The following is a 55,796-nucleotide window of genomic DNA, read 5'->3' on the forward strand; positions in this document are numbered from 1 at the left end:
TCGCTACGGCGCGACTAACGGCGCGCTCGCGAGCGGCTTCGTAACCGCCGAGCTACACCACCTGTGGGGACACGACCGCCGATCCCGCTTCAATTTTTTACGCAATCCTGACGGAAAACGTCTGCCAGCCAGCCGCTCAGGTAGCGACTACCACCAAACCATCTCGCCCAGCACCGCCTTCACCGGTCAGTGGCTGGTACGCCGCGCCTCGGCGTGCCGCGCCAGGTCGGGTGTCTCGAAGACGTAGTCGTTCCAGGCCGATTCCGGGATTTGCCCGGCCAGATAGCATTCCAGCAGCAGGTTTTGCTCGGCGCTCAGGGGCCTCGGATCAAGTCCCAGGGAATGAAAAAGATTTCTTGTCAGTTCCGATACCGTGACCTGGATCGACATCTGCGTTCTCCTTCGCGCTTCAACGCGAAAGGACGGGCAAAGGTTTCAGGGCCCGTTTCCGGTAACGCCGGAGTGATCCGGCAGGCCTGCCAGCCGTCGGTCCGGCTGCATTGTTTTGCAGTTCGTCTCAATCTTGAAATAAAAATGCAATATTGAATTCACAGAGGTTCTTCTATTAAACTAAAGACAAGTCTCTCAATGCATGGAGACTAGAAAGATTAGATAAAACTCATTTAGCGAAAGCTTACCGAAGTCGAAAGAGTTGTCATTCCAGGTTCTCAGCAACAAGGACCGCGTCCTTCCGATGATCCGTTTCTGGTCCCCCATGATGATCGCGTTCGTCACCCTGACCGTGCTCGCGCTCGGCATGTCCAGTTCTTATGCCGACAGTTGCAGTGCAATAAGAAATCAGTTGTCTTCGGCCGGCCGTGGCGGCGGCACGAGCCCCGAGCTTGCCCAGTTGCACCGCCAGCTTGCCGCGATCCAAGGCATCGAGAGGCAGCGCAAGTGTACGGCGAAAAATTCCCTCGGTGGTTTCTTCAACGCATGCGCCGATCTTGCCAGGAACAGGAGCGAGGTGCAGCGCCAGATCGCTGCGGCCTCCAATTCAGGCCGGGACATGTCGGGGCTGCGGGCACGCTTTGTCGCGCTTGGCTGCGCGCCAGCGGCAAAGCGCGCGGCGGCGAAGACCCAATCGGTGTCTGCGGCGGCGCCAGCGGCGAGGGCAACGGGCGCCGGCAACGCGATGCTGTTCTGCGTGCGCCTTTCGGATGGATATTTCTTCCCAGCACCCAAGTCGCAGTTCGCCGGCAGCGACGATGTGAAGGATATGGCCGATCAATGCCGCTACATCTGCGACGAGCCGGGCGTCGACCTCTATACGCTCAGCGACGTCAGCCTCGAAACCGAAAAGATGGTCTCTCTCGACACGCGCAAGCCCTACACCGATCTGCCGACCGCATTCCGCTACCGCGACGACGTCAATTTCAAGGCATGTGACCTAAAACGCTACTACAGCAGGGTCGCCGAATTGAGGGCCCGAACGGTAACGCCCACAAACATGACCAATGCCATCATCCCCTTGCCGTCGGCCAAGCCGGACCTCGGCAGCGTCGCGGCAATTCCCGCGGCGGACGCCGAAGCCTCCGGGGCGGCCCAGCATCAGTCGATAGAGGCCGGCAAGCGGCCGGTGAGAATAGTCGGCCCGGCCTTCTTCCCAGCCGAATGATCATCCGCCCCCGGTTGTAGGCGCCGGTTTCTCAGCCAAGGTCAGTTTTGGGTGGCACCCATCAGTCGCAGACCATGCGAACCCTCTTTCCGGGTTCGCTGACATTCCTGCATGCCAGGGGCTTTTCCTCATCGGAGGACGGCGGAGGTGGCCTCGAAACTCTTGAAAGATGACGTCTCGGTGCGGCGCGCGGCGCGGGCCTGCGCTCGGAAAACCGGGTTGGCGGTTGTGGCGGCGCCGGAAAAGCGCCGTTTTCCATTCCGGACGGCCCGTATTCCACATTGGGCGGCGGCCGGTCCCAGAAACGCCGGGCATCGAGCGGGCGCGGAATGACGACGGTGCCGTCATAGCTGCGCGAACAGCCGCTGCCGAAAAGCAGCGCCGCGCTCAGCAAGCAAGGCACAATCCGTCCAAACATCAGCAACACCCCAATATTGGCTTATAGCGCGGCTTCGATCAGGCCGACAACCGGGCGCAATGGCGCAGGCCAGGGCCCGTCCGGTGCGCAACGGCTTGTTAAGGTTAGCGGATCGTTAATGCTTCTCGGGCACATTCCGCCGACGAACCGCGGAGGGAGGGTTCGGCCTTGGATTCGGGGTGGGGACGGCATGGCTGAAGCGAACGAGACAGCCGGCGTGCGCGGCGAGCGCGGGTCGGGCGAAATGGCGGTGAACGACGCGGCTTCGTTCACCGCAGGCATGGATTTGGCCATGCTACGCCAGCTGGTCGAAACGGGCTCGGACTGGATCTGGGAGACCGACGCCGAGCTGCGCTTTTCCTGGCTTTCGCACAACTACCAGGCGGTCACGGGCATCGACCCGGCCGCCGTGCTCGGCCGCTTCCGTTTCGATTTCCTGAAGCAGGTCCTGAACGGCAACCGCAGCGCGGCAATGCATCTGGAGGATCTGCAGGCACATCGGCCGTTCCGTGACTTTGTCTACGAACTGAAGGGAGGTCGCGCCGATTGCCGCTGGGTGCTGACCTCAGGCTTTCCACGCTTCGATGATGAGGGGAAATTCGCCGGCTATCGTGGCATTGGACGCAATGTCACGGGATTGGCCGTCGCCTTCGAAGAACTGGAGCAGAAGCAGCAAGGAGAGGCGTCTTCGGGAGGCCTTCCCGACCTTCGCACGATGGTCGATTCGATGCCGATCGGGATCATGGTCCTCGACGCCGACCTGCGCGCCGAAGTGATCAACCAGGCCTTCTACAATTTGTGGAAAATCGATCCCCAGCGCGCCGGGATCGGCTCGGGCTTCCGCGAGTTGATGGAGGCCAGCCGCGCCGTCGATTCCTACGGCGCAGACGATGTTGCCTGGCGGCGCCATACCGCCGAGCGCGAGTCCGAGATCAGGGCCGGCGTCGCCGGCTCGAGACAATTGCCGCGCAATGACGGGCGTACCCTGGTTGCGTCGCTGGCCCCGCTGGCCGGCGGCAAGCGGCTCATCTCCTATGTCGATGTCACCGACATGAAGGATCGCGAGGCCGAGCTGGCCGACGCGCTGGAAAAGGCGCGACTGGCGGAAGCGGTGATCAACGGCGTCAAGGATCCGATCTTCGTCAAGGACGACGATCTGCGCTTCGTCTTCGTCAACGAGGCGTTTGCGGGCCTGTTCGGCCAGACCCCGCAAACCATGCTTGGCAAGCCCGGCGGCAATTTTCTCGCGCCGGCCGAGGTTGCGCTGTTCGAGAAAAGCGAGCGCGAGGTGCTGGCGACCGGGCGGCCTTACGAGGTGGAGGAAAGCTTCGAGGTCGACGGCGTCAACCGCTCGCGCGTCGTCAGGAAGAACCGCGTTAGAATGGTAAGCGGCCGCAACTACGTGGCCGGCTTCCTCTTCGACGTCTCGGACATGAAGGGCCGTGAGACCGAGGCGCAGGACGCCCGCAAACACCTGGCCAGCGTGCTGGAATCGCTGCCGGCCGCCGTGATCATCTACGACCGCGAGGACAATTTCGTTTTCGCCAACCGCAAGATGCAGGACACGCTGCCGGCGTTGAAGCCGGCGTGGCAGCCCGGCCGCACCTTCCGCGACGCGCTGGCACTCGGTCGTTCGGCCGGCTATTTCCGCTCGAGCGGCGATCCGCAGGTCGATGCGCTCTATGATGGCGATCTCGATCCCTGGCTGGACAGCATCCTCGCCCGCTACCACCTGCCATACTCATCCTTCGAACGTCTCAATCCCGACGGTCGCTGGTACCAGGTCTACGACATGCGCACCGACGACGGCACGTTCATCGGCGTGCGTGTCGATATCTCCGAGATCAAGAGCCGCGAAAAGGCGCTGCACGATTCGATGCGGCAGATCGACCTGTTCCGGCACGTGCTGGACGAACTGCCCGTGGCCGCCTTCATCAAGGCGCAGGACCTCAGCATCGAGTTCGTCAACAAGGCCTGGTGCGCGATCACCGGGCTCGCCAAGGAAGACGTCATCGGCCGCACCGATCGGCAGCTGTTCGGCGACGGGGATGGAAAGAGCTACAGCCTGGACGACACCGAGGTCGCCCTCACGGGCAGCGTCAGGGAGGTCGAGGAGCCCGTCACCCATCGCGACGGCACGGTGCGGCAGTTGATGACGCGCAAGAGCCGGCTGGTGGCGCTGGACGGATCGGTGCATCTGGTCGGCTCCAGCACCGACATCACCGAGGTCAAGGCGCGCGAGCGGGCGCTGGAAGAAAGCATGCGCGAGAACGAGGTATTCCGCAGCCTGATCGACAACGTGCCGGTGTCGATCTATGCCAAACGCTCCGATCTCAGGCAATTCTACGTCAACAAGGGGTGGTGCGATCTCACCGGCTTCAGCAAGCAGGACGCGATCGGCAAGACCGATATCGAAATTTTCGGGCCCGACGGCGAAGCCTTCGTCAATGGCGACCTCGCGGTGCTGCGCAGCGGCGAAACCCAGGAGGTCGAGGAGACGGTGATGCTCCCGGACGGCAGCGTGCGCCACCAGTTCGCCCGCAAGGGCGCGATGATCGCGTCCGACGGGTCGCTCTACCTGATCGGGTCGACCACCGACATCACCGAATTGAAGCTGCGCGAGGCGGAACTGCGCGAGGCGCGCCAGCGCGCCATACTTGCCGACCGCGCCAAGTCGGAATTCCTCGCCAATATGAGCCATGAGATTCGCACCCCGATGAACGGCGTGCTGGGCATGGCCGAACTCCTGGCCAAATCCGATCTCGATCCGAAGCAGAAGACCTTCACCGACATCATCGTCAAATCGGGCAACGCGCTGCTCACCATCATCAACGATATCCTGGATTTCTCCAAGATCGATGCCGGCCAGTTGGTGCTCGATCCCGCCCCCTTCAATCTCGCCGAGGCGATCGAGGACGTGGCGACGCTGGTGTCGACGCGGGCCAAGGAAAAGGACCTCGAGCTCATCGTGCGCATCGAGCCTGGGCTCGAAAGCCTGTTCATCGGCGATGTCGGCCGCATCCGGCAGATCGTCACCAACCTGCTCGGCAATGCGGTGAAGTTCACCGAAGAAGGCCATGTGCTCGTCGACGTCACCGGCGAAAGTGTGCCGGACGGAACCAGGCTGACGATCTCGGTCACCGACACCGGGATCGGCATCCCTGAGGAAAAGCTGGAACAGGTGTTCGAGAAATTCAGCCAGGTCGACACCTCCTCGACGAGGCGGCATGAGGGCACTGGGCTCGGGCTCGCGATCACCTCGCGGCTGGTCGAATTGATGGGCGGCGACATCGGCGTGGAAAGCGCCGAAGGCAAGGGGTCGACCTTCTGGTTCACGGTCACGCTGCCCAGGGCCGGACAACAGAACGCGCAGCGCATCATGCCGGTGGACGTGACCGGCGCGCGGGTGCTGATCGTCGACGACAATGCCGTCAACCGCGCCATCCTGACCGAGCAGATGACGTCATGGACCTTCGATTCCTGCGCGGCCGAGAGCGGCGCCGAGGGACTGAAAGTGCTGATCGCGGCCGCCGCCTACGGCGTGCCGGTCGATTGCGTCGTGCTCGATTATCAGATGCCCGAGATGAGCGGCGCCGAGATGGCAGGTGTCGTGCGCAACACCGCCGGGCTTGCCGACACGCCGATCATCATGCTGACCTCCGTCGACCAGTCGCTGGCCAACACCAGTTACCGCGATCTCGGCATTGATGCCCAACTCATCAAGCCCGCACGCTCCTCGGTGCTCCTGGAAACGCTGGTCGCCACCATCCAGCGGCATCGCCACGCCACGGATGTCGCCCGGCCGCTTGCTGTCGAGGGAGGCGGCGGGAACAATCCGCAGTCACCGCCACCGGCGGCAGGGCAACGCGCGTTGCTGCAGCCGCCGCCGGTCAGGCCTCGGCTTGCCGCGACTGGCGGCGAGCAGCGGCTGGACATCCTCGTGGCCGAGGACAATGAGGTCAACCAGATGGTCTTCACCCAGATCCTCGGCGAGACCGGCTACGGTTTCGAGATCGTCGGCAATGGCCGCAAGGCGCTGGACGCTTTCGGCAGGCTCAATCCGTGCATGATCCTGATGGACGTCTCGATGCCGGAGATGAACGGGCTCGAGGCAACCGCCGCCATCCGCCGGCTGGAAGAGGAAACCGGCACGCATGTGCCGATCGTCGGGGTCACCGCGCATGCGCTCAAGGGCGATCGCGAACGCTGCCTGGACGCCGGCATGGATGATTATCTGCCCAAGCCGATCAGCCCCAGGGCCCTGCTCGAAAAGGTCGAGCGCTGGGTCGGCGCTGGTCGCCAGGCCCGGCGCAACGCGGGATAGACTTTGCGCCTTCGGCCGGATTGCGGCGAGAATCACCCGGGGCCGGCTGCAGCCCTTCGAGCAAGACTATGGTGCGATCGCACCATATCAAAGCCGGCGTCCAGCCGGGACAATGACGGCATCGAATTTCCGCTCTCTTCTAGTTACGGGCGGGAGCAGCGACCGCCAGTATGAAGCAGCGTCAATCTACCCCAACGGACCTGTTTTTGGCGATGGCCCGGCCAAGACATCCTCTGGCCTCGAGCAACGCGCTCCCGTCCGGCTTTTCTTCGATCAGCGATCCATGCCGAATCCGATGGCTGTTTGGGTGGCCGGATAGCGCAAGTCCCTGATTCCCGAAGGCAAACCGGCGCCATGCCGCAGCCGCTAATCGCCATCGCCTTTCCAGGCGCCGGCGACGCGTTACCGGGCTGACACGAAACTGTCATGCGACTGTTATAATCGAACGCTATTGGCCTCAGCGGGCGCTGGCAAGGAATGGCGCCGAGAGACCATCTTCCGAACAGGAGCAGGCCATATGAGACATTTCATCCGCTCGGCGGCCGTTGCGATCGCAATGGCTGCGGCGTCCACCCTCACCCTTTCCGCGGCAATGGCAGCTGACATCTCCGGTGCCGGCGCCACCTTCCCTTACCCGATCTATGCGAAGTGGGCCGATGCCTACAAGAAGGAGACCGGCATCGGTCTCAACTACCAGTCGATCGGCTCGGGCGGCGGCATCAAGCAGATCAAAGCCAAGACCGTCACCTTCGGCGCTTCCGATGCGCCGCTGAAGGGCGAGGATCTCGAATCCACCGGACTTGCACAGTTCCCGATGGTGATGGGCGGCATCGTTCCGGTCGTCAATCTCGAAGGCATCAAGCCGGGCGAACTGGTGCTCGACGGCCCGACGCTGGCCGATATCTTCGTAGGCAAGATCACCAATTGGAACGACGCGGCGATCGCCAAGCTCAATCCCGACGTCAAGCTTCCCGACCAGGCGATCGCCGTCGTGCATCGCTCCGACGGTTCGGGCACCACGTTCAACTTCAGCTACTATCTGGCCGACGTCAGCGCCGACTGGAAGTCGAAGGTCGGCGTCAACACCGCGCTCGAATGGCCGGTCGGTATCGGCGCCAAGGGCAATGAAGGCGTCGCCAACAACGTCTCGCAGACCGGCGGCTCGATCGGCTATGTCGAATACGCCTACGCCAAGCAGAACAAGCTGACCTATGCCGACATGATCAACAAGGACGGCAAGAAGGTCGAGCCGACGGCGGCGGCGTTCTCGGCGGCGGCGGCCAATGCCGACTGGAGCTCGCAGCCGGGTTACGGCGTCATCCTGGCCAACCAGCCGGGCGCCGAATCCTGGCCGATGACGTCGGCGACCTGGATCCTGGTCTACAAGAAGCCCGGCGACGTGGCGGCGACCGGTGAAGCGCTCAAGTTCTTCGCCTGGTCCTACGCCAAGGGCGACGACATGGCCGGCGCGCTGGACTACGTTCCGATCCCCGACGCGGTCGTGAAGAGCGTCGAGGACATGTGGGCCAAGGACATCGTCGGCGAAGACGGCAAGCCGCTCTATTCCGCCATGTAATCCCTGCTGAACGAGGAGGGCGCTTCACGGCGCCCTCCCTGTCTTCCTTGAAACGTGAGGGCCAGATGACCGCCGTCTCCGAAGCCATGCCATCGTCGGCCGCCATGCGGGCCAGGGAAGCGACGGTCCGGCGCTTCGCGCTCACCGATACGATTTTCCGGGCGGCGACACGCTTTTCCGCCATCCTCGTCCTGCTCATCCTCGGCGGCGTGGCGATTTCGCTGTTTGCCGGCTCGTGGGAAGCGCTGTCGAAATTCGGGTTCTCCTTCCTGACGACCGAATCGTGGAACCCGGTTACCGAGAATTTCGGGGCGCTGGCCCCGATCTACGGAACCATTGTCACCGCCGCCATCGCTATCCTGATCGCCGTTCCCATCGGCATCGGCATCGCCATCTTCCTTACCGAACTCTGCCCGCGGCCACTCCGACGCCCCATCGGCATCGCCGTCGAGCTGCTTGCCGGCATACCCTCCATCATCTACGGCATCTGGGGCCTGTTCGTGTTCGCGCCGTTCCTGCAGACGACGGTGCAGCCCTTCATCGTCAAGCTTTTCCACGACGTGCCGGGACTCTCCAGCCTGTTTGCCGGCCCGCCCTACGGCATCGGCCTTCTGACCTCGGCGATGATCCTTGCCATCATGGTCCTGCCCTTCATCACCTCGATCACCAAGGATGTCTTCGACACGGTGCCGGCGGTGCTGAAGGAATCGGCCTACGGCATCGGCTGCACGACCTGGGAGGTCACGCGCCGCGTCGTCATCCCCTATACCCGCGTCGGCATCATGGGCGGCGTCATGCTCGGCCTCGGCCGCGCGCTCGGCGAAACCATGGCGGTAACCTTCGTCATCGGCAACGCCCACCGCATCAGCGGCTCGCTGTTCGCGCCCGGCACGACGATCTCGGCGACCATCGCCAACGAGTTCACCGAAGCCGACGGCGATCTCTATACGTCTTCGCTGGTGGCGCTCGGCCTGATCCTGTTCGTCATCACTTTCCTGATCCTTGCCCTTGCGCGCTACATGCTGCTGCGCATGGACAGCCGCACGGGAGCCTGACCGATGTCGACGGCCACATCGCTTCACAATCGACGCAAGCGCAGGAATGCCGTGATGATGACGCTATGCGTCACGGCGGCGGGCATCGGCCTGGCCTGGCTGGCGCTCATCCTCGGCGCACTGCTCTATAAGGGCCTGGCGGGTGTTTCGCTCTCTGTGTTCACCGAAATGACACCGCCGCCCGGCGATGCCGGCGGCCTGCTCAATGCCATCTACGGCAGTATCATGATGACAGTCATCGCCGTCATCGTCGGCACGCCGATCGGTGTCCTCGCTGGGACCTACATGGCCGAATATGGCCGCTTCTCGCGCCTCACCACCGTCGTGCGCTTCATCAACGACATCCTGCTGTCGGCACCCTCGATCATCGTCGGCCTGTTCGTCTACGAGCTGCTGGTGCGGCCAATGGGACATTTCTCGGCGATCGCCGGTGCCGTCGCGCTGGCCATCCTGGTCATCCCGGTCGTCGTGCGCACCACCGAGGACATGCTCAACCTCGTGCCGAACGCCCTGCGCGAGGCCGGCGCCGCGATCGGCGCGCCGCGCTGGGTGGTCATCCGCTCGGTCGCCTACCGTGCGGCGCTGTCGGGCATCGTCACCGGCATATTGCTGGCCATCGCCCGGATTTCCGGCGAGACGGCGCCGCTGCTCTTCACGGCGCTCAACAACCAGTTCTGGTCGAGTAATCTCAATGCGCCGATGGCCAGCCTGCCCGTCACCATCTTCCAGTTCGCTCTCAGCCCCTACGAGGAATGGCAGCAGCTGGCGTGGACCGGCGCACTCATAATCACCCTTACGGTTCTCGGGCTGAGTATCTTCGCCCGCAGCCTTACCGGACGCAGAGAGGACAGATGAAACCGATGTTGTCCACCGAATTGAACACGCCCGAAGTCGCGGTCGAGAAAGCCAAGATCGAGGTCAAGAATCTCAATTTCTACTATGGCCAGTCGAAGGCGCTGAAGGATATCAGCCTGTCGCTGCCCGAGCGCAGCGTCACCGCCTTCATCGGGCCTTCGGGCTGCGGGAAGTCGACGCTGCTGCGCGTCTTCAACCGTATCTACGAGCTCTACCCGAGGCAGAGCGCCGAGGGCCAGGTGCTGCTCGACGGCCAGAATATCCTCGACCGCTCGCAGGACCTCAACCTGCTCAGGACCAAGATCGGCATGGTGTTCCAGAAGCCGACGCCGTTCCCGATGTCGATCTACGAGAACATCGCCTTCGGCGTCAGGCTCTATGAGAAGCTCAGCAAGGCGGAGATGGACGGCCGTGTCGAGCAGGCGCTGAAGCGCGCGGCACTGTGGAGCGAGGTCAAGGACAAGCTCAACGCCAGCGGCCTCAGCCTTTCGGGCGGCCAGCAGCAGCGCCTCTGCATCGCCCGCACGGTGGCGGTGAAGCCGGAGGTCATCCTGCTCGACGAGCCTGCCTCGGCGCTCGATCCGCTGTCGACCGCCAAGATCGAGGAGCTGATCGACGAGTTGCAGGCCGATTATACGATCGTCATCGTCACCCACAACATGCAGCAGGCGGCGCGCGTGTCGAAGCAGACCGCCTTCATGTATCTGGGCGAGCTGGTCGAGTTCGACCGCACCGAGAAGATCTTCACGTCGCCCCGCGAGAAGCGCACGCAGGACTATATCACCGGCCGCTTCGGCTGATCCCAGGCATACGAGGACCAAGATCATGGCCGAACACACAGTCGCAGCCTTTGACGAAGATCTCGGACAGATCAGCAGGCTGATCCGCGACATGGGCGATCTCGCCTCATCGATGGTCGGCGGCGCGACCAAGGCGCTCCTGAATTCCGACAACGCGCTCGCCCAGCGCGTCGTCTCCGACGACGCGATCATGGATGCGCGCCAGCGCGAACTCGACGACCGCGCCATCACCCTGATCGCCAAGCGGCAGCCCATGGCGGACGATCTGCGCCATGTCGTCGGCTCGATCCGCATGGCGGGCGATCTCGAACGCATCGGCGATCTCGCCAAGAACATCGCCAAGCGCGTCGGCACCGTCGGCCTTGCCGCCACGCCGCGCGACCTGTCGCACTCCATCGACGCCATGGCGCAGCTTGTGCTGATCCAGGTCCAAGGTGTGATCGAGGAGTATGCGGCGCGCGATGCCGCGGCACTTGCCAAGCTGCGCGCCGACGATGAACGCATCGACGTCAAATACACGTCGGTCTTCCGCGAGCTGCTGACCTACATGATGGAGGATCCGCGCAACATCACCGCCTGCACGCATCTTTTGTTCTGCGCCAAGAATCTCGAGCGCATCGGCGATCACGTGACCAACATTGCCGAAAATGCCTATTATGTGCTGACCGGCACGCAATTGCCCGCCAATCGCCCGAAGCAGGACGAGACGGCGATGTCGGCGCCAGCGGCTTGACGGCAGGGGTGACCAGTCGATGATCGCGCCACGCATCATGGTGGTGGAGGACGAGGAGCCGCTGGGTGTGCTGCTCCGTTACAATCTGGAATCGGAGGGTTATCAGGTAGAGGTGGTGACGCGCGGCGACGAAGCCGAGATCCGCTTGCATGAGAATGTCCCTGACCTTCTTGTGCTCGACTGGATGGTGCCGGCGGTGTCCGGCATCGAGCTCTGCCGCCGTCTCCGCATGCGGCCCGATACCGAGCGGCTGCCGATCATCATGCTGACGGCGCGCGGCGAGGAAAGCGACCGGGTGCGCGGTCTCTCCACCGGCGCCGACGACTATCTGGTCAAGCCGTTCTCAACGCCGGAATTCATGGCACGCGTCAAGGCGCTGCTGCGCCGCGCCAAGCCCGAAGTTCTGTCCAGCGTGCTCAAGGTCGGCGACATCGTGCTCGACCGTGAATCGCACCGGGTCTACCGCAAGAAAAGCGAGATCCGGCTCGGGCCGACCGAGTTCCGCCTGCTCGAATTCATGATGCGACATCCCGGCCGCGTGTTCTCGCGCAGCCAACTGCTCGACAATGTCTGGGGCGAAACGATCTATATCGACGAGCGCACCGTGGACGTGCATGTCGGCCGGCTGCGCAAGGCGGTCAACAACGGCCGCATGCCTGACGTGATCCGCACCATTCGGGGCGCGGGGTACGCGATCCGCGAAGACTAGGGATATGTCACGCAACGTTCTCGCCTATGCCTGATTTCGCCTGTGCCCCCGGCGCGAAAATTTCCTGGTCGACGAAGGTTAGCGCGCGCATGGCGCAGCCCTCGCGGATCAGCGGCAGTTCGTTCGGCTCGGTGTCGAAGGAAATCGATTTCGAGTGCTGGCCGCCGGCGGTCTGGGCAATGGCCTCGCGCAGAGCCGGCTCGATCAGGTCGAAGGCGGCGGCGCTGACGCCGACCATGGCGACCGGCGCCGGATCGATCAGGGCGAACAGGCTGCCAAGGCCGTAACCCAGCGCCTCGCCGGCCTTGCGGTAGGCTTCGCGCTCCGGCCCGTCCTTTTCGCGCGCCGAGGCCGCCAGGGTGCGCATGTCGGCGTCGCTGACGTCGACGGGCTGGGTGTCCTCGCCAAGCTGCCTCGCGTTGCGCCAAATGGCATAGTTGCCGGCATAGGCCTCGACGCAGCCGCGCCGCCCGCAGCGGCAGAGCGCCCCGCCGGGGCGATGGATCATGTGGCCGAACTCGCCTCCGGATGAATGGGTGCCGGTGAACAGTTCACCCTTCAGCACCAAGCCCATGCCGATGCCGTGCGACAAAAGTATGGCGATGAAGTCGTCGCGGTAGCGCTGGGGATCGCGCCAGCGCAGCGCCACCGCCATCATGTTGCAATCGTTCTCCATGGTGGCGGGAATGCCGAACTCGGCCTCCAGTATGTCGGCGAAGGCGATGTCGGTCTGCGGCGTGATCGGCGACCACAGCATGGCGCGCGCATCCGTGTCGGTGATGCCCTGGATCGCCAGCGCGATACGGGCGATGCTGCCGACGTCGAGGTCGGGATCCTCGAACCGCCGCCTGACGATGGCCACGCATTCGCCGATCAGCGCCTCGCGCGACAGGGTCAGCGTGTCCAGCCGGCGCTGCTCCTCAGATATCACCTGGCCGGCATAGTCGATGACTGCGACGGAGAGGAAATTCAGCGACAGCACAACGGTCATCACCGCCGCGGCTTCAGGGTTGAGGCTGAGGCCGACCTGCGGCCGACCGCGTTTCAGCGCACCGGCCTCGCTCGGCTTGCTCTGCGCCAGGATGCCTTCGCCAATCAGGTCGGAGGAGATCGCCGATATGGTGGAATGGCTGAGCCCGGTGGTCGCGGCAATCTCGGTGCGCGAGGGCTGCCCGGCACGGCGCACGGCCGCGATCACCATCGCCCGGTTGCGTCGGCGCAAATCGTCGTGGCGGATTCCGACCGACATGTTTCTCGCATCCTCCCCGTCGCCGCGTTCTCTCCCCAGGATCCCGACGACCGTCAAATACTGGCAGAACCGGCCTTGGCTGTCATTATTTATTCCGGAGCTCGAAAAAAATTCACGAGGACATCAAAATACATCAGAATCGACGTTGACAGCGTTCCGACGATGGACCAGTGTTTTTTCGAGGCTCGAAAAAATAGAGCCTTTGTGCCGGCCTACGGGCCTGTTTGGTCGCGCCATACGCGGCGCAGGGAGGATTAAGATGAAGAGATTCACAGCCGCCATCCTGGCGGGTGTCGCCATGTCGCTGACGCTCGCGTCGGTCGCGCAGGCGAAGGACAAGGTCATCGGCGTTTCCTGGTCGAACTTCCAGGAAGAGCGCTGGAAGACCGACGAGGCCGCCATGAAGAAGGCGATCGAAGCCGCCGGCGACAAGTATATTTCCGCCGACGCCCAGTCCAATCCCGGCAAGCAGCTCACCGACGTCGAGAGCCTGATCTCCCAGGGCGCCAATTCGCTGATCATCCTGGCGCAGGACGCCTCCGCCATCGGCCCGGCGGTGCAGAAGGCGCTCGACGAAGGCATTCCGGTCGTCGGCTATGACCGCCTGATCGAGAACAAGGACGTCTTCTATCTGACCTTCGACAACAAGGAAGTCGGCCGCATGCAGGCCCGCGAAGTGTTCAAGGTGAAGCCGGAAGGCAACTACGTCTTCATCAAGGGCTCGGGTGCCGATCCGAATGCCGATTTCCTGTTCTCGGGCTCCATGGAAGTGCTCAAGGACGCCATCGACAGCGGCAAGATCAAGAATGTCGGCGAAGCCTATACGGATGGCTGGCTGCCGGCCAACGCGCAGAAGAACATGGAGCAGTTCCTGACCGCCAACGACAACAAGGTCGACGCGGTGGTCGCGGCCAATGACGGCACTGCCGGCGGCGTCGTCGCGGCGCTGACGGCTCAAGGCCTGGCCGGTACCGTTCCGGTCTCGGGCCAGGACGGCGACCACGCGGCGCTGAACCGCATCGCGCTCGGCACGCAGACCGTGTCGGTGTGGAAGGACGCGCGTGAACTCGGCAAGAATGCCGCCGAGATCGCCTCGCAGCTGGCCGACGGCAAGAAGATGACCGATATCGCCGGCGTCAAGGACTTCACAACGCCCGGTGGGAACACCGTCAAATCGCTGTTCCTCACCCCGGTTGCGATCACCAAGGACAATCTCAACGTCGTCATCGACGCCGGCTGGATCAAGAAAGACGAGGTCTGTGCCGGCGTCGCGGCGGGCAGCGTAGCGGCCTGCAACTGATCTTCCATTTCATGCGATGAACGCCGCGGCTGCCAAGCCGCGGCGTTTTTTCAAGAAGATTTGTTTTTCCGCCTCGGGCGAGTAACTTCTAGACTGGCTTCCGGCATCCCGCATCGGACGGGCAGGCCGGTGGGAGAAAATCATGACCGATACGACGTCCAACCCGCAGGCCGACACCGCGCGTGCGTCGGAACTCGGCGCCGTCGCCCGGTTCCTTAAGGCGACCGAGATCGACACGCGCATGCTCGGCATGATCGGCGCGCTGCTGCTGATCTGGATCGGGTTGCATGTCTTGTCCAGCCTGCGTCTCGGCGTCAATCCGCTCGATTTCGACAGCCGTACCTTTCTCACGCCGCGCAATCTGTGGAACCTGTCGGTGCAGACCTCGGCCGTCGCCATCATGGCCTGCGGCATGGTGCTGGTCATCGTCATGCGCAATATCGATCTGTCCGTCGGTTCCGCCGAAGGGTTGATCGGCATGGTCATGGGCTTCGCCCAGGTGCATTTCCTAGTGCGCTTCGTCGGGCTTGAGCTTGGCAACCCATGGATCTGGGTGCTGGCGCTGGTCATCGGCCTGGTGCTCGGTCTGTTGATCGGCGCCTTCCAGGGCTTTGTCATCGCCTATCTCGAAGTGCCGGCCTTTATCGTGACGCTGGGCGGGCTTCTGGTCTGGCGCGGTGCGGCATGGTGGGTTACCAGCGGCCAGACGGTGGCGCCGCTCAACGCGACGTTCCAGCTGATGGGCGGCGGCCCGGCCGGATCGATCGGCGCGACCTGGAGCTGGGTGGTCGGTATCGCCGCCTGCCTTGCGGTGGTGCTTGCGCTGTTCAACGGGCGGGTACAGCGCAAGCGCTTCCGTTTCCCGCTGCGTCCGATCTGGGCCGAGACGCTGATCGGCGTGCTGACCTGCGCCGTCATCATGGGCGCGGTTTGGCTGGCCAATTCCTATCCGTGGCCAGTCGGCATCGTGAACAGATATGCAGCCGCCAACAACATAACCGTGCCCGAGGGCGGCCTGTTCATCGCCCACGGCATCGCCATACCGGTGCTGATGGCCATCGCCGTCGGGCTGGTCATGACCTTCATCACCAAACGCACCCGTTTTGGTCGCTATGTCTTTGCCATTGGCGGCAATCCGGAAGCAGCCAACCTCGCCGGCATCAATACACGCTGGATCACGATGAAAGTGTTCATGATCATGGGCGTGCTGGCCACGATCGCCGCCGCGATCTCGTCGGCCCGGCAGAACTCGGCCACCAACGTGCTCGGAACGCTCGATGAATTGCTGGTGATCGCGGCGGCCGTCATCGGTGGCACGTCGCTCGCCGGCGGTTCGGGAACGATCATCGGCGCCATGCTGGGCGCGCTTCTGATGCAGTCGCTGCAATCCGGCATGGTGCTGCTCGGCGTCGACTCGCCTCTGCAGAGCATCGTCGTCGGCGCCGTGCTGGTCATCGCGGTGTGGCTCGACACCGTCTATCGCAAACGCGTTTGAGGGAGGAGGACAATCATGGCTGACAGGATCGCTCCCGCCGGCAACCCGCTGGTCGACATGCGCAACATCTCAATCGCGTTCGGCGGCATTCGCGCCGTCGACGATGCCTCGATCGATCTTTTCCCCGGCGAGGTCGTGGCCCTGCTCGGCCATAACGGCGCCGGCAAGTCGACACTGATCAAGATCCTGTCGGGCGCCTACAAGCGTGACGCGGGCCAAATCTTCGTCAACGGCGAAGAGGCTTCGATCTCCAACCCGCGCGATGCCAAGAAATACGGCATCGAGACGATCTACCAGACCCTGGCGCTCGCCGACAATGTCGACGCCGCCGCCAACCTGTTCCTCGGCCGCGAGCTGAGGACCGCCTGGGGCACGCTCGATGATGTCGCCATGGAGGCCGAGGCGCGCAAGGTGATGGGCAGGCTCAATCCCCGCTTCCAGCGCTTCAAGGAGCCGGTGATCAAGCTGTCGGGCGGACAGCGGCAGTCGGTGGCGATCGCACGCGCGATCCTGTTCAACGCCCGCATCCTGATCATGGACGAGCCGACGGCAGCACTTGGACCGCAGGAAACGGCCCAGGTCGGGGAACTGGTCAGGCAGCTCAAGTCCGACGGCATCGGCATCTTCCTGATCAGCCATGACATTCACGACGTATTCGAACTGGCCGACCGGGTGTGCGTCATGAAAAACGGCCAGGTCGTCGGCACTGCCCGCACCACCGATGTGACCCAGGACGAGGTGCTGGGCATGATCATCCTGGGCAAATGTCCGCCTGGCGCCATTCCCGGACCAGGCGCGTTGAAGATCGCTGCCTGAAGCCTGCTGGCCTGAGCCCGTTACCGATCTGCCGATCAGGTGATATGCCAGCCGGCGGGATGGCTTGGCCTTGCCATTGTGTTGACCGGGCGACTTGCCCATAAAGGGCTCACATGCTGATAGGCCGCATTATCCGTTGAAGAAGCTTTTTCCAATCGTCGCTTTCGTTGCCGTTGCGCTGATCAGCATGACAATGGCGGGGTTCGCCTATTTCGCGACGCAAGAGGCGGCTCGCATCAAGTTCGACGCGACCGCGGACGATGCGCTCAACCGTATCGAGAGCCGGATCGACCTGCAGCTGTCGCTGCTGCGCTCGTCGCAAGCCTTGTTCGACGCCCGCAATGGCGACATCTCGCAGAGCGAGTTCAAAGCGTTCTTCAATGCCCTCAATGTCGATACCAATTTCGCCGGCCTGCGCGGCATCGGCTTTCTCCGGCTGGTGAAAGCAGGCGACGAGGCGACGGTCGAGCGCGACATGCTGCATGACCAGGGCACCAGGCGTGCGATCTATCCGGACACCACCCAGCCATGGCGGACGCCCGTTGTGCTGTTCGAGCCGCTCGACCCGTCCAATAAGGCCAGCATCGGCTATGACATGTTCACCGAGCCCGTGCGGCGCGCGGCAATCGAGAAGGCAATGGCAGATGACCAGCAGCACGCGAGCGGGCTGGTGCAACTCGGCCAGGACACGGGTGCAGCACAGACCTTCACCGGCTTTCTCGTCTTCGTGCGGCTCAACGTCGAGACCGCACCTGATGCCATAAACGCATCGCGATCCTCGACGGTAGGCTTTCTCTACGCGGCCTTCCGGGCCAGGGAGTTGTTCCAGATCGCGCTCAGCCGCGCGCCGCTGCTGCCGGTCAACACCGAAATCTACGATGGCGGCGTCGATCCGGATCATTTGCTGTTCCGGTCGGAGACGCCGCCCGTGTCGGGCTTTGGCGACAGGCTGTTGGTCACCCGCAAGATCAGCGTGGCGGGCCGTCCGTGGACCGTGCAGTTCAGGCCGACAAGCGCCTTCTCGCAGCCATCGTCGCGGGCCATCCCAGTCATGCTCGGCCTGTTCGGGTTGCTGCTGGCCGGCGCCATCGCGCTTGTCGCGCGCTATCAGGAGCGAGCCTACGAGGCAGCATCGCTGCTGCATGAGACGACGGAAAAGAGCCTGCTCGAAAAGGATTTGATGCTGCAGGAGATGAAGCATCGCATCAAGAATTCGATCACGCGAGTGCTGGCGATCGCGCGCCAGACCGCGTCACGTGCCAGCGACGTCAATGAGTTCTCGGCATCTTTCTCGGCCCGGCTACAGGCAATGGCCGCGTCCCAGGACATGCTGACGCGCTCGCGCTGGCAGAAGGCGGATCTCGGCGATCTCCTGCGCATCGAGCTTGGCCAAGTGTTCGGAAAGGAGCTGCCGGAAGAGCTTTTGTCCGGGCCGGAGGTGCTGCTTGACGAAACCACGACGCAGGCACTGGGCCTCACCTTCCACGAACTGGCAACGAATGCGCTGAAATATGGCGAGGCCGGCAATACGGTCGGCGCCCTCAGGATCGAATGGTCGGTCGAAGGGCGCGGGCGTGACCGGGTCTTGGCTCTGAGCTGGCAGGAAACCGGGCAGAAGAAGGTCGACGCCCCGGCCACGACCGGCTTCGGCACCAAATTGATCGACCTCAATGTCACGCGTGAGCTGCGTGGCACGATCCACCGCGATTATCGCGATGACGGATTGAATGTGGAAATCAGGATTCCGCTGCCGGCGTGAATGCCATCGGGCCTTGGCGGAATCGCTCCAGGCTTCACGCGGCGGCCAATAAATTGCCGCACCGCTGCCGGGTTCGCGAATGAGCCCGACAGCGCGCGATTCAAGTTGCTCGGAGCGGTTCAGCGTCTGATAGATCGCCGATCCGCTCCTTGCTCGCAATTCCGGCGGGAAAACCGCTCCGCGCTTTTCCCGCCGGAATTACCTTAGTTGCAGCGAGCCGTGTAGATGCGACCCCGATGATCGCGATACTGGCAGTATCCATTGCGCAGGTTGCGGACCAGCAGGCCGGAGCCGGCACCGACGGCCGCGCCGATCAGCGCGCCCTTGCCGCCGCCGACCAAGCCGCCCACGCCGGCGCCGATCAAGCCACCGCCGACGACATCCTGCTCGGTCGAGGTACAGCCGCTGACGGCGACCACGGCAGCCATGGCAATAAGAATTTTCCGCATAGGGTCACTCCTCACTTCGTGTCCTCACTTTAATAAGCTCCAGCCGTCACTTAGCATGAAAAAACGACCTTTGCTGCTCCAATTTATTGTTGGTGAAGAGAGTCTTTTTCTGGGCGCAGCTTTCCGATGCCTCGGCCGCCGAAAAACCGGAGCGATGTGCGCGCGCGAACGTGGGGGCGGGATCAGGCCAGCTGGGACAGGACGATCAGGACAATTGCCGCGGCCAACGCCGGAGCGACGATGGGCAGGATGCCATGAGCAACCGGCGATGCCGTGGATGTCTCGGGATCCTGGAATTCGCCCATCGAAATGCGAGCGGCCTGCTCCAGTCTGTTGATATCGGCGACCGTCAAGGCGCTCCTCCCCACTATGCTGCGGCAAAGCCCTCGAAAGCATGCTCGTCGGCTCGGCAGTTCCATCGGTATCTGGCAAAAACAGCATCTGCTTCTATGGTGAACAGCCGGTTAAAAAATGGCGGTCGCCTACTCCGTCTCGAAATTGCCGTGCGGAACAACGAGATGGTATTCGAGGCGACCATCCGCGATCTCGAGGCGCGCCGTTCCGTTCAGGGAAGAGGGCACTACGCGTTCCAGTGCGACGCTGCCGAAGCGCTTTTTGCCCTCTTGGTTGCTGTCGGTTCCTATGGTTTCGGCCCAGGTCAGCGACAGGGCAATGCCACCATCGGCGGCGGTGTCGAGGACGGCGGTCACTTCGACGAAGCCCTCCGGCCGCGACAGGGCGCCATAGCTGACCGAGTTGACGGCCAGTTCATGCATCGCAAGGCCGATATGCAGCGCGGCGTTGGGGTTGAGGTAAGGATTTGCGCCGCGGAAGCGAAGGCTGTGCGACGCGTCCGTCCCGTAGCGGCCGACCTGACCGGCGACGAGTTCGCGAAGGGCAGCACCGCGCCAGTTGGAGGAGGTTACCAAATCCTGGGAGGAGGCCAGCGACTGGAGCCGGCCGCGAAAGCGGGTCAGGAAATCGCCGATGCTGTCGGAATAGCGTCCCGTCTGGGTGGCGATGCTCTGGATGATTGCCAGCAAATTCTTCGAGCGGTGCGTGACTTCGCGCAACAGCGTCGTCAGCGTCTGTTCGCGGCGTCGCTGCTCGGTCGTCTCGACCATGGTGGTGACGACACCTTGCACGTCGCCGGCCTCGCCATGGTCGGCGTCGATCCAGACCTGAAACCAGCGCATGCCGTCCTCCATCGGGACGCCGATCTCGAGGCGCTGCGGATCGCCGCTTGCGACGACGTTGCGCTTGGCAGCGCCAATGCGGTCGGCCTGTGCCGGCGGCAGGATGCCGTCGCCCTCGCTGCTGTCGGCGGCCCAGGGCGCACGCATGTTCCGCGCCCAGACCGTTTTCATGTCGCGGTCCTGGTAGAGGACGGAAATGCCGGCATTGTGCAGTGCGTGGAGAAGCGCCCGGCCAAGTTGCATGCCGCTTTCGGCGGGATGCAGGGCGATGACCTCGTCCCCCCGCTCGTTCTTCTTGGTATCTCGAGCCCTGGAACGCATCCGACCTGTTCACCCAACTCAGGCTGAACGGCTCACCGTCCAATGGGTTCCAAGGCAGGTTTTACGGGAACCAGACGCCCAAAAGCGGTCCGCCGGGCGGCGTCCTTGTGGGACACCACCCGGCGGTGGCTGGAAACCGTTTGAGGGGTGCGGCTTCCAGTGTTCGCCTGATAACTCTCAGGCCCGTCTGAACAGGCCGGCGAGAAGCGAAATGATGAGGAAAGCGAGAAAGATGAAGAACAATATCTGCGCTATCCCGGCAGATGTACCGGCAATGCCGCCGAAACCAAGCGCGCCGGCGATGATTGCCACGACGAGAAATACGAGCGCCCAGTAAAGCATGGTTCCATCTCCTTCCAACTATGTGAGAAAAACGTGGGTGGATGCGGTTTGTTCCACTTTTTGCCGAAAAAGACGATCCCCCCGCGCACCATCGTGGCGCGGAAAAGCAGGCGCGGCCAGCGGAACCTTCCGGCTGGTCGCGCCCTGCTTTTGCGCGCGTTTGCGACTTCAGTTGCGCATGGCTATGCGGCTGCTTTCGCCTGCCGGTCGAAGAACAGAGCCTGGCTGATCAACGCCTTGACCATGTCCGGGTTGAACGGCTTCGTCACCAGGAAAGCCGGTTCGGGCCGCTCGCCGGTCAGGAGACGCTCGGGAAAGGCGGTGATGAAGATCACCGGCACGGAAGTCGACGACAGAATCTCGTTCACCGCCTCGATGCCCGAGCTGCCGTCGGCGAGTTGGATGTCCGCGAGCACCATCTTCGGCCGCGTCTTGCCGAACATCGTCACCGCTTCGGCATGGGTGCGGGCGGTGCCGACGACCCGATGGCCCAGGCTCTCGACCATCTCCTCTATATCCATGGCGATGAGCGGTTCATCCTCGATGATCAGCACGTCGGTCGCCACCTGGCGGGAAATCTCGTTGCTCGCCTGGGCAAGCAATTCTGAGAATTCCTGTTCGCCGACGCCAAGAATTTCGGCCGCCTCATCCTCGCTGAAACCCTCGACGGCCACCAGAAGGAAGGCCTGGCGGGGAAGCGGCGCGATCGCATTGAGATTGGCCGCAGCGCGCTGTTCCCATGCCGATTGCGCCTGTTCTTGTGGAACGCGGATGGCGACGGACGTGAACAGTTTGGCGAAGACCTTGTACAGCGCGATTCGGTCACTGGATGCCTCGGGAAAAATGTCGACATCGGCGATGATGGCCTCGAGCATCGCGGCAACCAGCGCGTCGCCGCTCTCCTGCGATCCCGATACGGCACGCGAGAAGCGGCGCAGGAACGGCAGGTGCGGAGCGATGGTGGCGGATAAACTCATGACGGACGTCTCCCTCAGATGACGTGATTGACTAAAAATGCAGGTCAAGCCCCATTGCAAGCCCCAACCACACAAACGCGGGCTTTCGCAAAAAGTTCCGGCCCCGGGAACTAATACGCCTGAACGGCGTTTGAATTGGGGATGGGCAACCAGACGAGGATGCCGCTTGTGTTGTGTTGAGTTATGTTGAGCGGCTATGGGGCTGGATTAAAGGGCGAAATGAAGGAAATGACGAAAGATGTCTTGACTGGCGCCTCAATCAGGCGCCGGAACGGCGTGGGCGACCCGCTCGGGCCGAATTCCGAAATCGGACGCAAACTCAAGCAGTATTACGACGAGCTGGTCTCCGACGATGTGCCGGATCGTTTCGCGCAGTTGCTCAGCCAACTGGAGCGGGCCGAGCCCGCACAGAAAAAGGACTGAGGCATGGCAACGGTCTCACAAGGCTTCAAGACCGATCTGCTTGGGGCAATACCGAGCTTGCGTGCCTTCGCAGTGTCACTGACGCAGAATGCCGACAAGGCCGACGACCTCGTGCAGGAAACGCTGGTCAAGGCCTGGGACAAGCATGAGAGCTTTCAGCCCGGTACCAACCTGAAGGCATGGCTCTTCACCATCCTGCGCAACGAGTTCTATTCGCAGATGCGCAAACGCGGCCGCGAGGTGCAGGACAGCGACGGCATCATGACAGCCAGGCTTGCGGTGCATCCCGCCCAGCACGGCCAGCTCGACCTCAAGGATTTCCGCGGTGCGCTCGAGCAGCTGCCCGAAGACCAGCGCGAGGCCATCATCCTCATCGGCGCCTCGGGCTTCTCTTACGAGGAGGCGGCCGAGATTTGCGGTTGCGCGGTCGGAACGATCAAGAGCCGCGTCAGCCGAGCCCGCACGCGCCTGCAGGAGATACTGAAAATCTCCGGCGAAGACGAGTACGGTCCCGATGCGATCTCAGCACAGGTCACTGGCACGGCGGCGCACTAAAAAAGCGTCGCATCGAAACGGCTGACAGAATCGCCATCGCATCCGCTCTGACTCTACGCGATGCGACGTCGTCAGGCGGGCGGGACTCGTCCGCAGGCCCGGGCCACCGCTTCCACAAGATCTTCGCCCGAATAAGGTTTGCTGACCAGCCTTATCCCTGGAAAGGCAACCTTGATCTCGTCCGCATCCGAATAACCGGAGGCAAAGACGAAGGGCACGCCCGTTTCACGCAGGCGCGATGCAAAGTCGAAAGTCGGAGTGCCCCCCAGCATGAGGTCGACGATCGCCGCATCGAATTGGGTGGCAACCTGTCGGCCATCGATCTCGGCCAGGTCACGGACAAGCACCACGTCGTCGGCGCCGTGATCACGGCAAAGCTGCTCGACATCCATGGCGATGAGAAATTCATCTTCCAGGACAAGAATGCGCAATCCGTCAAGCAAAGGCGACACAGGCAATGGCTCCTTGAAACGCAGCGAGTCATGATCGCTATTTGACGCGCTGTCATTTAAAAAAGACATGCCACCGCAGCGGCTGAGCCCGCGGCTCTCGAGGAGCGGTCGAAATGTCAATCCAGAACGGCCTTGCTTCCTCCAGCCGCCGGTACGATTGCGAGAATTGCCCACTGCGGCCGCTGCCGGGTTTCCGCAAATTCGAGAGATCGGAACTGGCCTTCATCGACAAATTGAAGAAAGGCGAGCTCGCGGTCGACAAGGGCGCAACGGTGCTGGTGGAAGGACGCCGCAGCGCCCATCTCTACACGGTGCTGTCGGGCTGGGCTTTCCGTTACAAGCTGTTGTCGGATGGCCGCCGTCAAATCCTCAACTACGCCGTCCCTGGAGATCTCATCGGGCTGCAAGGCGGCGTGATGGGCGAAATGCAGCATTCCGTCGAAGCCTTGTCGCCGATGCTGCTTTGCGTGTTCGAGCGGGAGTCCCTGCATGAGCTTTTCCGCAACCATCCGGGCCTGGCCTATGACATCACCTGGATCGCGTCGCGCGAGGAGCGGATGCTGGACGAGAACCTGCTCAGCGTCGGCCGCCGCAGCGCGATCGAGCGCACCGCCTATCTCATCGCCTTCATCGGCAGCCGGGCCAAGGCCGTTGGCCTCAATGGCGGGCGGTTCACCCGGATCGCGTTCACGCAGCAGCACATCGCCGATACCCTCGGGCTGTCGTTGGTCCATACCAACAAGACGATTCGCAAGCTGATGGATCGCAAGCTGATCGCGTGGCGCGATGGCGGCTGCGAGATCATCGATCATGAAGGGTTGAAGCAGCTTGCCGGCTGGGAGGGGCTGGGCAAGGAACGACGGCCGCTGATCTGACCGGATGCAGGAGGCCCCGTTTTGAGCTAGGGTCCAGATCGATGGAACCGGGACGGCCTCTATCCATTGGATTGAGCATGATCTTTTCGGCAAACCGACACCCGCTTTGCGGGATCATGCCCGTTTATCCGAGGGGCTCGGAACCTTGAGACATGCAGCGCGTTGAAACCAAAGCAATCACAGGGAGTTAAGCGATGGCAGCTGCCGCAGGAAAGAACGCAGGCGAAGCGCGGGCGAACTCGGACCTCGAAGCCGATATCAGGCAGTTGAAGGCCGATATCGACAAGCTCACGAAGCAGTTGGCCAAGACAGGCGAGCATGGATACGGCACCGCCCGCCGTGCCGCCGCCGAAGGTGTCGAGCATCTGCGTGCCCAAGGCGAGGCAGCCTTTGACAGCCTGCGCAGCAACACCAGGGATATAGAGGCGCAGATAGCGGCAAGCGTGCGCGAGAAGCCGGTGACTTCATTGGCGATCGCCGCCGGCGTCGGCTTCCTGTTCGCGCTCCTGGCGCGCCGCTAGTCCCGCCCAAATGGGATTGCTGGCTTCCCTTGTCTCGGGCCTGGCTTCGGGCGAAACCGTTGCAGCCATGCGCCGCGCGCGCACGGCTGCAATCGTCTATGCGCTTGCCGCGCTCGCGGCGCTGTGCGGTCTCGGCTTCCTGATCGGGGCCGGCTATATCTGGGCTGCGGGCCGCTATGGTCCGCTCGCGGCGGCGTTGGGATTCGGCGTGGGCTTTCTGATCATCGCGGGCCTGATCGTGCTGATCTATCGCTTCTCGGCCAGCTCGCGCGCACGGCGCCGGGCAGAACGGCGCAAGGCCGACATGACGGCAATCGGCGTCACCGCCGCACTGGCCGCGCTGCCGGCGCTGCTCAAGGGAAAGGGCGGCCTCGGGGCCATTCTCGGTCCCGCCGTGGCGTTGGCGGCTTATGCCATCTACCGCGAGAACGTGAAACCAGGTCCCGGCGGGCCGGCTGGCGGCGATCCTGATTGAGGCTGACCGGATGAAGGCTGGGCCCGGATTAAGGCTGGGCGGTCACTTGGAGAGATCCTCCAGCGGCATGGATATTTCGGCAAAGACGCCTTCCGGCCGGAACTCGTGCGCCACTTCGCTGGAGATGACCTTGGCCAGGCTGCGGCGGATCAGGATCGAGCCGAAACCGTGCCGCTCGGGCGGGGCAACCGCAGGACCGCCGCTTTCGCGCCAGGTCAGGACAAGGCGCCGGTCGCTTTTTCTGCCTTGTGTCTTCCAGCTCAGATCGACCTTGCCGGATGTCGCCGACAGCGACCCATATTGTAGGGCGTTGCTGGCCAGTTCGTGCAAGATCAGGCCCAGCCCCACTGCCTGGTCCGGCGACAGCAACAGATCGGGACCGGTGATCGTCATGCGCAGTTGCTCGGCGGTGTCGAAGGGCCTCACCTCGATCTGGACGAGTTCATGGATGCCGATGCCGCGCCATTCCCGGTCGGACAGCAGATTATGGGCGATGCCGAGTGCCTGGAGCCGGGCGCCGAAGGCTTCCAGGAAAGCGCTCGGCTGCCGGGCATGGCGCACGGTCTGCGTCGCCAGCGCCTGAACGGTCGCCAGCGTGTTCTTGACGCGATGATTGAGTTCGCGAAGCAGCAGCCTTTGTCTTTCCTCCCCAAGCTTGCGTTCGGATATGTCGTAATTGACCCCGAAGATCAGCGTCGGCTTGCCGTCGCCATCGCGCTCGATGACGCGGCCGCGCGTCGCCAGCCAGCGGGGTGGATGGAAGCCTTTCACGCGGTACTCGCCGAAATAGTCGTCGCCGCCGGCCAAGGCGTCGCGGAAGCGGGTTTCGGTTTGATAGACGTCGCGTGGATCTATTGCCATCAGGATGTCGCGCGCCCGCAACCGGTTCGATCGCGGCAGATTGAACAATTCCGGCAGCAAACCATCGCATTCGATCATGTCGGTGCGGATGTCCCAGGCCCAGCTGGCAAGCGATGCCGCGTCGAGCGCTATGGCGCGCCGTTTTTCTTCGCGAACCAGCGCCGCCTCGGCGATGGCGCCGCTGCGCGTCGCATCCTTCAGCGTGAACAGGCTGGCGGCTAGGCCGGCCAGCGCCTTCAACTGGTCGAGCCTGACGCGCGATGGATAGGGACGGGGCTTGCGGTCGAAAACGCAGAGCGTTCCGATCCTGGCGCCGGCGACGGTCACCGGCGCGCCCGCAAAGAAGCGGATGTGATGCTTGCCCGTGACCAGTGAGTTGGCTTTAAAACGCGGATCCAAGGTCGCGTCGGGTACCACCATCAGTTCGCCGCCCGCGGCAATCGCATGGGCGGAGAAGGAGATGTCGGTTGCGGTCTCGATCTCGTCCAGGCCGACACGCGACTTGAACCATTGCCGCTCGACGTCGACGAGCGTAACCAGCGCGATCGGTGCGCGCATGGCGGCCGCGGCAAGGCGGCTGACGCCGTCGAAGTCGGCGTCAGCCATCGTATCCAGCGCCTGCAAGCCGTGCAGCACGGCCAGCCGGCCGGCGTCGTTGACGACGTGCATTACTTCGGCCGGAAGGCCCGGCGCCAATTTCGCCGCCTTGTTCACCAGCGCCCCCAACGCTTCCTCGCGAGCCCTCCGACTTCGCCTTCCCGACTTGCCGGCGAAGGGCTTGGCCAAACGCGGAACCTTCGTAGCAAGGAACCGTTACCCGAAGATGTTTTGCCAGAGACGCTCAACGCGTCCACATCGCATCGAGGCCGGCTATGCCCAAGACCATTCCTGAAAACAAAGCGCGTCAGGGACACTGGGGCTGGCACGGCTTGCGGATCCTGATTGCGGGACTTCTCCTGGCCTTTGTCGTTTGGGGCATCGTCGAGATTTACGGCGAGTACACGAAATCCCCGACCACCGAACAAGGCAGCGCTCCGAGCGGCTAGACTTCTGTTCCTCGTCGGCTGCCCCTGCATCAGGCCGCCTTTGCCCGCATGGCGTGCCGCGGCACCAGCACGTTCAAGGCGCCCGGGTGGATTTCGATGGTAATTTCGTCCTCGAGCTTGATAAGTTCACCGTCGAGGACGGCGCGGTATTTCCTGGCCGCCGACCGGATCTTCAGCACAGCCCGCTCTGTCTGATGGATTTCGACATGTTCATTGTCACGCCATTTGCCACGCGCGACGTTGAAAAAGAACTTGACCAGTTCGGCGCGCTGCCGCGCGACGGTGACATAAATGCCGAGCACGCCGCCCGCCGGATTGTCGGCAAAGGGCAGGTGACCCTCTCCAAACAGGTTGTTGGTGACGCCGACGCCGGTGGTTCGCGCCGTGATCTCGGCCTCGCCGATGGTCAGGGTGACCGTCATCGCCGGCGGATTCTTGATCGTCTGCCAAGCCGCTTTCGCGGATGCCCGCATCTTGCCCAGCCGGGAGCCGAACTCCATGTTCTGGCGTAGCTGCACCATCTTGGCGTGCATGCCGATCGAGAACTGATGCACGAAAGGCCGGCCATTGGCGGTGGCGATGTCCACCGCCATCACCTCGCCATCGGCGAAGGATCGCAAAGCCGCATCGAGCGTCTGCGGGATGCCGAGCCCGCGCGCGAAGAGGTTCATGGTGCCTGCGGGCAATATGGCCAGCGCCTTTTTCTTGCCCATCAGCCGCGCCGCCGCCGCCGATATCGTGCCATCGCCGCCGCCGGCGAGAACCACGTCGATGCCGCGACGCGAAGCCGCGTTGTCCAATGCCGGCACGATGTCCTTGCCGGCAACCACGTCGATATCGATGGAATGGCCTGCCGCCTCCAGCAGGTCGCGCATGCGATCGCGAAAGCCATCCAGGTCGAGGGTGCGCAAGGTGCCACCGTCCCGGTTCAGCACCGCCGCAAACCGCATGTCCCCTCCGTGCTCTCAAAAAAACTCCGAGCCGGAGAAGCTCCAGCCGCCGGCTGAACGGCGCAAGTGGCAAAAAGGTTCCGGATGATGCGGCGAATTTCCCTTTGCAGCACGCAAGTTGCGAGCCGCGTGTGCGGAGAATATGCGTCCTGGCTTTTGTCGGAACAATGGGCGCAGTCACGACGTTGTGATCAGGCGAATGCCGCGTTCGCCCGTCGCCGGTGACGGCGGAGGCCGGTGCGGCATGCATGAAATCAGGCACGAGGAGACACCATCATGATCCGCAATCTTCTAGCCACGACTGCTCTTGCCATGTTCGTGGCGACGGGCGCGCATGCGCAGACAACTCCGACACCGGCTGCGCCTGGCGCGGAGCAACCCGCCGCTCCTGTGGTGCACGCCGAGGGCAGCATCGCCACCAACATCATCGGTGAATCGGTTTATAACGGCACCGGCGACAATGCCGAGAATATCGGCAAAGTAACCGACATCGTCTTCGACAAAGACGGTCAGGCCAAATCCATAGTCATCGGCGTCGGGGGCTTTCTGGGCGTCGGGACGAAGAATGTCGCGTTCGATTACGACAAGCTGCAGTGGGCCGAGAAAAACGGCGACCGCTGGCTGGTCGCCCAGACGACCAAGGACCAGTTGACGGCGCAGCCGGAGTTCGACACCAAGCCCTATGCTCCGGCACCGGCCGCATCGACAGCGGCACAGGCGCCGTCAACATCCGCGCCGAGCGATACCGCCCAGGCGCCAGTCGACATGAACGCGGCTCCGGCGGAACCGGTGAAGCGCGCCGACGGCAATCTCGCCACCAATATCATCGGTGAGAGCGTCTATAACGGGACCGGCGACGATGCGCAGAACATCGGCAACGTCAACGACATCGTCCTGACCAAGGAAGGCAAGGCGCAATCACTGGTCATCGGCGTCGGCGGCTTCCTCGGCATCGGCGAGAAGAACGTCACGTATGATTTCGGCAAGGCCCAGTGGGCCGAGAAAAACGGCGACCGCTGGCTGGTGGCCCAAACCACCAAGGAAGAGCTGCAGGCATTGCCGGACTTCAACCGCAAGGCTTATGATCCGGCTCCGGTCACGACGGCATCGAACGCACCTGCTGCGTCCACCCCGGCCGTCGCGCCGACAACCAATACGGCTCCGATGGACAAGACGGCGCAGGCCCCGTCCGCCTCGACGCCTGATGCGACCGCTCCCGACCAGACGAAGACCGCAGCGATCGACAAATCCAAACTGACCGAAATGCCTGTCGGCGAGGTCAGGGGCGACGATCTCAAGGGTACCACAGTCTATGGCGCCAACGACGTCAAGGTCGGCGAGATCGGCGATGTCGTGCTGACGCCCGACAACAAGACCGACGCGGTCATCGTGGATGTCGGCGGTTTCCTCGGCGTCGGCGAGAAGGAAGTCGCCGTCGGCATGGACAACCTGAAATTCATGACCGACAAGGACGGTAACAAATATCTCTACACGACCTTCACCAAGGAGCAGCTCGAGGCCCAGGCCGCCTATGACAAAGGCAGCTATGCGCAGAACCGCGAGCAGCAGCGGATGATCGTGAGATAGCAACAACGGCAGTAGGGCAGTAGGGCAGTAGGGATTCCCTATTCCCCTACTGCCCTACTTACATAGCCCACAACGCCATCCCTGGTCAGCTCCGCCAGCGCCAGCGACTGGTCGAGATGTTCGGCCCGCCAGGCAAGCAGCCGTTCGGCGAACTCGAGCCTGGTCGGGAGATAGGCGGGATCGGCGGCGAGATTGGCGAGCTCGGCGGGATCCTTTTCCAGGTCGAACAGCAAGGGCGGCAGGCCGCCGCCGAAATGCACATATTTGAATTTTTCCGTGCGGATCACGGCGAGATTGCACTGGCGCGAGGCATGGCCGAAATGCCGTTCGGCTTCGCCTTCCGCGATCGAACGAAAATCGAATTCCCAATGCGCGGCGTCGCGCCAGTCCGACGGCTCCTCGCCGACGATGAACGGCCGCAGCGAGTGACCGTCGAGATGCGGCGCCGGTTCGCCGCCCAGCAGGTCGAGCAAGGTCGGCAATATGTCCACCGCCTCGGTAAAGCGGTCGACGGCCACGCCTGCGGTGTGGCCGTGACGCGGGTCGCGGATGACCAGGGGGATATGATAGCTAGCGTCGAAGAAGCCGCCTTTGCCCAGCATGAAATGGTCGCCCATCATCTCGGCATGGTCGGAGGTAAGCACAACGATCGTGTCGTCCCACGCGCCCGCCGTCTTGACCGCCTGCCAGATACGGCCGAGCTGCGCATCGACTTCCGAGATCATGCCGTAATAGATCGCGCGGATGCGGCGGAAATCATCCTCGCTCCAATCATGTACGCTGCCTGCGGCGTCAGGTCGAAACTTGTGCTTTTTCTGCCTGCCGAAATCGTAGGCGAGATAGGGATGGCTGTCCGCCTCTTTCTGCCAGCCTGCCGCGCGGCGAAAGCCGGGGCCGGCGGCGGGGTCGTACATCGCGTCGTATGGTGCAGGCGCGATGAAGGGCGGATGTGGGCTGATGAAAGAGAGATGCGCGAACCAGGGCGCGGCATGCTCCTGTTCGCCCAGCCATCGGATGAATTCGCCGGCAAGAAAAGCCGTCGGCGTCTGCTCCTTCGAATAGACGGGCGGCGCAGTCGTCACGGAGCCGGCGTCGCCTGCCCCGTTCGCCGGTCGATGGATCGCGGGGGAGCCGGCGTCGGTATCGATGCCCTGCATTCCCAGCCATGACAGCCACTGCTTCTGATGCTCTGGCAGCAATTGGCGCACCGTGAAACCAGGAAGCACGCCTTCATAGCTTCGCAGCCGCGGATCAGCCGGAGCGAGCCGGCGCGGATCCAGCGATACGTCGGTGTAGCCGAACAGCGTCGGATCGTAGCCCAGCGCGCGCGCCGAAAGCGCTATATTGCCGTGACGGGCATCGAGCGGCGTGCCGTTGCGGCAAACCCGGTTATTCATCTGGTAGAGCCCGGTATAGAGGCAGGCACGGGCCGGCGAGCAGGGTGCCGCGCCGCCATAGTGCCGCTTGAACAATACGCCTTCCGCTGCCAATGCGTCGGCATTCGGCGTCTTCACCAGGGGATGGCCGGCCGCCGAAAGGCAATCGCCGCGCCATTGGTCGCAGGTGATCAGGAGAACGTTCGGACGCCTGCCTTTTCCGGTCACTGGCGATAATCCTTGGCTAATGTGCGAGCGTCGCTCATGGAACCGAAATCCCGCCCCGGCGCAAGCCTGGGCTGCTGGTGGATCGGTGAACAAACTGCTTTCGATTGTTCACTTCCAGAGTACAGTCCATCCCGTCTTTGTCGCCTTTGACGGGAACAGGCCGATGCTCATATTGGCGAGGACAGCGGCAGGGGCCGCAACAGAACAAGGGAGCAGCACTCATGCTCGATCAGATCAAGGGTTTGCATCACGTCACCTCGATGGCCAGCGATGCCCGCCAGAACAATGAGTTCTTCACTGGGAAGCTTGGCCTGCGCCGGGTCAAGAAAACGGTCAATTTCGACGCGCCCGACGTCTACCACCTCTACTATGCCGACGAGCTCGGCACGCCGGGTTCGGTGATGACCTATTTTCCGTTTCCCAATATCGGCAAGGGCCGTCACGGCGTCGGCGAAGTCGGCACCACCGCCTATTCGGTGCCGGAAGGCACGCTCGCCTATTGGGAAAGGCGCTTCGCCGAGGAAGGTATCGCCGGCCTGTCGCGCGAAGAGACCTTTGGCGAGAAGCGTCTGGCCTTCGCCGGACCGGACGGCGACGGTTTCGCGCTCGTCGAGGACAGGGCCGACACGCGCGCGCCATGGGCGAAGGGCGGCATCCCCGCCGACGAGGCGATCCGCGGCTTTCACTCCGTGTCGCTGCGCCTGAAGGATGGCGGCGCCACCGAGGAACTCTTGAAGTTCATGGGCTATGAGGAGGTCGACAAATCCGGCAATGTCCGGCGGCTGGCGATCAGGAACGGCAATGGCGCCGACGTCGTCGACATCGAATCGCTACCCGGTGCCGCCTTTGCCGATCTCGGCGCGGGCTCGGTCCATCACGTCGCTTTCGCCGTCGAGGATCGAGCCAGGCAGCTCGAAGTGCGCAAGGCGCTGATGGATACCGGCTACCAGGTGACGCCAGTGATCGACCGCGATTACTTCTGGGCGATCTATTTCCGCACGCCGGGCGGCGTTCTGTTCGAAGTCGCCACCAACGAGCCGGGCTTCGACCGCGACGAGGACACCGCCCATCTCGGTGAAACCTTGAAGCTGCCGGCGCAGCATCAGCACCTGCGGCCCTATCTCGAAAAGCATCTGCAGAAGTTGGAAGACTGAGGGGCGGGGTCATGAGCACAGACAGCTACATCCACAAGGTACTGCCCGGTTCGCCGGGCGGTCCGCTGCTCTTCGTCTTCCATGGCACCGGAGGCGACGAGGGCCAGCTCGTCTCGCTGGGGCGCGATCTCGCGCCCCAGGCAACCATCATCTCGCCACGCGGCGATGTGTCTGAACAAGGCGCTGCGCGCTTTTTCCGTCGCACCGGCGAGGGCGTCTATGACATGCAGGACCTGGCGCGCGCGACTCGGAAGATGGCGGGCTTCGTCAAGGCGCAGATAGCAGCGGCAAAACCGTCGGCGGTCTACGCTCTCGGCTATTCCAACGGCGCCAACATCCTGGCGTCGCTGCTGTTCGAAGCCCCTGACCTGTTCGACGCGGCGGTGCTGATGCACCCGCTGATCCCGTTCGAACCGGAGGTGAACGGGAGTCTTGCCGGGCGCCGCATTCTGGTGACCGCCGGCAGGCGGGATCCGATCTGTCCGCCGAACCTGACTTCGCGGCTCGAAGCCTATTTGCGCGCCGATGGCGCCGATGTCACAGTGGAGTGGCATGAAGGCGGGCACGAAGTGCGGCCGAACGAAATCGAGGCGGCGCGGCGGCTCTTTGCCGGCGTGGCCCAAGGAGTAAGTGATGCCTGACCAACTGCCGGAGATCGAACTCGAAGATCGTGGCTCCAAGGGCCGCTACGTGCTGCGCGGTCCGGGCGGGGCCGAGGCGGAGATGACCTTCACCAAGATCGGCGAGCACCAGATCATCATCGACCACACCGAAGTGCCCGACGCGTTTCGCGGCCAGGGTGCCGGGCTTCGGCTCGTCACCCGCGCCGTCGAGGACGCGCGCGCGGCGGGCAAGAAGATCATCCCGCTCTGTCCCTTCGCCAACGCCCAGTTCCGCCGTCATCCGGAGTGGGCCGACGTGCTGAAGGGGTAGGATCAGCCGGCGCTTTACCAGTCGGGACCCACGGGAGTAAAACAGTGTGATAGGCCAGCACGGCTTTGGCATTTGCACGCTCGGCCCATCTTGCCTAAGTAGATATGATATATCGCGGGCGGCGTGCGACACATCGAACCGAATGATCCCTTCATGACCGAAACCGATCTCGTTCCCGTCTTCGACGGCCATAACGACACGCTGCTCAGACTCTATCAGTCGAAAGACCCGGACGTCGAAAAGCTGTTCATGGAAGGGAAATCGGGCGGCCATATCGACCTGCCGCGCGCACGGGCCGGCGGGTTCGCCGGCGGCATGTTCGCGATCTTCCCGCCGCCTGTCGAGAGAGGCCGGCGCGGCGCTGTCCCGTCGACGCCCAGCGATGCCGAGCCTTTGCCGCCCGAACTCCCGCACAGCGATGCGCTGGCCTCGACGATCGCGATGGCTTCGATCCTGTTCAGGCTGGAACGGGCCGGAGCGCTGAGCGTCTGCCGCAATGCCGCAGATGTGCGCGGCGCCATGGTGCGCGACTCGATCGCTGCGGTATTCCATATCGAAGGGGTCGAGGCGATCGATCCCGAACTCACCATGCTCGACGTGCTGCATGCCGCCGGCTTGCGCTCGCTCGGCATCGTCTGGAGCCGCCCGAACGCTTTCGGCCATGGCGTGCCGTTCCGCTTTCCGTCCTCGCCCGATACCGGTCCCGGCTTGACCGATGCCGGCAAGGCGCTGGTCAAGGCCTGCAACCAACTCAGGATCATGATCGACCTGTCGCATCTCAACGAGAAGGGCTTTCGCGATGTCGCCGCGCTCAGCGATGCGCCGCTGGTCGCGACCCATTCCAACGTGCATGCGATCTGCGGCCACTCACGCAATCTCACCGACTGGCAGCTCGGCGCGATTCGCGAAACCGGCGGCATGGTCGGGCTGAACTTCGCCACCGGCTTCCTGCGCGAGGACGGAAAGATGAATGCCGATACCGGCCTCGACATCATGGTGCGCCACATCGATTCCCTGCTGCAGGCGCTGGGTGAGGATGGGGTTGGCCTCGGCTCCGATTTCGACGGAGCCATGATCCCGGCCGTCATTGGCGACGCCGCCGGTCTGCCGAAGCTCATCGATGCGCTCGCCGCACGCGGCTTCGGCCGCGCGCTGATCGAAAAGATCGCCTACCGAAACTGGCTGGCCATGCTGGAGAAAACCATAGGATAGGCAGGTCAGCCGAACCCCATGCGCTTCAGCCAGTCCTTGCCGACGCCGCGGTCGCGGATGATCGGCAGCGGGTTTTCCGAATCGAGCCGCGCGCAGATGCGGTAGACCTCAAGCGTCTCGGCGCTCATCTCGCCGCGCTTGTAGAAGAACATGGCGGCGGCATAGCGTGTGCGGCCCGACCATTTTTCGCCGAGTGGCGTGTTGACCAGTTCCCACTGTTCGGCCGCCTCTTCTTGCTGCTTGTCGGCTTCCTCGCCCATGGTCAGAAATCCGCCGGCGGATTGGCGGTGCGACGATCGAGCTTGATGAACGGCCGCGGCACCACCTTGGCCCGCTTCATCAGCTTTTGGTATTGCAGCTCGCGCATGGCGTAGATCTCGACCCAGAGGTCGTCGACGACAGTATCACCATGTGGTCGCGCCAGCGAAGCGATGGCGATGTTGCGCTTGGCCATCGGCGACCACATGGCGGCGCTGACCAGCCCGACCTCCTGGCTCTTCCTGTGATAGACGATGGCGTGTTCGGCCGGGATGTTGCCTTCGATCTCCAGCCCGACCAGCACATGCCGCAGCGTGCGCTTGGCGCGCGCCTCGAAGATGGCGCGACCGCCGTTGAAATGGGCCTTTTCCAGGTCGATCATGAAGCCGAGCCCGATCTCGTCGGGCATGCGCAAGCGGTCGGCGCGGATGGCGTGTTCGGCTGTCGTGAAGTCGGCATTGGCGACGATCAGCCCGGCCTCGATCCGGGCGCGGTTGAGCGCGGTATAGCCGATGGCGCGGATGCCGCGCAGTTCGCCGGCCGCCATCAGCCGGTCCCACAGGCTCAGCGCCTTGTCGACCGGCATGAACAATTCATAGCCGAGGTCGCCGGTGAAGCCGGTGCGCGAGATGGTGACGGTTTCGCCATCATGCGGGAATTCGGCGAGGTCGAATGCCTTCAGCTTTTCGACATCGGCAAAACCGGCATCACGCAGCACGGCGAAAGAGGTCGGACCTTGCAGTGCCAGGCCCGCGACGGCTTCGGTCTCTTCCTCCACCGTCACATCGAACCCGATGGCGCTGTCGAGCAGCCAAGGCAAATGCCGCTCCTGCGAGCACAGCCGGAACCGCATCGGCGAGAGCCGGAACAGCGTGCCGTCATCGAGGACGAAGCCGTCGTCGTTGCACCACGCGGTGTAATGGACGCGGCCCGGCTTCAGCCTGGTCACGGCGCGCAGCGTGACGCGGTCGAGGAAGGCCTCGGCGTCCGGTCCCTCGACGCGGTACTTGGTCATCGGCGAGATGTCGAAGAGCGCCGACTGGCTGCGAATGGCGAAATATTCGAGCTCCTCGTCCCACAGCGAATGGGGGGCGCGGTAGCCCGCCCAGTTGTACCAATCCTGGGTCTTGGCCAGAGCATCGATGCGCGGCTGGAACGGCGTGCCGAGACGCAACGTGCGGAAGTGGGATTGGGCTTCGATGCGGGCGGATGATGGTTGCTGATTCATGCTGGCGATCCTTCGCCGTAGAATGCGACTGCCGCCAACTGAAACATCGCCTTACCCCTTCATCGCAATGATGCGTCGAGCGGCGTTCAATCCAGGTGCGCCGGAGACGCCGCCGCCGGGATGTGAACCGGCACCGGCGAGAAACAGCCCGTCGAGCGGTGTGTCGTAGCCGGACCAGCCCGAGACCGGGCGCGAGATCAGCATCTGGTCGGCCTGCAACTCGCCGTGGTGCCAGTGGCCGCCCGGCATGCGGTAGCGCGTTTCGATATCGGCGGGCGTCAAGAGCTCGGTGTGGCGCACCGTCTTGCCGATGCCTGGCGCGTAGGCTTCGAGCTGAGCCATGATCGCCTCCAGGAATTTCGCCTTGCCGGCGTACCATCCCTCTTTCAGCGCATAGGGCGCGTATTGCACCACCGCCGACAGCACGCAGGCGCCGTCGGGCGCGAGCGATGGATCGGCGAGGCTGGGCAGCGTGATCTCCATCACCGGTTCGGGCGAGAACGCGCCGTATTTGGATGGATTGAAGGCGCGCTCGACATGATCGGGCGAGGGGGCGATAACCAGCCGCCCCCTGTGGCCGGCGGCATTGACACCTGTGAATTGCGGCGGCCTGTCGAGCGCCAGGTGAAGCTTGGCGACATCACCCTTCATGCGGATGTTGTTCACCTTGCGCACGAAGCCGGTGTCGAGTTCGCGTGGACCGACAAGGTCGAGCAAAGTCGTCGCCGGATTTGTCGCGGAGACGATCGTCCTGGCGCGCAGCACCTCGCCATTGTCCAATGCGACACCGACGGCGCGGTCTTTCTCGACAATGATCCTTGCGACAGGCGCCGATGTGCGGACGTTCACGCCGGCCTTTTCGGCCGAGGCGCGGATGGCGGCGATCACCGCGCCCATGCCGCCCTTCGGCACTATCTGCGCGCCGGCCGCACCGCCGGCCTCGCCGGCTAGCCGGTAATAGAGGCCGAGCAGCGAGGTGGGCGAGCGCGGACCGAGATGGCTGCCGAGCGTCGCGTCGAAGGACAGCAGCCCTTTCAGCCTGATGTCGGCAAGCTGCTCGTCGAGCAGGTCGGCGACGTTCATCAAGAGCACGCGCAGGAAATCGCGCATGTCTTCCTTGCCGAGCCTTTTCAGCGCCAGTGCGGCCTGGCCGAGCGCCGCTGTCTCCAGCAGCGACATGCCGGCCAGCTCGGGCGGACGACGCGAGAGGAAGGGTTCCAGGATGCCGGCGTAGCGCAGCAGCTGCGCGCGCAACTGCTTCCACGCGGATTGCTCCGACGAACTTGCACCGGTCAGCATTTCGCCATAGGCGCCGTGCAGGACCAGCGAGGGGCCGTCCATCGACAGCGCAACCGACGGCGCGAAGTCGTCTGGGGTAATCCGCAAGCCATGCTTCTCCAGCTCCAGCGTCTTCACCACGTCGGGGTGCAGCCTGTTCAGCAGATGGGCGATCGACGAGACGTGAAAACCCGGCGCGAATTCCTCCGTGCGCGCGGCGCCGCCGAGATCGTTCCCAGCTTCCAGCAGCAGCACCTTGCGCCCGGCCTTCGCCAGCGTGGCAGCAGTGACGAGGCCATTATGGCCGCCGCCAATGACGATTGCATCATATGACGTCATGGGCCGGGCTCATATGTGAGATCGATTTGGCGAGATCGCGCAGGATCTCCGCCGCGGCATTGCGTCCGGGCGCGCCCATGACGCCGCCGCCGGGATGGGTCGAGGAGCCGCACATATAAAGCCCGCCGATCGGTGAGCGGTATTGCGCGTAGCCCGGCACCGGGCGGTTGAACAGAAGCTGGTCGAAGGTCAGTTCGCCCTGGAAGATGTTGCCTTCGGTGAGCCCGACCTCGGCCTCGATTTCGCGCGGCGTGCGCACCTCCATGTGGACGATGCGGTCGCGAAAGCCGGGCGAGTAGTCGGCAATCTGCGCGATCACGCTTTCGGCGAATCCGTCGCGATCGGCGTCGGACCATTCATGGCCGTTTACCTTGGGCGGCGCGTATTGCACGAAGCAGCTCATGAAGTGTTTTCCCGGCGGCGCCATCGTCGGGTCGAGCGTCGTCGGGATGACCATGTCGAGGAAAGGATCGGCCGACCAGCGCCCGGCCTTCCAGTCGTCATAGGCGCGCTCCATGCGCTCCATCGAATCGGTGAAATGCATGTCGCCGCGATAGACCGGCGAATCCTTCGGCAGAGCCGGGAATTCGGGCATCGAGTCCAGCGCGATGTTGACCTTGCCGGACGAACCTCGGATCTTGAAGTTCCTGACCCGGCGCAGGAAAATCTCGGGCAGTTCCTTTTCCTCGACCAATTTCAGGAAGGTTCGCTTCACGTCGGCGTTGGAGACGACGAGCTTGCCACGGATCTCCTCACCGCCCGCCAGCACCACACCCTTGGCCTTGCCGCGGCTCACCAGAACATGGTCGACCTCGGCGCCGGTGCGAATGGTTCCACCCGACGCTTTGAAGGATGCCGCCAGCGCTTTTGTCACCGCGCCCATGCCGCCGCGCGCATAGCCCCAGGCGCCGACCGAGCCGTCGACCTCGCCCATATAGTGGTGCAGCAGCACATAAGCCGTGCCGGGCGACATCGGACCGAGCGCCGTGCCGATGATGCCGGACAAAGCGAAATTGGCCTTGATGACATCGGTCTCGAAATATTCATTGAGGAAGTCTGAGATCGACATGGTCCAGAAGCGCAGCGTCAGCGCCATTTCCTCCGCCGACAGGCCCGCGAATTTCTTGCCCAGATAAAGGAGCTCGCCTAGATCCCGTGGCCGCAGACTGGTCGGGTCGGGCGCGGTGCGCATCAACAGCGGCTGGATGAAACGGCACTGGCGCGTCACGTCGCGCGCATAACGGTCGTAGGCTTCGGCATCGCGTTTCGAGAAGCGCGCAAATTCGCGCCGGTGTGCATCATGGTCCCGGTAATTGGCGAGATAGTCGCCATCCCTGGTGAACACCGCGCCGCCCTCATAGGAAATAACCTGCAGGCCGAAGCGCGGCAGTTCGAGGTCGCGCATGATTTCAGGGCGAAACAGCGAACAAACATAGGAACAGTTGGAATAGAGGAAGCCCGGCGTCAGTTCCCGGCTGGTGGCGGCGCCGCCGACCCAGGGATTCTTCTCCACCACCAGCACGTCGAGCCCGGCGCGCTGGAGATAGCAGGCATTGACCAGTCCGTTGTGTCCGCCGCCGATGACGATCGCATCCCAAGCTTTCATTTTGGCCCAGTCTTTCCATGCGATCCGCTGTTCATTTTGGCGTAATCCGTCCCCTCAATGCGCGAAACTTGGCATGGTAGTCGTCGTTTTGTCCAGCTATATTGAATGAATGTTCAACAAATGATGTTGCGTTTTCCCAGACATGGGCTAGGCTTTGCAGGCGTTCGAGACGGACATTCGTCGATTGGGGATCGAGGGTTGATGATCGAAACGGCCGAGGCCGAGCCGGAGTATGACGGAGCCGCCATCCGCTTCCTCGAGGCGCTGTGGGGCGACGGCTACCTGTCGCCGGGCGGGCCCGACGAAGTCGACCGCGTGCTCGAGGGGCTTTCGCTCGCAGGCAAGACCATCCTCGACATCGGCTGCGGGTCCGGAGGCATCACGCTGCATCTGGTCGAACGGCATGGCGCCGCGCACGTCACCGGCTTCGATGTTGAGCGGCCGGTGATCGAAACGGCCAGGCGGCGGGCAGCCTCCCGCGGGCTTGCCGACCGCGCCAGCTTCATCCAGGCGCCGCCTGGGCGGTTGCCTTTCGAGGATCAGTCCTTCGACGTCGTCTTCTCCAAGGATGCGCTGCTGCATGTCGCCGACAAGGATGCGCTGTTTGCGGAGATATTCCGCGTGCTCAAGGCCGGCGGCGCCTTTGCGGCATCAAACTGGATGATCTCGCATGACGGCGAACCATCACCGGAGATGAAGGCCTATGTCGCCGCCGAAGGGCTGTCCTTCGCGATGGCCTCGCCGGCGCGCTACGCACAGGCGATGCGCCAGGCGGGCTTTGCCGAGATCGCGGTTCGCGACCGGAATCCCTGGTACCGCGAGGTGGCGCGGGGCGAACTGGAAAGGCTGAAGGGGCCGCTCTATCCGACGGTCGCGGCGGCAGTGGGCGCCGCCTATGTCGACAAGAACATACGAACCTGGGAGGCCATGCAGAAGGTGCTTGACAGTGGCGAGCACCGTCCCACTCATCTTCGCGGGCAAAAACCGAAGATGGTCGGCTAGCCGGCGATGTGGAGCATGACCGCACCCATGAAAATTGCAGCACGCCAAGAGCAGTCCGCCGAGGCATCGAGCGAACCCGAGAAACGCGGGCGTAAGGCTTCCAAGGAGGTCAGGCAGCTTCAGCTGATCGAGGCGACGATCGATTCGTTGGCCAAGCGCGGCTATTCGGAGACGACGATGGCCGACGTCGCCGATGGCGCGGGCCTGTCGCGCGGCATCGTCAATTTCCATTTCGAGAGCAAGGAAAAACTGCTGATCGCGACCTTGCAACATATGTATGACGAGTACTCGGCGCATTGGCGCAATGCCTTGGAGAAAGCGGGGAACGACCCCGCCGACCAGTTGCGGACCCTGGTCGCGGCCGATTTCGACCGTTCGATCTGCAACAAGCGCAAGCTGGCGGCCTGGTGCGCCTTCTGGGGCGAGGCCAAGTCGCGGCCGACCTACCAGGCGCTGAGCAGCGCCCGCGATGCCGTCTACCAGAACATCTTCATCGAGCTTTGCGCGACGCTCAAGCAAAGCGGCGGCTATGCCTATGAGCCGCAGGTCATGGCGCTGGCGCTCAGCGCGACGCTGGAGGGACTGTGGCTGCGCTTGATGATGGGCACCGAAGACACTACCCGCGAGAGCGCCTTGCAGGCAGCCAACGAATTCCTGTCGGCCGCATTCCCCAAACATTACCAGGGAGCAGCCGCCACCCGTCGCAAGGCATGAAGCAATCGATAAATAAAAGAGGATGGAACAGCAATGAAGACATCAATCCAGCGGCTGACATTGGCCCGACGCCTGACATTGACCCTGGCATTGACCGGCGTGCTGGCGGCCTCGGCCGCAGCCCTGGCGGTTGCCGCCGACAAAGACCTGGTCGTGTTCGACTGGTCCGGCTATGAGGATCCGAGCTTCCATCCGAAATATGTCGAGAAGAACGGCGATTCGCCGACCTTCGCCTTCTTTGGCGACGAGGACGAGGCGTTCGAAAAAGTGCGCTCGGGTTTCAAGGCCGATCTCGGCCATCCCTGCTCGCAGAGCGTGGTGAAATGGCGCGAGGCCGGCCTGCTGCGGCCGCTCGACACATCGAAGATAACAGGCTGGAAAGATCTCAATCCCGGAATCATGGCGATGAAGGATCTCGCCACGACCGCCGATGGCAAGGCCTGGTTCATCCCCTGGGACTGGGGCAACACCCAGCTCACCTATAATTCCGAAAAGGTCGACGCCAAGGACGTGCAGTCGCTGAAGGCGTTCGCCGATCCGAAGTTCAAGGGCCGGGTTTCGATCGGCGACAATGTCGACGACGCCTATGCGCTGGCGAGCCTCGCCATCGGCGTCAAGGACTGGACCAAGATGACCGACGACCAGTTCAAGCAGGCGTCGGATTTCCTGCGCCAGGTGCATAAGAACGTGCGCTCCTACTGGACCGACACAACGGACGTGGTGCAGCTTTTGAGCGGCGGCGAGGTCGATCTTGCCTGGGCATGGAACGACGCCACCGTGCAATCGGTCGCCGCCGGCGTGCCGATCAAGGCCAAGAAGGACACGGACGAAGGCATTTCGACCTGGGTCTGCGGCTATGTGCTGTTCAAGGATGCGCCCGGCAATGTCGACAAGGCATATGATTATCTGAACGCCGTCAACGATCCCGAAACCGCCAAGGTGCTGGTCAAGGACTGGGGCTATGGCCAGGCCAACGCCAAGGGCATGGCCGGCGTCGATCAGGCCGTGCTGAAGGAAAAAGGCTATGACGACGTGCAGAAATTCGTCGACAAGACGCTGTTCCAGTCGCCGGTGCCGTCGCAGCTCAAGCTCAAGATGATCGCCGAATTCGAGAAGATCAAAGCCGGATATTGAGCCGGTTCGGCCGCCCGTCCGCCTGCGGAGATGGTGGGTGGGCTCGCCAAGAGAGGCGAATTCTCCTAACCTCGCGGCAGCCTTTTTGCGACGGGGAATTCGCACCATGAAGCCAGTGCTACGCCGTCTTGCCCTTGCCGCCGCCTGCGTGATCGGCGCCGGCGCCGTGTATGCCTGGGCGGAAGGTGGCGGCGACCTCGTCGTGTTCGACTGGTCCGGCTATGAGGACCCGCTGCTGCACCCCGCCTATGCCGCCAAATACGGCGCCGAGCCGACCTTCGCCTTCTTCGGCGACGAGGACGAGGCCTTCGAAAAGATGCGAGCCGGCTTCAAGGCCGACATCGCGCATCCCTGTTCGCAAAGCGTGGTCAAGTGGCGCGAGGCGGGCATGCTGCAGCCGCTCGACACGTCGAGGATAGCAGGCTGGAAAGACCTCAATCCCGGCATCATGGCGATGAAGGATCTCGCCACCACCGACGACGGCAAAGCGTGGTTCATGCCATTCGACTGGGGCAACACCTCGCTTCTCTACCGCACCGACAAGGTGACGCCGGAGCAGGCGCAATCGCTCAGGATCTTCGCCGACCCGAAGTTCAAGGGCCGCGTCACCATCGGCGACAATGTCGACGACGCCTATGCGCTGGCGAGCCTGGTCATCGGGCTGAAAGACTGGACCAGGATGACCGATGCTCAGTTCCAGGAGGCGTCCGCCTTCCTTCGCGACGTGCACAAGAACATCCGTTTCTATTGGACCGACGACACCGATCTCAACCAGGCCTTCATCGGCAATGAGGTCGATCTCGTCTGGGGCTGGAACGAGACCTATGTGACGCTGAAGGGGCAAGGCCTGCCGATCGCCATGAACCGCGACAGCAAGGAAGGCATCTCGACCTGGGTGTGCGGCTATGTGCTGATGAAGGACGCGCCGGGCAAGCTCGACCAGGCCTATGATTTCCTCAGCGCGGTCAATGCGCCGGGGGTGTCGGACTATATGGTCAAGACCTTCGGCTACGGCCATGGCAACGGTGCCGGCATGGCCGCGGTCGATCACCAGGTGCTGGCCGACCGCGGCTTCGACAATCTCGACAAATTCCTCGACAAGACGCTGTTCCAGCAGCCGGTGCCGCCGGCACTGAAGCAGCGCATGGTCGCCGAGTTCGAGAAGATCAAGGCCGGCTATTGAACAGCGGATCCGCAAGAGCCGATGTCGTCATCATCGGCGCCGGCTTCACCGGGCTGTCGGCCGCGCTCGAGCTGAAAAAGGCCGGCGTCGATTTCGTGCTGCTCGAAGCGCGCGACCGTGTCGGCGGGCGCGTCGAGTCGATGGAGATCGGTTCCGGCGAGCGCATCGACAGTGGCGGGCAGTTCCTGTGCGAGGACATGCCGGAGCTGATGGCGCTTGTCGACGCGCGCGGCAAGACGCTTGTCGAAACCCATGTCGACGGCGCGTTTATCGCCCAGCCGCCAATCTCCGCCGCCGAGGCGAAGCGAACCTATTCTGGTTCGATGGCGATCCGCGATCGGATGAACGCGATCGCGCCGGACGATCCCTCGATTGCCGGGCTGACCGTTGCCGCCTGGCTCGACCGGCAAGACGATGCCGATGCCGCCAAGGCAGCCTTCCGCTCGATGATCGAAGGCCTGTGGTGCCTGACGCTGGAGAAACTGCCGCTCTGGCACCTGATCGATAACGATCGGCGCATCACCAATGAGGTGCCGGAGCTCCAGTATTTCCTGCGCGAGACGATGCAGTCGGTGGCCGAGGACCTGGCCAGCGATCTCGGCGACCGGCTGTGGCTCAACGCGGCCGTTTCATGCATCGAGCATGGACCGCAAGCCGTTCGCATCGTCTCGGCGGCGGGTGTCATTGAAGCGCGGGCGGCACTTGTCGCGGTGCCGCCGGTCATGGCGGCGAAACTGGGCTTCGCACCCGCCCTGCCCGAATCCCTGGCGAAGGCGCTCGGCGTTTGGGAAAGCGGCGCCGTGATCAAGGTGCTGGTGCGCTACCCCGCTGCCTTCTGGCGCCGCCGCGGCTTGAGCGGCATGGTGATGTGGCGCGACCCGCCGGGGCTGTTCGCTTGCGATGCCAGTCCGGATGAAGGCCACGCGGCGCTGGTCGTCTTCGTCGGCGGCCCGCTCGCCTTGCGCTGGGGTGAGCTTGGCGAGACGGCACTGCGCGCCGAAGTGACCGGGAAACTGGTGGAAGCCCTCGGTCCCGACGCGGCCGAAATCGCGGGTTTCAGCCAGCGCGACTGGACGCATGACCGCTGGAGCGGCGGCGGCTACAGCGACCTCATCGTCGACGTCGCGGCGACCGATGCCGAACCTGTGCTCCTGGCCGGCGCGCCGCCTGTTCATTTCGCATCGTCGGAGCTGTCGCCGTCATTCCCCGGCTATGTCGAAGGGGCGATCGTTGCCGGTCGCATTGCGGCGCGAAAGATCATCGCGAACCGTCAATCCGCCATCGCCACCAGGGCTTCGGGATCGTAGGCAAGGCGGATCGAAGTGCCGACCGGAATATCGTCGGCGCCGAAATCGTTGGTCTCGGTTACCGACAGCGGCTTTTCCAGGCCGGGGATCTCGACGATCAAATGGGTGATCTCGCCGAAATAGTGGCGTTCGACCACCTTTCCGGCAACCTCGAACTTGGCCGTCGCGTTGTCCCACAGGACGCGCAGGCGCTCCGGGCGGATGCCGAGCGTGGCACCGCCGCCATTGCGCACGAAGGCCTTCGGCTTGTCGGTCTTCACACGGCCGAAGCCCAGCGTGTCGACGACCAGCGAGCCGCCGTTCTCCTCGACGATCTCGGCCTTGACGAAATTCATGCCGCCGAGGAAGTCGGCGACCTGGCGGTTGACCGGCCGCTGGTAGATCTCCTTGGGCGAGGCGACCTGCGCGATCCTGCCGCCGAACATCACGGCGATGCGGTCGGACATGGCCAGCGCTTCATACTGGTCGTGGGTGACCAGCACGAAGGTGATGCCGACGGCCTGCTGCAGGCGGCGCAACTCGACCTGCATCTGTTCGCGCAGCTTCTTGTCGAGCGCCGACAGCGGCTCGTCGAGAAGCAGCACCTTGGGTCGCATCACCAGCGCGCGGGCAAGCGCGACGCGTTGCCGCTGGCCGCCGGACAGCTCGGTGGCGAGACGCTTGCCGAGGCCGGTGAGAGAGACCTGCGCCAGGGCTTCCTCGACGCGGCGCTTCTCCTCGCCGCCCTGGAGCTTCAGTCGCTTCAGGCCATAGGCGACGTTCTGCTCGACGTTGAGATGCGGGAAGATCGCATAGCTCTGGAACACCATGTTGGTCGGTCGGCGATTGGGCGCAATGCCTTCCATCGGCTGGCCGCCGACCGAGATCGAACCGCTCGTCGGGTTGTCGAAGCCGGCGATCATGCGCAACAGCGTGGTCTTGCCGCAGCCGGACGGGCCGAGCAGCGAGAAGAATTCGCCCTCGCGAATGGTCAAGGAGGCATCGTCGAGCGCCTTGAAGGCGCCGTAGCTGCGGGTGACGCCGTTGATCTCGATCATCGTCCGTTCGGACAGGGTTCGTGCGGATGGGGCCTGCTCAGGCATAAAGCCCTCCCTCGTTCTGGGTGCGTCTGGCGGCGCGGCGGCGCAGGATTTCGGCGACGGTCATCAGCAGGAAGGAGGCGACCAGCAGCAGCGTTCCGAGCGCGAGCACGCCCGGGAGTTTGGCCGCGAAGCGCAACTGGCCCCAGATATAGATAGGCAGCGTCGCCTCGGTACCGGTCAGGAAGAAGGCGATGATGAACTCGTCCAGCGAAATGGTGAAGCAGACCAGCAGGCTGGAGATGATCGCCGGCGCCACCATCGGCAGCGTCACCCGCCGGAAGGTGCCGAAGGCGCTCTCGCCGAGGTCGGCCGAGGCCTCCTCGAGGCTGCGGTCGAAACCCTCGAAGCCGGAGGTCAGCACCGTCATCGAATAGGGGATGCAGACCAGGACATGGCCGAGCACGACGGTGAACAGGGAGAGGCTCAAGCCGAGCTGCAGCATCACCAGCAGCATCGAGATGGCGACGATGACTTCCGGCAGCACGAGCGGCGCCATGATCAGGCCGTTGATGGCCCGCCGGCCGGGATAGCGGTAGCGGGTGATCGAGCGGGCGGCGAGGATGCCGAGAACCGTCGAAAGGACGGACGCCGAGACGCCAACGATCAGGCTGTTCCAGGTGGCGTCGAGCAGCGCCGGCGTGTTGGGCAGGTCCTCGTACCATTTGAGGGTGTAGCCGGTGAGCGGGAATTTCGGCGTGGCCGCCGTGTTGATCGAAAAGATCGGCAGGAAAATCACGGGCAGATAAAGGAAGCCGACATAGAGGAAGGCATAAGCCGACAGCCAGCCGCCCGGCAGCAGACGTCGCGCCGCGCTCATCGCGCAAGCCTCTGGGCGGCACGGATGACCAGCACCGTGGCGCCGGCCATCAACGTCACGACCAGCATGGTGGTGACGGAAAGGGCGGCGCCCAGCGGCCAGTTCGAGGCCTTGCCGAACTGCGCCTGGATGGCGTTGGCGATCATGACGCCGTCCTTGCCGCCGACGAGCTTGGGGGTGACATAGTCGCCGACCGTCGGGATCATCACGATCAGCGCCGCCGAGATGATGCCTGGCGCCGACAGCGGCAAAGTCACGCGAAGGAACGAACGAAAGGGACCGTCGCCGAGATCCGTGGCCGCCTCCACCAGGGTCCGGTCGATCTTCTCCAGCGAGACGAAGATCGGCAGGATGGCGAAGGCCGCCCAGGCGTGGGTCAGCGTGATGATGACGGCGCTCGAATTGTAGAGCAGCGCCGTCGACGGCTCGTCGATGATGCCGAGGCCGATCAGCCCGGAGTTCAAGACGCCATTATAGCCGAGAATGACCTTCCACGACATCACGCGCAGGAGATAGCTGGTCCAGAACGGGATGGTGATGAGGAACAGCCACAGGCTCTTGTGGCGGCCGCCGTGGAAGGAAATGAAATAGGCGATCGGATAAGCCAGGACGACGGTGAAGAAGCTGACCGTCAGCGAGATATACAGCGAGCGCCACAACAGATCGCGATAGATCGGCTCGGTCAGGGCGACGCGGTAGTTTTCCAGCGTGAAGGTGCGGTCGATGGTCAGATAGTTCTGCGTCCAGAAGGAGTGGGCGATGACCACCAGGATCGGCAGGACCAGGAGGATGAGCGCGTAGAGAAAGGTCGGGCTGATCAGGGCAAAGCCCTGCACGGGTTCGGATTGCAGAAGGGCATTTCGTCTGGCCCGCGTCATGCGCAACGGGGGCGACCCTTCCGCCGCCGCCGTCATTGCCAGGCTCCGGGGGGCAGGGCTCCGGCTGTGGTCTCGGTTGCTGGCCTGGAGCGTCCCGCCATGCGGTATCCCATTGGACTGGCGCCGGCTGTTTGTTCCCAATTTTGTTTTGGAGCGCGATCGAACGCAAAACCGGTGACCAGTTTTGCTGATCGCGCTCCGAGCTTGCCGGCTTTCTTTCATCATGCCCGCATCCGCGGATTGAAATCAAGCGCTATTTCTGAGATATTGATTGAACAGACATTCAAAATGGTGCGGATTATGCCGGAAATTTCCGGCACTGCCGGCCAAATTTCGAAATCCTGAATTCGACGAATGATGTGGAGATGACAATGGCGGCTGCGAGGGACCTGAAGGCGAGCGAAATGGCCGAAGCTGGAGCCGCCGATGCCGTCGAGTTGGCCAGGCGCCATCTCGTCCAGCCCTGGCCGTATGCCGGTTCGGTCGGCGCGGAAGCGCGCGCGCTGATCGGCGAAGGCGACGGCATCTACATAACCGACGGCACCGGCAAGCGGTTGATCGACGGGCCGGCCGGCATGTGGTGCGTCAATGTCGGTCATCGGCGCGAGGAACTCGCCAGGGTGATGTACGACCAGGCGATGGCGTTGTCCTACAACACGCCGTGGTACACGATGAACGCGCCTTCGGCGGAGCTTGCCGGTCGCATAGCCGGTCACGCGCCCGGCGATCTCAGCCACGTCTTCTACACCACAGGCGGCTCCTCGGCGGTGGAGACGGCGCTGCGCTTCATGCAGTTCTACAACAACGTGCGGGGCCGGCCGGAGAAGAAGCTGATCCTGTCGCGCGGCGGCGCCTATCACGGCTCGACCTATCTGTCGGCCTCGCTCAATGGCCGCCCGCGTGACCGCGACTGGATGGACGGCGCCGACGAGCTGGTGATCAAGCTGTCCTCGCCCGATCCGTTCCGTCGTCCGCAGGGCATGAGCATGGCTGATTTCACCGACTTCCTCGTCGACCAGTTCCGCGACACCGTCGCGCGAGTCGGTGCTGACCGGATCGGCGCTTTCGTCGGCGAGCCGGTGCAGGCCTCCGGCGGCGTTATCGTGCCGCCGGACGGCTATCTCAAGCGCATTCGCGAGATCTGCCGCGACAACGATATCCTCTATGTCTCCGACGAGGTGGTGACGGGCTTTGGACGGCTGGGCCATGTCTTCGCCTCCGGCGATGTGTTCGGCATCGATCCCGACGTGATCACCTTCGCCAAGGGTGTGACGTCAGGCTATTTCCCGCTCGGCGGCGTCATCATATCGGAACGGCTGCTGGAGGAACTGCGCCGGTCGAACCATCCCGACGCGATGTTCGGCCATGGCCTGACCTACACCTCCCATCCGGTCGGCTGCGCAGTGGCGCTCAGGAATCTCGACCTTCTGGAACAGGGCGTACTTGCTCATACGCAAGCGGTCGCGCCCTACTTCCAGGCGCAGCTGAAGACGCTGGAAGAATTGCCGTTGGTCGGCGAGGTGCGCGGGCTGGGATTGATGGGCTGCGTCGAATGTGTCGCCGACCGCGAAAGCAAGGACCCGCTGCAGCTCGACAAGGATGTCGGCAAACGCATCGACGCGCATTGCCACGAGCTCGGCCTGCTGGTGCGGCCGCTGATCAACATGTGCGTGATGTCGCCGCCGCTGGTCATCACGCGCGAGCAGATCGACGACATGGTCGGCATTTTGCGCGAGGGCATTTCGCGCACGATGGATGATCTCAGGAAAGAAGGGGTGTGGCGGGGATGACGTTCTTTCTTCGCCCCGCATAGGACTGGGAGAGGAGCGCTCTCACCGATGGTTTCGCCAATTATCGGCGTCGCCTATCCACGCGACCGCAGCGCGTCGTTCAAATTCCACATGTCCTTTTCTTCCGGCGCCGTCTCGAGCCCAAGCACAGGGATCTGCCTGCGCAGGTGGTCGTGGTGGGTGCGCACGCCGTATTCGAGGTCGGAGAGGTAAAAACCTTCGAAGGCTTCCGACAGCATGGATTCGTTCGACCACACCGAAAGCTGGACATCCTCCGACATGGTGTCGCGGTCGATGCGGAAGGAGAGATAGCGGGCCGCAGCCTGCTCGCGGCTTTCGTCGCGATAGCGGTAAATGGCGCCGCGCAGCAGGGTCTCACCCGTCGACAGCGGGAACTCCTGATAGAACTGCACCGATTCCGGCATCACCGAGAGGACGGCATTGGGGAAGATGCCATAATAGACCCAGGCCTTCTTCAGATAGTCCGGCAGATGCGCCGGCTCCGGCGCGATCTTGACGTAGTTCCTTACGCTCCAGCGACGGCCGGCATGCGGGTTGTAGCTGGCGAAGGAGCGCGACACGCCGTTGACGAAGGGTTCGTCGAAATAGGTCGCGCCATAGAGGTCCTGCAGAGCCGGGTGCGCCATGGCGACGTGATAGCCCTCATTGTCGACGTCGCGCACCGACTTCCAGTTGACCGGAGTTTTCTGGGTCCAGATGCCCCAGGAGGGCACCATGTCGGCGGCCTTGTAGTGCGAGAATTCGGGCTCGATCGGCTTCATCAGCTCGGCGACGGAGGGCTGCGGGCCGCCAGCGCGGAAGCGAATGAAGATAAAGCCCATCCAGACCTCCAGATCGAGCGGCATCAGGCCGAACTCGGTCTTGTCGAGATCGGGAAAGGAACGCGGGCGGGCAGCGCCGCGCAACGTGCCATCGAGATTGTAGACCCAGCCGTGGAATGGGCACACAAGCGCGTTCTTGCAATTGCCCTGGCTGTCGGCGACGACACGGCTGCCGCGATGGCGGCACATATTGTTGAAACCGCGCACGACGCCGTCCTTGCCGCGCACGATCAGAGCGCGTTCGCCGACGACGTCCATGGCCAGGTAGTCGCCTGCGTCAGGGATGTCGCTGACATGTCCGGCGATCTGCCAATGGTTGCGGAAAACGTGCTCCTTCTCGAGTTCGAGGAGGGCATCGGAATGGTAGCTCCAGCCAGGCAGTCCCCGCCGGTCCCAATCGTTGGGAATGGCCACGTCACGGAGATGCGGGTTCATAAAACGTCTCTTCTTTTTATTGAATATCCGTTCAATATAATCATATTTTTCATTGAAATGCAATGGCTTGTGGAAACGAGCATATTTTCGAAAGAAAATTGGCGCGCCGATTTCAATCCAATCCGATGTGACGGCTGGCCCCGAAAACCCCGGAGAATCCGCGCGTTAGCCCGGGTTTCAAAGCTTGGTTCCGGCAGGGTTTCGAAGCAAATCCTGCCACGGCGGAAGCCGAGGCAAAAGGCGTCGCCGCGCGTCTTGCCCGCTTGCCGATCCGCCGAGCCGAGATCGGCAAGCGGGCGCGTGATGCCCAGTTGGTGGGGTCTGCCGCGGGTGCCGTTTCAAGGCGGTTACAATATCAGATTCACACCAGCTTTCCGCTGATACAGAGCGCGACTAAGTTCGTTTTATCAAAAAAAGAAAGTCAACGAAGGGGGTGATGATGCATGCGAAAGTTCAGATTGCCAGCAACGACCGCCGGTCCCAGGCTCCGGAGCGCGTTGGCCGCCGCCCGAAGCTGGCGTTGCGCCAGCGCGCCAGCGACCACCCCATGGCGATGTTCATGGCGCTGGCTGCTTGCGCCTTCGCCGGCATGGCGTTCGCGCCGACGGTCGGCCCGGCCTTTGCTTCGCTCAATCCACCGGCCAACGTCGTCGGCGGCGCAATGACCACCACCAGAACCGCACGCCTGCCGATGCCGATGGTCGACCTTGCCTGCAAGGGTCAGGCCTGGGGCGCCGAGAGCGCCGATTGCCTGCGGGCCATAGCCGAGCAGTCCGGAGCCCACAAAGCCCGTGCGGTCCGGATGATCGCCAATGCCGCGCCGCTGACCAATACGCCGAATATTTTCTGAGTTCGACTGAAACATGGTTCCGAAGCGGCTCCGCTTTGGAACGTGCCGCGGCGCTCCCCGAGCGCGTCCAGCGCTCCCTTCGGCTCCCGCCGCATGTCGGCCGGGGGCTTTTTTACCGGTTGGTGCGGTCTATCCCTTCGAAACCACCTGGTCGGCAATGGCGGACAGGACGCTGCGCACATCCAGCGTGCTGAACGGTTTCTCCAGGATCTGCGGACGCTGCAGTAGCGGCAGCGCCTCGATTTCGGCCTTGGCGCCGATCAGGTCGCCAGTGACCAGCACGAAACGCCGCGCCAGTTCCGGTCTTTCGGCAAGCAACTCTCGATAGATGGTCATGCCGCTTGTTCCAGGCATGCGCAGGTCCGAAAAGACGATGTCGGGCGGCATGTGGCCAGCCAATATGGCTGTGGCCGTGTCCCAGAGGGGCGCGATCCGTGACTTGATGCCCATCAGTTCGAGTATGTCGGAGAGCGAACCGGCGACGTCGGGCTCGTCATCGATGATCAAGGCGTGGCGCAGCCCGCTCGATCGCGGCTGGCTCTCGCCGGCGATGGCGACGCCGGCTACAATGGCCGGCAGCTGGACGACGAAACGGGCGCCACTTGGCAGCACTTCCTCGAACCAGACATTGCCATTGTGCCGCTCGATGATCGATTTCGAGATCGACAGGCCGATGCCGGTTCCGACGCCGACCGGCTTGGTGGTGAAATAGGATTCGAAGATGCGGGACCGGATCGCTTCCGGTACGCCAGGCCCATTGTCCTCGACCGAGAAACCGGGATCGCCGCGCTCGCTGCGGAAGGTCCGCACCTTGATCAGCCGGTCGCCGCCTATGCCTGCCAGCGCATGCTGGCTGTTGATGAGGAAATTGGCGGCCACCTGGGTGACGTGATCGGCATCGGCCATGGCCAGCAACGGGCCAGGCGCGAAATCGGTGTCGATGATGATGCCGCTCGAGCGCGCGCCGTAGGCGGTCACCTCGAGCGCCGCGCGGATCACCTGGTTGAGGTCCGTCTCGGCCCGCTCCGTCGGATGCAGCCGGACCATCGACAGGAAGCTCTTGACGATGCGGCCGCAGCGCTCGGCGGCGGCGCGCACTTTCTCGGCGCGAACCTTGGTCTGCGGATCGGAGGCGAATTCGTGCAGCAATGTCGACTGCGCAACAACCACGGCCAGCGGGTTGTTGAGTTCATGCGAGACACCCGCAAGCAGCGAACCCATCGCCGCCATCTTCTCGTTCTGGTGCAGCTTCTCGCGCTGGCGGTTGATCTCCTCCTCGGCGCGCAGCTTGTCGCGCAGGTCGCGGATGGAGCCGAAGATCAGGCGGCGGTCGGCGACCCGCATCTCGGTCGCCGTCAGTTCGATGGGGAAAATCTCGCCGGCGGCGTTCTGGGTCACCGTCTCGAGCCGCTGTCCGACCATTGGCGCGCCGCGTCCGGACATGTATTCGGCCCCCGACGCATAGCCCTTACGGTAATAGATCGGCACGATGGTGTCGAGCAGGTCCTTGCCGAGGATATCGCTGCGCAGGAAGCCGAACATCTTCTCGGCGGCCGGATTGAATTCGACGATCGAGCCGGTCTCGTCGATGACGAGGATGGCATCGAGCGAGGCTTGCAGCATGGTGCGGCGGATGACCTCGCTGGCGTGGGCGTCGGAGGGCGAGCGTTCGATCGCGTCGCCGATGGCCAGCGCGATGATGTGCAGCGTCGCTTCTTCCTCGTCGGTCCATTCGCGCTCCTCGATGCAGTCATTGACCGCCAGCGTCCCCCATAGGTGGCCATGCGCGAATACGGACACCGACAGGAACGACTTAATGCTCTGTTTCTCGAAGTCGGCTCTCAGGAAGCCCTCGAGGTCGCGCGTATGGCCGGCGAAAATCTTGCCCTGCCGTTCATCCTCCTGCAGCCGTTCCAGCAGCTGATCGGCGTTGATGATCGACTGCACGATCACCGTCGGCGAGGCCAGCTCGCCACCGACCACGGGATCGATCCAGTAGGCGGCCACCGACTGGGCAAATCCCTGGCCGGGCAGTTCGCGCAGGCGGAACAGGATGCCGCGCTGGCAGTCCATTGCGTGGCAAAGCGTTTCCAGTATGGCTTCCATCTCGCGCTGCCAGTCGCCGGCCTCGCGCAGCCGCCGCACCACGCGCACGGCCGCCATCGCCGCGCCTTGCCGGCCGTCTTGCATGTCCGTGCCTGCTGCTTCAGCGGTCATTTTCAGCCATCGTTGCGGTGCCAAGCGGATTTCATGCGCCGCGTTTCAAATCCTTGTTTTTATGCCTTGTCCCAAATCCAAGAGCGTTTTTGGGAGACAAGTATTGCGACGGGTCCGTCCACAGACCAGCACAGGCGCGGGAGCAATCCCCCGCGCCCACTTAGTGGCCGTCGCCGGCCGGCAGCGAGAAGATATAGCCTTCGCCGCGCACCGTACGCAGGAATTTCGGGCTGGCCGGATCCGTTTCTATCTTCTTGCGCAGGCGCATGATGCGAATGTCGACCGCGCGCGAGGATTCCGGATCTTCGGTGAGGCCGATCGCTTCGGAAATGGCAGCACGTGTCAGCAGCCGGTTGGCGCGGGTCAGGAAAACCTCCAGCACGTCGAACTCGCTCTTGGCCATGTCGATCACCGCGCCGTTGGCGCCGGTGACCAGCCTGCCGTCGAGATCAGCCTGGAAGGAGCCGAAAGCGACGGAGCGGCGGGGATCGCTCGCCTTTTGGCCGTGCATCGGCGCGTGCTGCGGAACCCGGCGCAGCACGCTGCGGACCCTGGCCAGCACCTCGCGCAGCTCGTAGGGTTTGACGATGTAGTCGTCGGCGCCGAGCTCAAGTCCGACGATGCGATCAAGCGCGGTGCCGGCGGCGGTGGCATAGATGATGCCGATCGGCAGTCTCGAGCGCAACCAGCGGCCGAGCGATAGCCCATCCTCACCCGGCATGGCGATGTCGAGGATGGCGAGGTGGAATGATTGCGTTTCGACCAGGCTGCGCGCGGCGGCCGCGGTTTCGGCGGTCGCCACGTCATAGCCGGCGGCGCCGAGATATTCGGCGACCGCCTCTCTTAGATCGGGCTCATCCTCGACAATTAAAATTCTTGCCCGCACGATGCGCTCGCTCCCACTTTCGGTGGAAAGTAGATTGGGTATAAACATGATGTCCAGCACTCATATCGGGTTGCCAGGAAATGGTTGGAAAACATGGCTGCACGCGCCGTTATCGGGCTTATCTGCGTCGCCGAAGTGGTGGCGACCGAACTCGCCGATCACCTTGAGCGGCGAGGCCACGACGTGCGTCAGGCGCGCCAGCCCTGGGAAGCGGAATCTATGCTGGCGGGAAAGGGCGTCGACGTCGTCGTCGTCGGTGACAGCCTCAGCCAGGCGGAGGGACGTGATCTGCTCAGACGTTATGGCAGCCAAGGGGGGGGCGGTGAAGGCGGACCGGATTTCATCCTGATCTGCCGGCCGTGCGACCTCGTCGACAAGGTGCTGGCGCTCGAGCTCGGTGCGGCCGACGTCATCGAAAGTCCGCTCAATGTCAGGGAACTCGCCGCCCGCGTCGGCGGCCTGCTGACGCGGCGGGGCAGGGCCGCCCAGGAACTGATCGTGTTGGAGAACGCGACCGTCGATTTGAGGTCGGCCATCGTCATGCACCGCTCGGGCACGGAGGAGCAGCTTTCGCCCGGCCAGGTGGCGCTGCTTCGGCTGTTCCTGGCCAGTCCCCGCAAGGTGCTGACGCGCGACGACATAATCGCGGCGGCGCCGGCCGAGAATGTCGACGCTTTCGACCGCTCGATCGATTCGCGCATCGTGCGGCTGCGCCGCAAACTCGATACGGAAGCCATCATCACCATACGCGGCGCCGGCTACCGTTTCGATCCGCCGGCGCAATTCGCCGATTGACGGCCGGGCGCTCACGCAGTTCCTCTGGTTGAGCATCGGATTTCCAAACCGGTTTTCACCTCGGGCCCGATTGCCCTGTGCTCAGCGCACCACCAGTAGCGATGGCCCCGGCGACATGTCGCTGCCTGCCGTGAACTCGCCTGCTTGCGCGCGCTCTTTCAAGAGCACGGTGGCGAGCCCGGCAAAGCCGAGCAGGCCCTGTGCGTAGAGCAGTGCCGAAAGCACAGAGGCTGCAAGTTTCGTTTTCATTGCGTCAATCCCCAGTAATTCATGTTGCGGCGGCTTGTTTTCCGAAGACCAACGCCCGTCTTGGGTGGGCGCGTGACGCCTCGGCATACTTCAGGAACTCCCGAAGTGCCCGCGCCGTCTACGGAGCCCCCCGTCACGGCGCGGGCCTTCGGTCCTCTCAGCAGCAAGTTGCCGGAGGGGCCGCGCAATGCCAGCAGCCGAAGGCCAACCCGCCAGTGGGCCTTGAGCCGGACGATGCGCAGGCTGGAACAATCCAGACCGTGGCA

General features: G+C 63.4%; 54 protein-coding genes. 32 read left to right on the top strand and 22 right to left on the bottom strand.

Annotation, left to right across the window (positions count from 1 at the left end):
- Positions 1–186 precede the first annotated feature (186 nt).
- Positions 187–390 (bottom strand): hypothetical protein, encoded by a 204-nt coding sequence (locus FJ443_RS27790; protein ID WP_140500562.1) that lies wholly within the window; start codon positions 388–390, stop codon positions 187–189.
- A gap of 304 nt (positions 391–694) precedes the next feature.
- On the opposite strand from FJ443_RS27790, the gene FJ443_RS27795 reads away from it, so the two are divergent.
- The 8 genes from FJ443_RS27795 to phoB all read left to right on the top strand — a co-directional run bounded on the left by FJ443_RS27795 (position 695) and on the right by phoB (position 12,088).
- Positions 695–1,618, top strand: coding sequence for a DUF2865 domain-containing protein (locus tag FJ443_RS27795; RefSeq protein WP_140525468.1), 924 nt, complete (start codon positions 695–697; stop codon positions 1,616–1,618).
- Positions 1,619–2,226: 608 nt separating this feature from the next.
- Positions 2,227–6,360 carry a PAS domain-containing protein gene (locus FJ443_RS27805; protein ID WP_181175145.1) on the top strand — a complete coding sequence of 1,378 codons (4,134 nt, stop codon included), beginning with the start codon at positions 2,227–2,229 and terminating at the stop codon, positions 6,358–6,360.
- Positions 6,361–6,877: 517 nt separating this feature from the next.
- Complete coding sequence (gene pstS, locus FJ443_RS27810; protein ID WP_140517885.1) at positions 6,878–7,936, top strand: phosphate ABC transporter substrate-binding protein PstS; 1,059 nt, start codon at positions 6,878–6,880, stop codon at positions 7,934–7,936.
- 65 nt (positions 7,937–8,001) lie between these two features.
- Positions 8,002–8,991: a phosphate ABC transporter permease subunit PstC gene (pstC, locus tag FJ443_RS27815; RefSeq protein ID WP_140666444.1), complete on the top strand. Its 990-nt coding sequence runs from the start codon at positions 8,002–8,004 to the stop codon at positions 8,989–8,991.
- Between the two features lie 3 nt (positions 8,992–8,994).
- On the top strand, positions 8,995–9,846 hold the full coding sequence (gene pstA / locus FJ443_RS27820; protein WP_140666446.1) for a phosphate ABC transporter permease PstA: 852 nt from the start codon (positions 8,995–8,997) through the stop codon (positions 9,844–9,846).
- Positions 9,843–10,646 carry a phosphate ABC transporter ATP-binding protein PstB gene (gene pstB / locus FJ443_RS27825; protein ID WP_140561568.1) on the top strand — a complete coding sequence of 268 codons (804 nt, stop codon included), beginning with the start codon at positions 9,843–9,845 and terminating at the stop codon, positions 10,644–10,646. The genes pstA and pstB overlap by 4 nt, the downstream gene beginning before the upstream one ends.
- A 25-nt stretch (positions 10,647–10,671) precedes the next feature.
- On the top strand, positions 10,672–11,379 hold the full coding sequence (gene phoU / locus FJ443_RS27830; RefSeq protein ID WP_140500575.1) for a phosphate signaling complex protein PhoU: 708 nt from the start codon (positions 10,672–10,674) through the stop codon (positions 11,377–11,379).
- Between the two features lie 19 nt (positions 11,380–11,398).
- Positions 11,399–12,088 (top strand): phosphate regulon transcriptional regulator PhoB, encoded by a 690-nt coding sequence (gene phoB / locus FJ443_RS27835; protein WP_140666448.1) that lies wholly within the window; start codon positions 11,399–11,401, stop codon positions 12,086–12,088.
- Positions 12,089–12,095: 7 nt separating this feature from the next.
- Here phoB and FJ443_RS27840 read toward each other — a convergent pair whose 3' ends face one another.
- On the bottom strand, positions 12,096–13,337 hold the full coding sequence (locus FJ443_RS27840) for an ROK family protein (RefSeq protein WP_140561570.1): 1,242 nt from the start codon (positions 13,335–13,337) through the stop codon (positions 12,096–12,098).
- A 259-nt stretch (positions 13,338–13,596) separates the two neighbouring features.
- Between FJ443_RS27840 and xylF the strand changes: the two genes are divergently transcribed.
- The 4 genes from xylF (at position 13,597) to FJ443_RS27860 (ending at position 18,707) form a co-directional block, all read left to right on the top strand.
- Positions 13,597–14,637, top strand: a complete 1,041-nt coding sequence (gene xylF, locus FJ443_RS27845) for a D-xylose ABC transporter substrate-binding protein (protein ID WP_140500579.1) — start codon at positions 13,597–13,599, stop codon at positions 14,635–14,637.
- 142 nt (positions 14,638–14,779) lie between these two features.
- Positions 14,780–16,132: a sugar ABC transporter permease gene (locus tag FJ443_RS27850; RefSeq protein WP_140500580.1), complete on the top strand. Its 1,353-nt coding sequence runs from the start codon at positions 14,780–14,782 to the stop codon at positions 16,130–16,132.
- A gap of 15 nt (positions 16,133–16,147) precedes the next feature.
- A complete protein-coding gene (locus FJ443_RS27855) occupies positions 16,148–16,948 on the top strand; it encodes an ATP-binding cassette domain-containing protein (RefSeq protein WP_140500582.1) in 801 nt (266 codons plus the stop codon).
- Between the two features lie 136 nt (positions 16,949–17,084).
- Positions 17,085–18,707 (top strand): CHASE domain-containing protein, encoded by a 1,623-nt coding sequence (locus FJ443_RS27860; RefSeq protein ID WP_140666450.1) that lies wholly within the window; start codon positions 17,085–17,087, stop codon positions 18,705–18,707.
- Positions 18,708–18,910: 203 nt separating this feature from the next.
- Here FJ443_RS27860 and FJ443_RS27865 read toward each other — a convergent pair whose 3' ends face one another.
- The 5 genes from FJ443_RS27865 to FJ443_RS27880 form a co-directional block, all read right to left on the bottom strand.
- Positions 18,911–19,156 (bottom strand): YMGG-like glycine zipper-containing protein, encoded by a 246-nt coding sequence (locus tag FJ443_RS27865; protein ID WP_140500585.1) that lies wholly within the window; start codon positions 19,154–19,156, stop codon positions 18,911–18,913.
- Positions 19,157–19,338: 182 nt separating this feature from the next.
- Positions 19,339–19,509 (bottom strand): hypothetical protein, encoded by a 171-nt coding sequence (locus FJ443_RS31345; RefSeq protein ID WP_181175146.1) that lies wholly within the window; start codon positions 19,507–19,509, stop codon positions 19,339–19,341.
- Positions 19,510–19,638: 129 nt separating this feature from the next.
- A complete protein-coding gene (locus tag FJ443_RS27870) occupies positions 19,639–20,673 on the bottom strand; it encodes a PAS domain-containing sensor histidine kinase (protein WP_140500587.1) in 1,035 nt (344 codons plus the stop codon).
- Positions 20,674–20,850: 177 nt separating this feature from the next.
- Positions 20,851–21,015: a DUF1328 domain-containing protein gene (locus tag FJ443_RS27875; protein ID WP_006203859.1), complete on the bottom strand. Its 165-nt coding sequence runs from the start codon at positions 21,013–21,015 to the stop codon at positions 20,851–20,853.
- Positions 21,016–21,197: 182 nt separating this feature from the next.
- Positions 21,198–21,992, bottom strand: a complete 795-nt coding sequence (locus FJ443_RS27880) for a response regulator (RefSeq protein WP_140500589.1) — start codon at positions 21,990–21,992, stop codon at positions 21,198–21,200.
- A gap of 219 nt (positions 21,993–22,211) precedes the next feature.
- Here FJ443_RS27880 and FJ443_RS27885 point away from each other — a divergent pair, with 219 nt between their 5' ends.
- Both FJ443_RS27885 and FJ443_RS27890 read left to right on the top strand, forming a co-directional pair.
- On the top strand, positions 22,212–22,415 hold the full coding sequence (locus FJ443_RS27885; protein WP_181165418.1) for a NepR family anti-sigma factor: 204 nt from the start codon (positions 22,212–22,214) through the stop codon (positions 22,413–22,415).
- Positions 22,416–22,418: 3 nt separating this feature from the next.
- Complete coding sequence (locus tag FJ443_RS27890; RefSeq protein ID WP_140500591.1) at positions 22,419–22,970, top strand: RNA polymerase sigma factor; 552 nt, start codon at positions 22,419–22,421, stop codon at positions 22,968–22,970.
- 71 nt (positions 22,971–23,041) lie between these two features.
- Here FJ443_RS27890 and FJ443_RS27895 read toward each other — a convergent pair whose 3' ends face one another.
- A complete protein-coding gene (locus FJ443_RS27895) occupies positions 23,042–23,491 on the bottom strand; it encodes a response regulator (RefSeq protein WP_140500637.1) in 450 nt (149 codons plus the stop codon).
- Positions 23,492–23,535: 44 nt separating this feature from the next.
- On the opposite strand from FJ443_RS27895, the gene FJ443_RS27900 reads away from it, so the two are divergent.
- The 3 genes from FJ443_RS27900 to FJ443_RS27910 all read left to right on the top strand — a co-directional run bounded on the left by FJ443_RS27900 (position 23,536) and on the right by FJ443_RS27910 (position 25,293).
- A complete protein-coding gene (locus FJ443_RS27900; protein ID WP_140584495.1) occupies positions 23,536–24,297 on the top strand; it encodes a Crp/Fnr family transcriptional regulator in 762 nt (253 codons plus the stop codon).
- A 194-nt stretch (positions 24,298–24,491) separates the two neighbouring features.
- Positions 24,492–24,818 carry a DUF883 family protein gene (locus FJ443_RS27905; protein WP_140500593.1) on the top strand — a complete coding sequence of 109 codons (327 nt, stop codon included), beginning with the start codon at positions 24,492–24,494 and terminating at the stop codon, positions 24,816–24,818.
- A 10-nt stretch (positions 24,819–24,828) separates the two neighbouring features.
- The gene (locus FJ443_RS27910; protein ID WP_140666452.1) at positions 24,829–25,293 is read left to right on the top strand and encodes a hypothetical protein; all 465 of its coding nucleotides are present in this window, start codon (positions 24,829–24,831) and stop codon (positions 25,291–25,293) included.
- A 42-nt stretch (positions 25,294–25,335) separates the two neighbouring features.
- Here FJ443_RS27910 and FJ443_RS27915 read toward each other — a convergent pair whose 3' ends face one another.
- Complete coding sequence (locus FJ443_RS27915) at positions 25,336–26,868, bottom strand: HWE histidine kinase domain-containing protein (RefSeq protein WP_246676646.1); 1,533 nt, start codon at positions 26,866–26,868, stop codon at positions 25,336–25,338.
- Positions 26,869–27,026: 158 nt separating this feature from the next.
- Between FJ443_RS27915 and FJ443_RS31350 the strand changes: the two genes are divergently transcribed.
- Positions 27,027–27,200 (top strand): hypothetical protein, encoded by a 174-nt coding sequence (locus tag FJ443_RS31350; protein WP_181165417.1) that lies wholly within the window; start codon positions 27,027–27,029, stop codon positions 27,198–27,200.
- Positions 27,201–27,229: 29 nt separating this feature from the next.
- On the opposite strand, the gene FJ443_RS27920 is transcribed toward FJ443_RS31350, so the two are convergent.
- Positions 27,230–28,150 (bottom strand): diacylglycerol kinase family protein, encoded by a 921-nt coding sequence (locus FJ443_RS27920; protein WP_140500595.1) that lies wholly within the window; start codon positions 28,148–28,150, stop codon positions 27,230–27,232.
- Between the two features lie 276 nt (positions 28,151–28,426).
- Here FJ443_RS27920 and FJ443_RS27925 point away from each other — a divergent pair, with 276 nt between their 5' ends.
- A complete protein-coding gene (locus tag FJ443_RS27925; RefSeq protein WP_140517892.1) occupies positions 28,427–29,737 on the top strand; it encodes a PRC-barrel domain-containing protein in 1,311 nt (436 codons plus the stop codon).
- Positions 29,738–29,775: 38 nt separating this feature from the next.
- Here FJ443_RS27925 and FJ443_RS27930 read toward each other — a convergent pair whose 3' ends face one another.
- Positions 29,776–31,341 (bottom strand): alkaline phosphatase family protein, encoded by a 1,566-nt coding sequence (locus tag FJ443_RS27930; protein WP_140666454.1) that lies wholly within the window; start codon positions 31,339–31,341, stop codon positions 29,776–29,778.
- Positions 31,342–31,562: 221 nt separating this feature from the next.
- On the opposite strand from FJ443_RS27930, the gene FJ443_RS27935 reads away from it, so the two are divergent.
- The 4 genes from FJ443_RS27935 to FJ443_RS27950 all read left to right on the top strand — a co-directional run bounded on the left by FJ443_RS27935 (position 31,563) and on the right by FJ443_RS27950 (position 34,640).
- Positions 31,563–32,495, top strand: a complete 933-nt coding sequence (locus FJ443_RS27935) for a VOC family protein (RefSeq protein ID WP_140567470.1) — start codon at positions 31,563–31,565, stop codon at positions 32,493–32,495.
- Between the two features lie 11 nt (positions 32,496–32,506).
- Positions 32,507–33,136 carry an alpha/beta hydrolase gene (locus tag FJ443_RS27940; RefSeq protein ID WP_140666455.1) on the top strand — a complete coding sequence of 210 codons (630 nt, stop codon included), beginning with the start codon at positions 32,507–32,509 and terminating at the stop codon, positions 33,134–33,136.
- Entirely contained in the window at positions 33,129–33,428 is a 300-nt protein-coding gene (locus tag FJ443_RS27945; protein WP_140567475.1) for a GNAT family N-acetyltransferase, read from the top strand. The genes FJ443_RS27940 and FJ443_RS27945 overlap by 8 nt, the downstream gene beginning before the upstream one ends.
- A gap of 153 nt (positions 33,429–33,581) precedes the next feature.
- Positions 33,582–34,640, top strand: coding sequence for a dipeptidase (locus FJ443_RS27950; protein ID WP_140567477.1), 1,059 nt, complete (start codon positions 33,582–33,584; stop codon positions 34,638–34,640).
- A gap of 5 nt (positions 34,641–34,645) precedes the next feature.
- Here FJ443_RS27950 and FJ443_RS27955 read toward each other — a convergent pair whose 3' ends face one another.
- The 4 genes from FJ443_RS27955 to FJ443_RS27970 are packed head-to-tail and all read right to left on the bottom strand — an operon-like array spanning position 34,646 to position 39,349.
- Positions 34,646–34,900: a hypothetical protein gene (locus FJ443_RS27955; RefSeq protein WP_140517897.1), complete on the bottom strand. Its 255-nt coding sequence runs from the start codon at positions 34,898–34,900 to the stop codon at positions 34,646–34,648.
- Positions 34,901–34,902: 2 nt separating this feature from the next.
- Positions 34,903–36,126, bottom strand: coding sequence for an aminomethyltransferase family protein (locus FJ443_RS27960; protein ID WP_140666456.1), 1,224 nt, complete (start codon positions 36,124–36,126; stop codon positions 34,903–34,905).
- A 51-nt stretch (positions 36,127–36,177) separates the two neighbouring features.
- On the bottom strand, positions 36,178–37,743 hold the full coding sequence (locus FJ443_RS27965) for an NAD(P)/FAD-dependent oxidoreductase (RefSeq protein ID WP_140650635.1): 1,566 nt from the start codon (positions 37,741–37,743) through the stop codon (positions 36,178–36,180).
- Complete coding sequence (locus FJ443_RS27970) at positions 37,730–39,349, bottom strand: NAD(P)/FAD-dependent oxidoreductase (RefSeq protein ID WP_140666457.1); 1,620 nt, start codon at positions 39,347–39,349, stop codon at positions 37,730–37,732. The genes FJ443_RS27965 and FJ443_RS27970 overlap by 14 nt, the downstream gene beginning before the upstream one ends.
- Positions 39,350–39,550: 201 nt before the next feature.
- On the opposite strand from FJ443_RS27970, the gene FJ443_RS27975 reads away from it, so the two are divergent.
- From FJ443_RS27975 to FJ443_RS27995, 5 genes are all read left to right on the top strand, one after another.
- Positions 39,551–40,351, top strand: coding sequence for a class I SAM-dependent methyltransferase (locus tag FJ443_RS27975; protein ID WP_140558445.1), 801 nt, complete (start codon positions 39,551–39,553; stop codon positions 40,349–40,351).
- A gap of 27 nt (positions 40,352–40,378) precedes the next feature.
- The gene (gene betI, locus FJ443_RS27980) at positions 40,379–41,065 is read left to right on the top strand and encodes a transcriptional regulator BetI (protein WP_224655901.1); all 687 of its coding nucleotides are present in this window, start codon (positions 40,379–40,381) and stop codon (positions 41,063–41,065) included.
- Positions 41,066–41,098: 33 nt separating this feature from the next.
- Positions 41,099–42,199, top strand: a complete 1,101-nt coding sequence (locus tag FJ443_RS27985) for an ABC transporter substrate-binding protein (RefSeq protein ID WP_140666458.1) — start codon at positions 41,099–41,101, stop codon at positions 42,197–42,199.
- 106 nt (positions 42,200–42,305) lie between these two features.
- Positions 42,306–43,382 (top strand): extracellular solute-binding protein, encoded by a 1,077-nt coding sequence (locus tag FJ443_RS27990; protein ID WP_140666459.1) that lies wholly within the window; start codon positions 42,306–42,308, stop codon positions 43,380–43,382.
- Entirely contained in the window at positions 43,379–44,689 is a 1,311-nt protein-coding gene (locus FJ443_RS27995; protein WP_181174452.1) for a flavin monoamine oxidase family protein, read from the top strand. Before FJ443_RS27990 ends, FJ443_RS27995 begins: the two co-directional genes overlap by 4 nt.
- Here the strand turns inward: FJ443_RS27995 and FJ443_RS28000 are convergent.
- From FJ443_RS28000 to FJ443_RS28010, 3 genes are read right to left on the bottom strand one after another with little or no spacing between them, the layout of a single operon-like run.
- The gene (locus FJ443_RS28000; protein WP_140666492.1) at positions 44,653–45,726 is read right to left on the bottom strand and encodes an ABC transporter ATP-binding protein; all 1,074 of its coding nucleotides are present in this window, start codon (positions 45,724–45,726) and stop codon (positions 44,653–44,655) included. The two genes, FJ443_RS27995 and FJ443_RS28000, sit on opposite strands and share 37 nt — an antisense overlap.
- Positions 45,727–45,763: 37 nt before the next feature.
- Positions 45,764–46,588 carry an ABC transporter permease gene (locus FJ443_RS28005; RefSeq protein ID WP_140525484.1) on the bottom strand — a complete coding sequence of 275 codons (825 nt, stop codon included), beginning with the start codon at positions 46,586–46,588 and terminating at the stop codon, positions 45,764–45,766.
- Entirely contained in the window at positions 46,585–47,502 is a 918-nt protein-coding gene (locus FJ443_RS28010) for an ABC transporter permease (RefSeq protein WP_140500612.1), read from the bottom strand. The genes FJ443_RS28005 and FJ443_RS28010 overlap by 4 nt, the downstream gene beginning before the upstream one ends.
- Positions 47,503–47,565: 63 nt before the next feature.
- Here FJ443_RS28010 and FJ443_RS28015 point away from each other — a divergent pair, with 63 nt between their 5' ends.
- Complete coding sequence (locus FJ443_RS28015; protein ID WP_140625037.1) at positions 47,566–47,811, top strand: hypothetical protein; 246 nt, start codon at positions 47,566–47,568, stop codon at positions 47,809–47,811.
- A 26-nt stretch (positions 47,812–47,837) separates the two neighbouring features.
- Positions 47,838–49,256: an aminotransferase gene (locus tag FJ443_RS28020; RefSeq protein ID WP_140666461.1), complete on the top strand. Its 1,419-nt coding sequence runs from the start codon at positions 47,838–47,840 to the stop codon at positions 49,254–49,256.
- A gap of 74 nt (positions 49,257–49,330) precedes the next feature.
- Here FJ443_RS28020 and FJ443_RS28025 read toward each other — a convergent pair whose 3' ends face one another.
- A complete protein-coding gene (locus FJ443_RS28025) occupies positions 49,331–50,533 on the bottom strand; it encodes an aromatic ring-hydroxylating dioxygenase subunit alpha (RefSeq protein ID WP_140500615.1) in 1,203 nt (400 codons plus the stop codon).
- Between the two features lie 439 nt (positions 50,534–50,972).
- On the opposite strand from FJ443_RS28025, the gene FJ443_RS28030 reads away from it, so the two are divergent.
- Positions 50,973–51,383: a hypothetical protein gene (locus FJ443_RS28030; protein WP_140666462.1), complete on the top strand. Its 411-nt coding sequence runs from the start codon at positions 50,973–50,975 to the stop codon at positions 51,381–51,383.
- 129 nt (positions 51,384–51,512) lie between these two features.
- Here FJ443_RS28030 and FJ443_RS28035 read toward each other — a convergent pair whose 3' ends face one another.
- The gene (locus FJ443_RS28035) at positions 51,513–53,600 is read right to left on the bottom strand and encodes a sensor histidine kinase (protein ID WP_181175147.1); all 2,088 of its coding nucleotides are present in this window, start codon (positions 53,598–53,600) and stop codon (positions 51,513–51,515) included.
- A 160-nt stretch (positions 53,601–53,760) separates the two neighbouring features.
- Positions 53,761–54,534 carry a response regulator transcription factor gene (locus FJ443_RS28040; RefSeq protein WP_181167426.1) on the bottom strand — a complete coding sequence of 258 codons (774 nt, stop codon included), beginning with the start codon at positions 54,532–54,534 and terminating at the stop codon, positions 53,761–53,763.
- Positions 54,535–54,579: 45 nt separating this feature from the next.
- Between FJ443_RS28040 and FJ443_RS28045 the strand changes: the two genes are divergently transcribed.
- A complete protein-coding gene (locus FJ443_RS28045; RefSeq protein WP_140558460.1) occupies positions 54,580–55,281 on the top strand; it encodes a response regulator transcription factor in 702 nt (233 codons plus the stop codon).
- A gap of 81 nt (positions 55,282–55,362) precedes the next feature.
- Here FJ443_RS28045 and FJ443_RS28050 read toward each other — a convergent pair whose 3' ends face one another.
- Positions 55,363–55,530 carry a hypothetical protein gene (locus FJ443_RS28050; protein ID WP_140658318.1) on the bottom strand — a complete coding sequence of 56 codons (168 nt, stop codon included), beginning with the start codon at positions 55,528–55,530 and terminating at the stop codon, positions 55,363–55,365.
- Positions 55,531–55,796: the final 266 nt, after the last annotated feature.

It is taken from the genome of Mesorhizobium sp. B2-6-1, assembly GCF_006440475.1.
GTDB lineage: Bacteria > Pseudomonadota > Alphaproteobacteria > Rhizobiales > Rhizobiaceae > Mesorhizobium.

What these genes read in the sequence shown, in the direction of transcription:
- FJ443_RS27790 (WP_140500562.1), bottom strand. Translation starts at nt 390, where the DNA reads ATGTCGATCCAGGTCACGGTATCGGAACTGACAAGAAATCTTTTTCAT.
- FJ443_RS27795 (WP_140525468.1), top strand. Translation starts at nt 695, where the DNA reads ATGATCCGTTTCTGGTCCCCCATGATGATCGCGTTCGTCACCCTGACC.
- FJ443_RS27805 (WP_181175145.1), top strand. Translation starts at nt 2,227, where the DNA reads ATGGCTGAAGCGAACGAGACAGCCGGCGTGCGCGGCGAGCGCGGGTCG.
- pstS (WP_140517885.1), top strand. Translation starts at nt 6,878, where the DNA reads ATGAGACATTTCATCCGCTCGGCGGCCGTTGCGATCGCAATGGCTGCG.
- pstC (WP_140666444.1), top strand. Translation starts at nt 8,002, where the DNA reads ATGACCGCCGTCTCCGAAGCCATGCCATCGTCGGCCGCCATGCGGGCC.
- pstA (WP_140666446.1), top strand. Translation starts at nt 8,995, where the DNA reads ATGTCGACGGCCACATCGCTTCACAATCGACGCAAGCGCAGGAATGCC.
- pstB (WP_140561568.1), top strand. Translation starts at nt 9,843, where the DNA reads ATGAAACCGATGTTGTCCACCGAATTGAACACGCCCGAAGTCGCGGTC.
- phoU (WP_140500575.1), top strand. Translation starts at nt 10,672, where the DNA reads ATGGCCGAACACACAGTCGCAGCCTTTGACGAAGATCTCGGACAGATC.
- phoB (WP_140666448.1), top strand. Translation starts at nt 11,399, where the DNA reads ATGATCGCGCCACGCATCATGGTGGTGGAGGACGAGGAGCCGCTGGGT.
- FJ443_RS27840 (WP_140561570.1), bottom strand. Translation starts at nt 13,337, where the DNA reads ATGTCGGTCGGAATCCGCCACGACGATTTGCGCCGACGCAACCGGGCG.
- xylF (WP_140500579.1), top strand. Translation starts at nt 13,597, where the DNA reads ATGAAGAGATTCACAGCCGCCATCCTGGCGGGTGTCGCCATGTCGCTG.
- FJ443_RS27850 (WP_140500580.1), top strand. Translation starts at nt 14,780, where the DNA reads ATGACCGATACGACGTCCAACCCGCAGGCCGACACCGCGCGTGCGTCG.
- FJ443_RS27855 (WP_140500582.1), top strand. Translation starts at nt 16,148, where the DNA reads ATGGCTGACAGGATCGCTCCCGCCGGCAACCCGCTGGTCGACATGCGC.
- FJ443_RS27865 (WP_140500585.1), bottom strand. Translation starts at nt 19,156, where the DNA reads ATGCGGAAAATTCTTATTGCCATGGCTGCCGTGGTCGCCGTCAGCGGC.
- FJ443_RS27870 (WP_140500587.1), bottom strand. Translation starts at nt 20,673, where the DNA reads ATGCGTTCCAGGGCTCGAGATACCAAGAAGAACGAGCGGGGGGACGAG.
- FJ443_RS27875 (WP_006203859.1), bottom strand. Translation starts at nt 21,015, where the DNA reads ATGCTTTACTGGGCGCTCGTATTTCTCGTCGTGGCAATCATCGCCGGC.
- FJ443_RS27880 (WP_140500589.1), bottom strand. Translation starts at nt 21,992, where the DNA reads ATGAGTTTATCCGCCACCATCGCTCCGCACCTGCCGTTCCTGCGCCGC.
- FJ443_RS27885 (WP_181165418.1), top strand. Translation starts at nt 22,212, where the DNA reads ATGAAGGAAATGACGAAAGATGTCTTGACTGGCGCCTCAATCAGGCGC.
- FJ443_RS27890 (WP_140500591.1), top strand. Translation starts at nt 22,419, where the DNA reads ATGGCAACGGTCTCACAAGGCTTCAAGACCGATCTGCTTGGGGCAATA.
- FJ443_RS27895 (WP_140500637.1), bottom strand. Translation starts at nt 23,491, where the DNA reads ATGTCTTTTTTAAATGACAGCGCGTCAAATAGCGATCATGACTCGCTG.
- FJ443_RS27900 (WP_140584495.1), top strand. Translation starts at nt 23,536, where the DNA reads ATGTCAATCCAGAACGGCCTTGCTTCCTCCAGCCGCCGGTACGATTGC.
- FJ443_RS27905 (WP_140500593.1), top strand. Translation starts at nt 24,492, where the DNA reads ATGGCAGCTGCCGCAGGAAAGAACGCAGGCGAAGCGCGGGCGAACTCG.
- FJ443_RS27910 (WP_140666452.1), top strand. Translation starts at nt 24,829, where the DNA reads ATGGGATTGCTGGCTTCCCTTGTCTCGGGCCTGGCTTCGGGCGAAACC.
- FJ443_RS31350 (WP_181165417.1), top strand. Translation starts at nt 27,027, where the DNA reads ATGCCCAAGACCATTCCTGAAAACAAAGCGCGTCAGGGACACTGGGGC.
- FJ443_RS27920 (WP_140500595.1), bottom strand. Translation starts at nt 28,150, where the DNA reads ATGCGGTTTGCGGCGGTGCTGAACCGGGACGGTGGCACCTTGCGCACC.
- FJ443_RS27925 (WP_140517892.1), top strand. Translation starts at nt 28,427, where the DNA reads ATGATCCGCAATCTTCTAGCCACGACTGCTCTTGCCATGTTCGTGGCG.
- FJ443_RS27935 (WP_140567470.1), top strand. Translation starts at nt 31,563, where the DNA reads ATGCTCGATCAGATCAAGGGTTTGCATCACGTCACCTCGATGGCCAGC.
- FJ443_RS27940 (WP_140666455.1), top strand. Translation starts at nt 32,507, where the DNA reads ATGAGCACAGACAGCTACATCCACAAGGTACTGCCCGGTTCGCCGGGC.
- FJ443_RS27945 (WP_140567475.1), top strand. Translation starts at nt 33,129, where the DNA reads ATGCCTGACCAACTGCCGGAGATCGAACTCGAAGATCGTGGCTCCAAG.
- FJ443_RS27950 (WP_140567477.1), top strand. Translation starts at nt 33,582, where the DNA reads ATGACCGAAACCGATCTCGTTCCCGTCTTCGACGGCCATAACGACACG.
- FJ443_RS27955 (WP_140517897.1), bottom strand. Translation starts at nt 34,900, where the DNA reads ATGGGCGAGGAAGCCGACAAGCAGCAAGAAGAGGCGGCCGAACAGTGG.
- FJ443_RS27960 (WP_140666456.1), bottom strand. Translation starts at nt 36,126, where the DNA reads ATGAATCAGCAACCATCATCCGCCCGCATCGAAGCCCAATCCCACTTC.
- FJ443_RS27965 (WP_140650635.1), bottom strand. Translation starts at nt 37,743, where the DNA reads ATGACGTCATATGATGCAATCGTCATTGGCGGCGGCCATAATGGCCTC.
- FJ443_RS27970 (WP_140666457.1), bottom strand. Translation starts at nt 39,349, where the DNA reads ATGAAAGCTTGGGATGCGATCGTCATCGGCGGCGGACACAACGGACTG.
- FJ443_RS27975 (WP_140558445.1), top strand. Translation starts at nt 39,551, where the DNA reads ATGATCGAAACGGCCGAGGCCGAGCCGGAGTATGACGGAGCCGCCATC.
- betI (WP_224655901.1), top strand. Translation starts at nt 40,379, where the DNA reads ATGAAAATTGCAGCACGCCAAGAGCAGTCCGCCGAGGCATCGAGCGAA.
- FJ443_RS27985 (WP_140666458.1), top strand. Translation starts at nt 41,099, where the DNA reads ATGAAGACATCAATCCAGCGGCTGACATTGGCCCGACGCCTGACATTG.
- FJ443_RS27990 (WP_140666459.1), top strand. Translation starts at nt 42,306, where the DNA reads ATGAAGCCAGTGCTACGCCGTCTTGCCCTTGCCGCCGCCTGCGTGATC.
- FJ443_RS28000 (WP_140666492.1), bottom strand. Translation starts at nt 45,726, where the DNA reads ATGATCGAGATCAACGGCGTCACCCGCAGCTACGGCGCCTTCAAGGCG.
- FJ443_RS28005 (WP_140525484.1), bottom strand. Translation starts at nt 46,588, where the DNA reads ATGAGCGCGGCGCGACGTCTGCTGCCGGGCGGCTGGCTGTCGGCTTAT.
- FJ443_RS28010 (WP_140500612.1), bottom strand. Translation starts at nt 47,502, where the DNA reads ATGACGGCGGCGGCGGAAGGGTCGCCCCCGTTGCGCATGACGCGGGCC.
- FJ443_RS28015 (WP_140625037.1), top strand. Translation starts at nt 47,566, where the DNA reads ATGCGGTATCCCATTGGACTGGCGCCGGCTGTTTGTTCCCAATTTTGT.
- FJ443_RS28020 (WP_140666461.1), top strand. Translation starts at nt 47,838, where the DNA reads ATGGCGGCTGCGAGGGACCTGAAGGCGAGCGAAATGGCCGAAGCTGGA.
- FJ443_RS28025 (WP_140500615.1), bottom strand. Translation starts at nt 50,533, where the DNA reads ATGAACCCGCATCTCCGTGACGTGGCCATTCCCAACGATTGGGACCGG.
- FJ443_RS28030 (WP_140666462.1), top strand. Translation starts at nt 50,973, where the DNA reads ATGCATGCGAAAGTTCAGATTGCCAGCAACGACCGCCGGTCCCAGGCT.
- FJ443_RS28035 (WP_181175147.1), bottom strand. Translation starts at nt 53,600, where the DNA reads ATGACCGCTGAAGCAGCAGGCACGGACATGCAAGACGGCCGGCAAGGC.
- FJ443_RS28040 (WP_181167426.1), bottom strand. Translation starts at nt 54,534, where the DNA reads ATGTTTATACCCAATCTACTTTCCACCGAAAGTGGGAGCGAGCGCATC.
- FJ443_RS28045 (WP_140558460.1), top strand. Translation starts at nt 54,580, where the DNA reads ATGGCTGCACGCGCCGTTATCGGGCTTATCTGCGTCGCCGAAGTGGTG.
- FJ443_RS28050 (WP_140658318.1), bottom strand. Translation starts at nt 55,530, where the DNA reads ATGAAAACGAAACTTGCAGCCTCTGTGCTTTCGGCACTGCTCTACGCA.